The 54,517-nt window shown below is 70.1% G+C and carries 62 protein-coding genes and 1 riboswitch (2 of these 63 running past the window's edge); of the genes, 23 read left to right on the top strand and 39 right to left on the bottom strand.

Features of this window, described 5'->3' with window-relative positions:
* Nucleotides 1-5, bottom strand: partial view of an ROK family glucokinase gene (locus tag DDV73_RS24980; RefSeq protein ID WP_109509991.1) — the 5' end (the start) only. It extends 1,027 nt beyond the left edge of the window; the window shows 5 of its 1,032 coding nt (coding positions 1-5); it begins with the start codon at nt 3-5; the stop codon falls past the left edge of the window.
* A gap of 131 nt (nt 6-136) precedes the next feature.
* Between DDV73_RS24980 and DDV73_RS24975 the strand changes: the two genes are divergently transcribed.
* Nucleotides 137-703, top strand: coding sequence for a type IV toxin-antitoxin system AbiEi family antitoxin domain-containing protein (locus DDV73_RS24975; RefSeq protein WP_109509990.1), 567 nt, complete (start codon nt 137-139; stop codon nt 701-703).
* Between the two features lie 388 nt (nt 704-1,091).
* On the top strand, nt 1,092-1,457 hold the full coding sequence (locus DDV73_RS24970; RefSeq protein ID WP_240617472.1) for a nucleotidyl transferase AbiEii/AbiGii toxin family protein: 366 nt from the start codon (nt 1,092-1,094) through the stop codon (nt 1,455-1,457).
* Between the two features lie 109 nt (nt 1,458-1,566).
* Here the strand turns inward: DDV73_RS24970 and DDV73_RS24965 are convergent, their stop codons facing one another.
* From DDV73_RS24965 to DDV73_RS24950, 4 genes are read right to left on the bottom strand one after another with little or no spacing between them, the layout of a single operon-like run.
* Complete coding sequence (locus DDV73_RS24965; RefSeq protein WP_109509989.1) at nt 1,567-2,511, bottom strand: ROK family glucokinase; 945 nt, start codon at nt 2,509-2,511, stop codon at nt 1,567-1,569.
* A gap of 3 nt (nt 2,512-2,514) precedes the next feature.
* Nucleotides 2,515-2,916, bottom strand: coding sequence for a hypothetical protein (locus DDV73_RS24960; protein ID WP_109509988.1), 402 nt, complete (start codon nt 2,914-2,916; stop codon nt 2,515-2,517).
* Nucleotides 2,916-4,085 carry an ArsA family ATPase gene (locus tag DDV73_RS24955; RefSeq protein ID WP_109509987.1) on the bottom strand — a complete coding sequence of 390 codons (1,170 nt, stop codon included), beginning with the start codon at nt 4,083-4,085 and terminating at the stop codon, nt 2,916-2,918. The genes DDV73_RS24960 and DDV73_RS24955 overlap by 1 nt, the downstream gene beginning before the upstream one ends.
* Nucleotides 4,086-4,136: 51 nt before the next feature.
* Nucleotides 4,137-4,574, bottom strand: coding sequence for an SRPBCC family protein (locus tag DDV73_RS24950; RefSeq protein ID WP_109509986.1), 438 nt, complete (start codon nt 4,572-4,574; stop codon nt 4,137-4,139).
* A 157-nt stretch (nt 4,575-4,731) separates the two neighbouring features.
* Here DDV73_RS24950 and DDV73_RS24945 point away from each other — a divergent pair, with 157 nt between their 5' ends.
* Complete coding sequence (locus tag DDV73_RS24945; protein ID WP_109509985.1) at nt 4,732-6,516, top strand: AMP-dependent synthetase/ligase; 1,785 nt, start codon at nt 4,732-4,734, stop codon at nt 6,514-6,516.
* A 4-nt stretch (nt 6,517-6,520) separates the two neighbouring features.
* Here the strand turns inward: DDV73_RS24945 and DDV73_RS24940 are convergent, their stop codons facing one another.
* The 6 genes from DDV73_RS24940 to DDV73_RS24915 all read right to left on the bottom strand — a co-directional run bounded on the left by DDV73_RS24940 (nt 6,521) and on the right by DDV73_RS24915 (nt 12,385).
* The gene (locus DDV73_RS24940; protein WP_109509984.1) at nt 6,521-7,765 is read right to left on the bottom strand and encodes a M48 family metallopeptidase; all 1,245 of its coding nucleotides are present in this window, start codon (nt 7,763-7,765) and stop codon (nt 6,521-6,523) included.
* Nucleotides 7,762-8,985, bottom strand: coding sequence for a hypothetical protein (locus DDV73_RS24935; RefSeq protein ID WP_154402902.1), 1,224 nt, complete (start codon nt 8,983-8,985; stop codon nt 7,762-7,764). The genes DDV73_RS24940 and DDV73_RS24935 overlap by 4 nt, the downstream gene beginning before the upstream one ends.
* 40 nt (nt 8,986-9,025) lie before the next feature.
* Nucleotides 9,026-10,012, bottom strand: a complete 987-nt coding sequence (locus DDV73_RS24930; protein WP_109509982.1) for a C40 family peptidase — start codon at nt 10,010-10,012, stop codon at nt 9,026-9,028.
* 10 nt (nt 10,013-10,022) lie between these two features.
* Nucleotides 10,023-10,185: riboswitch (cyclic di-AMP (ydaO/yuaA leader) on the bottom strand.
* Between the two features lie 149 nt (nt 10,186-10,334).
* Nucleotides 10,335-10,541 (bottom strand): hypothetical protein, encoded by a 207-nt coding sequence (locus tag DDV73_RS24925; protein ID WP_109510010.1) that lies wholly within the window; start codon nt 10,539-10,541, stop codon nt 10,335-10,337.
* A 294-nt stretch (nt 10,542-10,835) separates the two neighbouring features.
* Entirely contained in the window at nt 10,836-12,128 is a 1,293-nt protein-coding gene (locus DDV73_RS24920; protein WP_109509981.1) for an NYN domain-containing protein, read from the bottom strand.
* Nucleotides 12,125-12,385, bottom strand: a complete 261-nt coding sequence (locus DDV73_RS24915; protein ID WP_109509980.1) for a hypothetical protein — start codon at nt 12,383-12,385, stop codon at nt 12,125-12,127. Before DDV73_RS24915 ends, DDV73_RS24920 begins: the two co-directional genes overlap by 4 nt.
* A 119-nt stretch (nt 12,386-12,504) precedes the next feature.
* On the opposite strand from DDV73_RS24915, the gene DDV73_RS24910 reads away from it, so the two are divergent.
* Genes DDV73_RS24910 through DDV73_RS24900 form a run of 3 tightly spaced genes read left to right on the top strand, consistent with a single transcriptional unit; the run spans nt 12,505 to nt 15,183 of the window.
* Nucleotides 12,505-14,265, top strand: a complete 1,761-nt coding sequence (locus DDV73_RS24910) for a DEDD exonuclease domain-containing protein (RefSeq protein ID WP_109509979.1) — start codon at nt 12,505-12,507, stop codon at nt 14,263-14,265.
* A 21-nt stretch (nt 14,266-14,286) separates the two neighbouring features.
* On the top strand, nt 14,287-14,565 hold the full coding sequence (locus tag DDV73_RS24905) for an Lrp/AsnC family transcriptional regulator (protein WP_109509978.1): 279 nt from the start codon (nt 14,287-14,289) through the stop codon (nt 14,563-14,565).
* A 12-nt stretch (nt 14,566-14,577) separates the two neighbouring features.
* The gene (locus DDV73_RS24900) at nt 14,578-15,183 is read left to right on the top strand and encodes a hypothetical protein (RefSeq protein ID WP_109509977.1); all 606 of its coding nucleotides are present in this window, start codon (nt 14,578-14,580) and stop codon (nt 15,181-15,183) included.
* On the opposite strand, the gene trpD is transcribed toward DDV73_RS24900, so the two are convergent.
* Genes trpD through DDV73_RS24885 form a run of 3 tightly spaced genes read right to left on the bottom strand, consistent with a single transcriptional unit; the run spans nt 15,180 to nt 17,585 of the window.
* On the bottom strand, nt 15,180-16,208 hold the full coding sequence (trpD, locus tag DDV73_RS24895) for an anthranilate phosphoribosyltransferase (protein ID WP_109509976.1): 1,029 nt from the start codon (nt 16,206-16,208) through the stop codon (nt 15,180-15,182). The two genes, DDV73_RS24900 and trpD, sit on opposite strands and share 4 nt — an antisense overlap.
* Nucleotides 16,205-16,630 (bottom strand): Rv3143 family two-component system response regulator, encoded by a 426-nt coding sequence (locus DDV73_RS24890; RefSeq protein ID WP_109509975.1) that lies wholly within the window; start codon nt 16,628-16,630, stop codon nt 16,205-16,207. The genes trpD and DDV73_RS24890 overlap by 4 nt, the downstream gene beginning before the upstream one ends.
* Nucleotides 16,631-16,664: 34 nt before the next feature.
* Nucleotides 16,665-17,585, bottom strand: coding sequence for a cytochrome c oxidase assembly protein (locus DDV73_RS24885; protein WP_240617467.1), 921 nt, complete (start codon nt 17,583-17,585; stop codon nt 16,665-16,667).
* Between the two features lie 12 nt (nt 17,586-17,597).
* On the opposite strand from DDV73_RS24885, the gene ctaE reads away from it, so the two are divergent.
* Genes ctaE through qcrB form a run of 4 tightly spaced genes read left to right on the top strand, consistent with a single transcriptional unit; the run spans nt 17,598 to nt 22,014 of the window.
* Entirely contained in the window at nt 17,598-18,302 is a 705-nt protein-coding gene (gene ctaE / locus DDV73_RS24880) for an aa3-type cytochrome oxidase subunit III (RefSeq protein WP_476703548.1), read from the top strand.
* Nucleotides 18,303-18,323: 21 nt separating this feature from the next.
* Nucleotides 18,324-19,211, top strand: coding sequence for a cytochrome bc1 complex diheme cytochrome c subunit (gene qcrC / locus DDV73_RS24875; RefSeq protein WP_109509973.1), 888 nt, complete (start codon nt 18,324-18,326; stop codon nt 19,209-19,211).
* Complete coding sequence (gene qcrA / locus DDV73_RS24870) at nt 19,208-20,263, top strand: cytochrome bc1 complex Rieske iron-sulfur subunit (protein WP_109509972.1); 1,056 nt, start codon at nt 19,208-19,210, stop codon at nt 20,261-20,263. Before qcrC ends, qcrA begins: the two co-directional genes overlap by 4 nt.
* A gap of 2 nt (nt 20,264-20,265) precedes the next feature.
* Nucleotides 20,266-22,014, top strand: coding sequence for a cytochrome bc1 complex cytochrome b subunit (gene qcrB / locus DDV73_RS24865; RefSeq protein WP_109509971.1), 1,749 nt, complete (start codon nt 20,266-20,268; stop codon nt 22,012-22,014).
* A 186-nt stretch (nt 22,015-22,200) separates the two neighbouring features.
* On the opposite strand, the gene DDV73_RS24860 is transcribed toward qcrB, so the two are convergent.
* The 5 genes from DDV73_RS24860 to ctaC form a co-directional block, all read right to left on the bottom strand.
* Nucleotides 22,201-22,896 (bottom strand): hypothetical protein, encoded by a 696-nt coding sequence (locus DDV73_RS24860; RefSeq protein WP_154402901.1) that lies wholly within the window; start codon nt 22,894-22,896, stop codon nt 22,201-22,203.
* Between the two features lie 482 nt (nt 22,897-23,378).
* Nucleotides 23,379-24,620, bottom strand: coding sequence for a L,D-transpeptidase (locus DDV73_RS24855; protein WP_109509969.1), 1,242 nt, complete (start codon nt 24,618-24,620; stop codon nt 23,379-23,381).
* A 108-nt stretch (nt 24,621-24,728) separates the two neighbouring features.
* Nucleotides 24,729-25,127: a cytochrome c oxidase subunit 4 gene (locus DDV73_RS24850; RefSeq protein ID WP_109509968.1), complete on the bottom strand. Its 399-nt coding sequence runs from the start codon at nt 25,125-25,127 to the stop codon at nt 24,729-24,731.
* Nucleotides 25,127-26,917 carry an aa3-type cytochrome oxidase subunit I gene (gene ctaD, locus DDV73_RS24845; RefSeq protein WP_109509967.1) on the bottom strand — a complete coding sequence of 597 codons (1,791 nt, stop codon included), beginning with the start codon at nt 26,915-26,917 and terminating at the stop codon, nt 25,127-25,129. Before ctaD ends, DDV73_RS24850 begins: the two co-directional genes overlap by 1 nt.
* Nucleotides 26,914-27,792 carry an aa3-type cytochrome oxidase subunit II gene (ctaC, locus tag DDV73_RS24840; protein WP_109509966.1) on the bottom strand — a complete coding sequence of 293 codons (879 nt, stop codon included), beginning with the start codon at nt 27,790-27,792 and terminating at the stop codon, nt 26,914-26,916. Before ctaC ends, ctaD begins: the two co-directional genes overlap by 4 nt.
* A 94-nt stretch (nt 27,793-27,886) precedes the next feature.
* Here ctaC and DDV73_RS24835 point away from each other — a divergent pair, with 94 nt between their 5' ends.
* Both DDV73_RS24835 and DDV73_RS24830 read left to right on the top strand, forming a co-directional pair.
* A complete protein-coding gene (locus tag DDV73_RS24835; RefSeq protein WP_109509965.1) occupies nt 27,887-29,023 on the top strand; it encodes a cysteine desulfurase family protein in 1,137 nt (378 codons plus the stop codon).
* Entirely contained in the window at nt 29,020-29,262 is a 243-nt protein-coding gene (locus DDV73_RS24830) for a sulfurtransferase TusA family protein (RefSeq protein WP_109509964.1), read from the top strand. The genes DDV73_RS24835 and DDV73_RS24830 overlap by 4 nt, the downstream gene beginning before the upstream one ends.
* A gap of 10 nt (nt 29,263-29,272) precedes the next feature.
* Here DDV73_RS24830 and DDV73_RS24825 read toward each other — a convergent pair whose 3' ends face one another.
* The gene (locus DDV73_RS24825) at nt 29,273-30,259 is read right to left on the bottom strand and encodes a carbohydrate kinase family protein (RefSeq protein WP_109509963.1); all 987 of its coding nucleotides are present in this window, start codon (nt 30,257-30,259) and stop codon (nt 29,273-29,275) included.
* Between the two features lie 87 nt (nt 30,260-30,346).
* Between DDV73_RS24825 and DDV73_RS28295 the strand changes: the two genes are divergently transcribed.
* On the top strand, nt 30,347-30,562 hold the full coding sequence (locus DDV73_RS28295) for a hypothetical protein (RefSeq protein WP_161962528.1): 216 nt from the start codon (nt 30,347-30,349) through the stop codon (nt 30,560-30,562).
* Nucleotides 30,563-30,687: 125 nt separating this feature from the next.
* Here the strand turns inward: DDV73_RS28295 and erpA are convergent, their stop codons facing one another.
* Nucleotides 30,688-31,113 carry an iron-sulfur cluster insertion protein ErpA gene (gene erpA, locus DDV73_RS24815; protein ID WP_240617465.1) on the bottom strand — a complete coding sequence of 142 codons (426 nt, stop codon included), beginning with the start codon at nt 31,111-31,113 and terminating at the stop codon, nt 30,688-30,690.
* A gap of 149 nt (nt 31,114-31,262) precedes the next feature.
* Nucleotides 31,263-32,360 carry a glycerate kinase family protein gene (locus DDV73_RS24810; protein WP_109509960.1) on the bottom strand — a complete coding sequence of 366 codons (1,098 nt, stop codon included), beginning with the start codon at nt 32,358-32,360 and terminating at the stop codon, nt 31,263-31,265.
* 30 nt (nt 32,361-32,390) lie between these two features.
* Between DDV73_RS24810 and DDV73_RS24805 the strand changes: the two genes are divergently transcribed.
* Nucleotides 32,391-33,278, top strand: a complete 888-nt coding sequence (locus DDV73_RS24805; RefSeq protein ID WP_240617464.1) for a GNAT family N-acetyltransferase — start codon at nt 32,391-32,393, stop codon at nt 33,276-33,278.
* Here DDV73_RS24805 and DDV73_RS24800 read toward each other — a convergent pair whose 3' ends face one another.
* Nucleotides 33,279-33,545, bottom strand: coding sequence for a hypothetical protein (locus DDV73_RS24800; protein WP_154402900.1), 267 nt, complete (start codon nt 33,543-33,545; stop codon nt 33,279-33,281).
* A 301-nt stretch (nt 33,546-33,846) separates the two neighbouring features.
* Here DDV73_RS24800 and nadA point away from each other — a divergent pair, with 301 nt between their 5' ends.
* Entirely contained in the window at nt 33,847-35,022 is a 1,176-nt protein-coding gene (nadA, locus tag DDV73_RS24795; protein ID WP_109509958.1) for a quinolinate synthase NadA, read from the top strand.
* Nucleotides 35,023-35,030: 8 nt separating this feature from the next.
* On the opposite strand, the gene DDV73_RS28135 is transcribed toward nadA, so the two are convergent.
* On the bottom strand, nt 35,031-35,795 hold the full coding sequence (locus DDV73_RS28135) for a hypothetical protein (RefSeq protein WP_154402899.1): 765 nt from the start codon (nt 35,793-35,795) through the stop codon (nt 35,031-35,033).
* On the bottom strand, nt 35,792-36,313 hold the full coding sequence (locus tag DDV73_RS24780) for a SigE family RNA polymerase sigma factor (RefSeq protein WP_109509956.1): 522 nt from the start codon (nt 36,311-36,313) through the stop codon (nt 35,792-35,794). The genes DDV73_RS28135 and DDV73_RS24780 overlap by 4 nt, the downstream gene beginning before the upstream one ends.
* A 134-nt stretch (nt 36,314-36,447) precedes the next feature.
* Between DDV73_RS24780 and DDV73_RS24775 the strand changes: the two genes are divergently transcribed.
* Complete coding sequence (locus DDV73_RS24775) at nt 36,448-37,728, top strand: cytochrome P450 (RefSeq protein WP_109509955.1); 1,281 nt, start codon at nt 36,448-36,450, stop codon at nt 37,726-37,728.
* Between the two features lie 11 nt (nt 37,729-37,739).
* Here DDV73_RS24775 and DDV73_RS24770 read toward each other — a convergent pair whose 3' ends face one another.
* The 6 genes from DDV73_RS24770 to DDV73_RS24745 form a co-directional block, all read right to left on the bottom strand.
* The gene (locus DDV73_RS24770; RefSeq protein ID WP_109509954.1) at nt 37,740-38,789 is read right to left on the bottom strand and encodes a MerR family transcriptional regulator; all 1,050 of its coding nucleotides are present in this window, start codon (nt 38,787-38,789) and stop codon (nt 37,740-37,742) included.
* 13 nt (nt 38,790-38,802) lie between these two features.
* Entirely contained in the window at nt 38,803-39,126 is a 324-nt protein-coding gene (locus tag DDV73_RS24765) for a hypothetical protein (protein WP_240617463.1), read from the bottom strand.
* A 179-nt stretch (nt 39,127-39,305) separates the two neighbouring features.
* On the bottom strand, nt 39,306-39,875 hold the full coding sequence (pspAB, locus tag DDV73_RS24760) for a PspA-associated protein PspAB (RefSeq protein ID WP_109509953.1): 570 nt from the start codon (nt 39,873-39,875) through the stop codon (nt 39,306-39,308).
* Nucleotides 39,876-39,880: 5 nt separating this feature from the next.
* Nucleotides 39,881-40,795: a zinc metalloprotease HtpX gene (htpX, locus tag DDV73_RS24755; protein ID WP_109509952.1), complete on the bottom strand. Its 915-nt coding sequence runs from the start codon at nt 40,793-40,795 to the stop codon at nt 39,881-39,883.
* Nucleotides 40,796-40,810: 15 nt separating this feature from the next.
* Complete coding sequence (pspAA, locus tag DDV73_RS24750) at nt 40,811-41,089, bottom strand: PspA-associated protein PspAA (RefSeq protein ID WP_109509951.1); 279 nt, start codon at nt 41,087-41,089, stop codon at nt 40,811-40,813.
* Nucleotides 41,086-41,868 (bottom strand): PspA/IM30 family protein, encoded by a 783-nt coding sequence (locus DDV73_RS24745; RefSeq protein ID WP_109509950.1) that lies wholly within the window; start codon nt 41,866-41,868, stop codon nt 41,086-41,088. Before DDV73_RS24745 ends, pspAA begins: the two co-directional genes overlap by 4 nt.
* A 160-nt stretch (nt 41,869-42,028) precedes the next feature.
* Here DDV73_RS24745 and DDV73_RS24740 point away from each other — a divergent pair, with 160 nt between their 5' ends.
* Genes DDV73_RS24740 through DDV73_RS24730 form a run of 3 tightly spaced genes read left to right on the top strand, consistent with a single transcriptional unit; the run spans nt 42,029 to nt 44,003 of the window.
* Nucleotides 42,029-42,619 carry a DUF3043 domain-containing protein gene (locus DDV73_RS24740; RefSeq protein WP_109509949.1) on the top strand — a complete coding sequence of 197 codons (591 nt, stop codon included), beginning with the start codon at nt 42,029-42,031 and terminating at the stop codon, nt 42,617-42,619.
* A 3-nt stretch (nt 42,620-42,622) separates the two neighbouring features.
* Nucleotides 42,623-43,297 (top strand): alpha/beta fold hydrolase, encoded by a 675-nt coding sequence (locus DDV73_RS24735; RefSeq protein WP_154402898.1) that lies wholly within the window; start codon nt 42,623-42,625, stop codon nt 43,295-43,297.
* 43 nt (nt 43,298-43,340) lie between these two features.
* Entirely contained in the window at nt 43,341-44,003 is a 663-nt protein-coding gene (locus tag DDV73_RS24730) for an alpha/beta fold hydrolase (RefSeq protein ID WP_109509947.1), read from the top strand.
* On the opposite strand, the gene DDV73_RS24725 is transcribed toward DDV73_RS24730, so the two are convergent.
* Nucleotides 44,000-45,427, bottom strand: a complete 1,428-nt coding sequence (locus DDV73_RS24725) for an aminotransferase-like domain-containing protein (protein WP_206051077.1) — start codon at nt 45,425-45,427, stop codon at nt 44,000-44,002. The genes DDV73_RS24730 and DDV73_RS24725 overlap by 4 nt on opposite strands.
* Nucleotides 45,428-45,481: 54 nt before the next feature.
* Here DDV73_RS24725 and DDV73_RS24720 point away from each other — a divergent pair, with 54 nt between their 5' ends.
* Together DDV73_RS24720 and DDV73_RS24715 are read left to right on the top strand one after the other, a co-directional pair.
* Nucleotides 45,482-46,993: a DUF885 family protein gene (locus DDV73_RS24720; protein WP_109509945.1), complete on the top strand. Its 1,512-nt coding sequence runs from the start codon at nt 45,482-45,484 to the stop codon at nt 46,991-46,993.
* Nucleotides 46,994-46,996: 3 nt separating this feature from the next.
* Nucleotides 46,997-47,620, top strand: coding sequence for a LysE family translocator (locus DDV73_RS24715; RefSeq protein ID WP_109509944.1), 624 nt, complete (start codon nt 46,997-46,999; stop codon nt 47,618-47,620).
* 6 nt (nt 47,621-47,626) lie between these two features.
* Here DDV73_RS24715 and paaE read toward each other — a convergent pair whose 3' ends face one another.
* The 5 genes from paaE to paaA are packed head-to-tail and all read right to left on the bottom strand — an operon-like array spanning nt 47,627 to nt 51,219.
* The gene (gene paaE / locus DDV73_RS24710) at nt 47,627-48,691 is read right to left on the bottom strand and encodes a 1,2-phenylacetyl-CoA epoxidase subunit PaaE (protein WP_109509943.1); all 1,065 of its coding nucleotides are present in this window, start codon (nt 48,689-48,691) and stop codon (nt 47,627-47,629) included.
* Entirely contained in the window at nt 48,691-49,149 is a 459-nt protein-coding gene (gene paaD, locus DDV73_RS24705) for a 1,2-phenylacetyl-CoA epoxidase subunit PaaD (RefSeq protein ID WP_276310143.1), read from the bottom strand. Before paaD ends, paaE begins: the two co-directional genes overlap by 1 nt.
* Before the next feature lie 26 nt (nt 49,150-49,175).
* Complete coding sequence (paaC, locus tag DDV73_RS24700; RefSeq protein ID WP_109509941.1) at nt 49,176-49,925, bottom strand: 1,2-phenylacetyl-CoA epoxidase subunit PaaC; 750 nt, start codon at nt 49,923-49,925, stop codon at nt 49,176-49,178.
* The gene (paaB, locus tag DDV73_RS24695; RefSeq protein WP_109509940.1) at nt 49,925-50,209 is read right to left on the bottom strand and encodes a 1,2-phenylacetyl-CoA epoxidase subunit PaaB; all 285 of its coding nucleotides are present in this window, start codon (nt 50,207-50,209) and stop codon (nt 49,925-49,927) included. Before paaB ends, paaC begins: the two co-directional genes overlap by 1 nt.
* The gene (paaA, locus tag DDV73_RS24690; protein ID WP_240617462.1) at nt 50,206-51,219 is read right to left on the bottom strand and encodes a 1,2-phenylacetyl-CoA epoxidase subunit PaaA; all 1,014 of its coding nucleotides are present in this window, start codon (nt 51,217-51,219) and stop codon (nt 50,206-50,208) included. The genes paaB and paaA overlap by 4 nt, the downstream gene beginning before the upstream one ends.
* Nucleotides 51,220-51,305: 86 nt before the next feature.
* Here paaA and DDV73_RS24685 point away from each other — a divergent pair, with 86 nt between their 5' ends.
* A complete protein-coding gene (locus DDV73_RS24685; RefSeq protein ID WP_109509939.1) occupies nt 51,306-51,854 on the top strand; it encodes a GNAT family N-acetyltransferase in 549 nt (182 codons plus the stop codon).
* Between the two features lie 310 nt (nt 51,855-52,164).
* Complete coding sequence (locus DDV73_RS24680; RefSeq protein ID WP_109509938.1) at nt 52,165-52,383, top strand: YtxH domain-containing protein; 219 nt, start codon at nt 52,165-52,167, stop codon at nt 52,381-52,383.
* An 81-nt stretch (nt 52,384-52,464) separates the two neighbouring features.
* On the opposite strand, the gene DDV73_RS24675 is transcribed toward DDV73_RS24680, so the two are convergent.
* Nucleotides 52,465-54,063, bottom strand: coding sequence for a M4 family metallopeptidase (locus DDV73_RS24675; RefSeq protein WP_109509937.1), 1,599 nt, complete (start codon nt 54,061-54,063; stop codon nt 52,465-52,467).
* 135 nt (nt 54,064-54,198) lie between these two features.
* On the bottom strand, nt 54,199-54,517 hold the 3' portion of the coding sequence (gene dapB / locus DDV73_RS24670; protein ID WP_109509936.1) for a 4-hydroxy-tetrahydrodipicolinate reductase. 425 nt of this gene lie beyond the right edge of the window; the window shows 319 of its 744 coding nt (coding positions 426-744); the start codon falls outside the window, past its right edge — the gene reads right to left on this strand; the stop codon is at nt 54,199-54,201.

Below are 54,517 nucleotides of genomic sequence, written 5' to 3'. Positions count from 1 at the left end.
TCCATAGCCCCAGTCTCCCGGGTCGGGTCCCTGAGCGGGCCAAGGGACACGGCGTACTGCAGCCTTGGCGGTACGATTCGTATACAGATATTCTTTTCTGTATACGAATCGTCCCACACGCAAAGGGTGAATCCGCATGAGTGCGAGTGACCCCATCCGGCCGAGCGCCGCCGAGCGGTACGGGCTCAGCCGGACTGGTCTGTATCGGCGTGCACGATCCGGGGAGCTCGAGCAGTTCAGCCGAGGCCGCTACCGGCGCGCGGACGCGGCCACCACCAATCTGGACTACCTCGAGATCGCGTCACGGCGGCCTGAGTCCACGCTCTGCCTGGCCAGCGCCCTCGCGTTTCACGACCTGACCGACATCATCCCCTCGAGTATCGAGATCGCCATCCCTCGCGGGACTCGGGCGCCGGTCGTCGGTGCACCGGTCACGTGGCACTCGTTCGATCGGGCCACGTTCCAGCTCGGCCGTACGACGCTGCCGATTGACGCCACCTCACTGAGAATCGGCATCTACTCGCCCGAGCGCTCGATCGTTGACGCCTTCCGACTGCGCGGCCAGGAAGGCTACGAGCTCGGGCGGGATGCGCTCCGCACCTGGTTGCGCGACGGCGGCAAGCCGGCCGACCTGATGTCAGTCGCGACCCAGCTACCGCGGGCGGCCGGACCGGTTCGGCAGGCGCTGGAGCTGATGGCATGAAGCCGGCGAGGAGACCTACCGCGAGATCCAACGGCTGACCCGAGGCCTGGCCGTCGACACAGGTCGCCGGCCGAACGTCGAGGAACAACTCACCCGACACGCCCTGGAGTCGTTCCTCGACCGGCTGGCCCGCACCAACCATGCCGACGCATTCGTGCTCAAAGGCGGCATCCTGCTGGCGGCGTACGGCATCCGTCGGCCCACCAAAGGACGTCGACGCCGAAGCCATCCACACATCGGTGACCGTCGAGCGTCTGGTCGCTGTCATCCGTGATGTCTCGGCCGTCGTCGTCGACGATGGAGTCGCGTTCGACCCCACCTCCGTTCGCGGCGAGCCGATCCGCGACACCGCCGAGTATCCCGGCCTCCGGATGCGGTCAACGCAGCCATCCACACCTGGCGCCGCACGATCGTCTGGGATGTCTCGACCGGTGACCCGATCGTCCCTGCGCCGCGGATCGTCCGGCTTCCGCGAGTCCTTGGCCCCGACCTCCGGGTGCTGGGGTACGCGCCGGAGACCGTGGTCGCGGAGAAGGCGGTCACGATTCTTGAGCGTGGAACCACCAGCACTCGATGGCGGGACTTCGTGGACATCGTGCTCGTCAGGAACCGCTGCCAGCTCGACCCTGCCGCGATGGTGGAGGCAGTCCGTGCCGTCGCCACCGCCCGTCGTGTGGCGCTCCGCCCCATCGGCGAGGTCGTCGACGGCTACGGCGCGATCGGCCAGGCACGGGTGGCGCGCCTGGATCCGTAAGGCTGGCCTTGACGGCATCGTCCACGACGACCTCGATCGGCAGATGCGAGCGGTCGCGGCCGCCGTCGACCCGTTCTTCGAGGCACCCGCTCGGGAGTGATGCCGGCTATCAGCGCCGCCGAGCCAGGTCGGCAACGCCGATCAGGCCGGCGGTGTTGCCGAGCCGGGCGGGACGGATCTCGAGCTGAGGTCGGTACGAACGGCCGGTCAGGTTGGCCTCGAACGCGGCCCTGATCGGGTCCAGCAGCAGGTCACCGGCCTCGGACACGCCGCCTCCGATCACCGCGACCGCCGGGTCGAGGACGGCCGCCAGGCTGGCGATGCCCTCCCCCAGCCAGCGGCCGAGCTCGGTCAGCTGCTCGATGGCGAACCGGTCGCCGGCGCGCGCCGCCTCGGTGATCAGCGGCCCGGTGATCTTCTCGGGGTCGCCGCCGGCGCGGTCGAGGAGGTCGCGGGCGATCAGCGAGCCCCCGGTCGCGGCCTCGCGGGCGGTACGGACCAGCGCGGTGCCACTGGCGTACTGCTCCCAACAGCCGCGGTTGCCGCAGCCGCACAGACGGCCGTTGCGCTCGACGCGGAGGTGGCCGATCTCGGCGGCCACCCCGAAAGCACCACGGTACGGCGCGCCGTCCAGCACGATCCCGCCGCCGACGCCGGTGCCAACCGTGACCAGCAGCAGGTCGTCGATGTCGTGGCCGGCGCCGTACTGGAACTCGCCCCAGGCGGCCGCGTTGGCGTCGTTCTCGACCACAACCGGCAGGTCGAGCCGGCGCTCCAGGTCGGACTTGAGCGGCTCGTCGCGCCACGCCAGGTTGGGCGCGAACAGCACGGTGGCCCGGTTACGGTCGACGAAGCCGGCCGCCCCTACTCCGACGCACTCGATCTCGTGCCGGCTCCGCAGGTCGTTGACCAGCTCCTCGATCGCCGACTCGATGGCATCGGTGTCGCGCGCCGGCGACTCCACCCGTGCCTCTTCGAGCACCTTGCCCTCGTCGTCGACGATGCCGCCGGCGATCTTCGTGCCCCCAACGTCGATGCCGCATGACAGCCCCATCCGCTAATCGTCCTCCCACTCCGAGTCCAGATCGATGTGCTCGACCCTGTCACGGCGTGTCGCTGGGTCGTCGTTGTCGGCCGGTGGCGTCGCCACCGCGGTCATGATCGCGGACGCGGCCTGCATCAGGGACGCGGCCGCAACGACCAGGTGCTGGCGGACCTCCGGGCTGCACTGGCGTACGGCGTGCACGGCGCGGCAGATCGGGCAGAAGGTGCACTCGGGAGCACCGTTGGCGAAGTTCTGGTCGACTGCGTCGGCCAGGCCATGGCCCGCGTCGCTGCCGTGCTCGCGCGCCCAGGTGGAGAACGCGCCGAAGAGCTTGGCCGCCTCCTCAGCCACACTGCCGACGTCGTCGCCGGTGCCCTGACCAGCCTTCCGGTCTCCCTCGACCCCGTCGGCCATCACGCGCGAACCTCCTCGAACTTCACCTGCAGCTCGCCTTCGTCGACCCGGGCGGCGGTGACCTTCTGCCGGGCCAGCCCGGACGGCAGCGTCAGCAGCCGCCGGTAGGAGCCGACGGTGACCACCAGCTCGTCGCCGTTGCGGGCCAGGTCGACCTCGGCCTTACGGACGAACGGCAGCGTCAGCCGCATCACCGACCCGGTCGCGCTGCGGGTGATCCGCAGCGGGCCGCCACCCGCCGGCGCGGCGAGCGGGTCGTGGCCGCCGTACACCTCACGGGCCATCTCGGTCAGCGCGGCCACGCCCACCGGCTCGGCGGGGCGGTACACCGAGCGCCAGACCGGCAGCCCCGCGAACGACTCGTCCACGTCCTTGAGCACGCCGCGCTGGGCGGCCACCCAGCCCGCCCGCCACTCGTCGTCGCCGGCCTCGGGGAAGACCCGGTTGGCGACCACGCCGTCGACGGTGTAGCCGAACAGCGAGAGCGTGGTGAACGAGCGCCGGGCCTCGGCGAGGACGACGTTCTCCGGGGTCAGCACCAGCCGGACGCTGGCGTTGGGGCCGCTCAGCAGCTCCTGCACCTCGTCGAGCTCCTGGTGCAGCCGCTCGACGGCGTCGAAGACGGTGTCCTCGGGCATCGGCACACCGGCCGCCCGGGTCAGCACCGGCTTGAGGGCCTTCACCACGCGCCGCTCGACCGGCAGCACCCGCTTCATGTACCAGCCGAGCGCCTCGGGCAGCGCCAGCAGGCGGAGCGTCTCCGCCGTAGGCGCGCAGTCGACCACGATCACGTCCCACTTCCCGGAGAGCGCGTGCAGCCGCAGCTCGAGCAGCGCCAGCACCTCCTCGGCGCCCGGGATCACCGTCAGCTCCTCGGCGGCCACCCGGTCCACGCCGGCGACGTCGAGCACCGACAGCATGTAGCCCTGGATGTCGGCCCAGGACTGCTCGAAGCGCAGTTGGGCGTCGACCTGCTGGACGAACAGGTTCTCGGCGACCTTGGTCGGCTCCGAGCCGACGGCGGCACCGAACGCGTCGGCCAGCGAGTGGGCCGCGTCGGTGGACAGCACCAGGGTGCGGAGCCCGGAGGCGGCCGCGAGCGCGGAGGTGCCGGCGGCAACGGTGGACTTGCCGACGCCACCCTTGCCGGTGAACAGGAGGATGCGCATGTGTTCGGGTTGGACCTGTCTGCTCTCGTTGGGCGGTCTTCTTGGGGCGGGTCAGACCAGCGACTCGACGCGTTTCTTCAACCCCGAGAGTGCCGTGTCGATGAGGATCTTCTCGCCCTTGCGCTTGAGCATCCCGATCAGCGGAATGGTCACGTCGAGCGACAGCCGGTAGGTCACCTCGGTGCCCTTGCCGGAGGGCCGCAGGATGTAGGCGCCGTCGAGCGACTTCAGGATCTTGCCCTGGACCAGGGTCCAGGTGACCTGGCGGTCGTCGTCCCAGATGTAGGACAGGGTGTACTCGTCCCTGATCGGCGGCACGTCGAGCTCGAAGAAGACCTCGCGGGCGCGGCCACCGGATGCTTCGGCGAGGACGTCGGCGGTCTTCACGCCCTTCGCCCATGCCGGGTACGCCGGGAAGTCGGCGATCACGGCCATTACCGCGGCCGGTGGTGCGTCGACGACGATCGAGGAGGCCGTCTGTTCGGCCATCGAGGAGCCCCCTGGGATCTCGTGTGGGCTGAGGTCGCCGAGCGTACCGGATACTGGAGGTACGGCGCCGTGGCGGGCGCCATACTCTCGTCGCGATAACCTGCGACGAGCAGCCCGTCACCCAGCAGGGTCACGCTCCAGTCCCGGGAGGCATATCTTGCGCGAGTTCTCCACGCCGATGACGATCGCCGTTCCCACCACCGGAAACCTCACCGACGACGTGGCCGGCAACGGCCGCGACCACCCCGACTCCGTGATGTTCAGCAGGCAGTCGGGCTCGGGTCTGGTCGACGTCACCGCCGCCGAGTTCCTCACCGAGGTGCAGGGCGTGGCCAAGGGGCTGGTGGCCGCCGGGATCGATGTCGGCGACCGAGTAGCGCTGCTCTCGAAGACCCGATACGAGTGGACGCTGCTCGACTATGCGATCTGGTTCGCCGGCGCTGTGACGGTGCCGATCTACGAGACCTCATCGGCCGAGCAGGTGCAGTGGATCCTGCAGGACTCCGGTGCCAAGGCGGTCGTGGCCGAGGGTGCCGACCACATCGCCCGGATCGTCGAGGTGCGGCCCAGCCTCGAGCAGCTCAACAACGTCTGGTCCTTCGACGACAACGCGGTGGAGGTGCTGACCGCGCTCGGCGCCGACATCACCGACGAGGAGCTCGAGAAGCGGCGTACCACCGCGATGCCGAGCGACCTGGCCACCCTGGTCTACACCTCGGGCACGACCGGCCGGCCCAAGGGCTGCCGGATCACCCACGGCAACTTCATGTTCGAGCTCGGCGTGGCCGTCGAGGAGCTTGCCGACCTCTTCGACGACGAGGAGGCCGCGACCCTGCTGTTCCTGCCGCTGGCCCACGTGTTCGCCCGGATCGTGCAGATCGGCTGCATGAAGAAACGGGTCCGGCTCGGCCACTCCTCCGACATCAAGAACCTGGTCGCCGACCTCGGCGAGTTCCGGCCGACGTTCATCCTCGGCGTCCCCCGGGTCTTCGAGAAGGTCTTCAACACCGCCTCCCAGCGCGCCGCTGCCGACGGCCGGGGCCGGATCTTCGACCGCGCCGCCGAGGTCGCCATCTCCTACTCGCGCGCCCTGGACCGGGGCCGGGTGCCGCTGCGGCTGCGCGCCCAGCACGCGGCGTTCGACAAGCTGGTCTACGGCAAGCTGCGCGACGCGCTCGGCGGCCGCTGCACGTACGCCGTCTCCGGCGGCGCGCCGCTCGGCGAGCGGCTCGGCCACTTCTACCGCGGGATCGGGCTCAACGTGCTGGAGGGCTACGGCCTCAGCGAGACCGCCGCCGCGATCACCGTCAACCTGCCGGACGCGCAGAAGGTCGGCAGCGTCGGCCGGCCGCTGCCCGGCGCCGCGGTCCGGGTCGCCGACGACGGCGAGCTGCTGTTCAAGGGCGGCCAGGTCTTCGACGGCTACTGGCACAACGACGAGGCCACCGCCGCCGCGCTCACCGACGGCTGGCTGCACAGCGGCGACGTCGGCGAGGTCGACGACGAGGGCTTCGTCCGGATCACCGGCCGCAAGAAGGAGATCCTGGTGACCGCCGGCGGCAAGAACGTCGCTCCCGCCGTACTCGAGGACCGGCTGCGCGCCCACTACCTGGTCAGCCAGTGCATGGTCGTCGGCGACGGTCAGCCCTTCATCGCCGCGCTGGTCACCATCGACACCGAGTCGTTCCCGGCCTGGGCCGAGCGGCACGGCAAGAAGGGTGCGATCGCCGACCTGGTCGACGACCCGGACCTGCGCGCCGAGGTCGAGGCCGCGGTCGAGGACGCCAACAAGGCGGTCTCCAAGGCCGAGGCGATCCGCAGGTTCACGATCCTCCCCGCCGACTGGACCGAGGAGGGCGGTCAGCTCACCCCGAGCCTGAAGCTGAAGCGCAACGTGGTGATGCGGGAGTTCAAGGACGACGTCGCCGACCTCTACCGGTAAGCCGCTACCGCTCGCCCATCCGGCGGGCGATCGCGACCCGCTCGAGGGTGGTCGGGTGGCTGCCGAACCACCAGTGCGACCAGCCGGGTGGTGTCGGGTCGGCGAGCGACCGGACCGCGAGCCGCTTCTGCATGGCGATGAACGCGCCCGGGTCGTTGGTGAACCGGAGCGCATCCACGTCGGCGCGGGTCTCGATCTGGCGGCTGATGCCGTTCTCGACCGGCGCCGCGGCGAAGGTGGCCAGCGCCGACAGCGCCAGCACGAGCGGTACGGCGGTGACCACGGCCAGGCCCTCGGTGCCGGTGCGGCGCCGTACCACTGAAGCGCCGGTGACCAGCCCGAGCAGGCCGACCGCGAGCAGGGTCCCGGAGGCGCCGAGCAGCGACCCGGCGAGCACGTCGTCGTGGCGGGCGTGTGCGAGCTCGTGGGCGACCACCGACAGCGCCTGGTCCTCGGGCAGGTCGTCGACCAGGTTGTCGTAGAGGACCACCCGCCGGGTCCCGCCGTAGCCGGAGACGTAGGCGTTCAAGGTGGTGGTCCGCCGCGACGCGTCCGCGACCAGCACGTCGTCGACCGGGACTCCCTCCTCCTCGGCCAGCTCCAGCACCTGAGTGCGCAGCGAGCCGTCCGGAAGCGCCTCGAAGTTGTTGAACAGCGGCTCGACCAGCACCGGGTAGGCGAATGAGCCGGCCATCACCAGGGCCGCCAGCACTCCCCCGGCCACCGCCGGCCACCGCCGCTCGAAGCGGCGGGCACAGGCGACCAGCGCCATCAGCGCGAGCGACACCACCACGACCGACAGGGCCAGGCTCTTGGCCTGGTCGACGGCGTACGCCGACAGCGCTTGGTGGGTCAGTCCGACGTCGAGCCGGCGCTCGCGCTGGACCAGGGAGAACGGCAGCGTGGCCACTCGCCCGATCAGCAGCACCGCGGCCGTGCCGAGCACTACCTGGACCCACCACCACCCGGGCAGCCGCTTCATCAGCCGGGATCCGAGTGGGGTGAGGCCGAGCAGTAACGACACCGCCAGCGAGACCGCCAGCGAGGCCAGGCCTATCTGCAGGGTGCCACCGGCGTAGTCCTCGGCGCTGGCGACCTGCTTCGGGCTCAGTACGTCGCCCACGGGCGCCGCGGTGACCGCGCCGCCGGGTATCGGCCCCCAGGGCACCAGCAGGGCGGCCAGTACGACGAAGGCGCCGCCGCCGAGCAGGGTCACGATCAGCGCGGTGGCGCGGTCCGGCGTACTCACGCGGCCAAGTCTTCCAGCCGCGCCTGCCAGGCGCGGGTCAGCTCCTGCTCGGTCATGCCGAACACCGCCGGCAGCGCCTCGGCCAGCGCCGTACCGGACGCGACCTGGCGGTAGAACCGGACCAGCTGACCCTCGCTGCCCTCCTCGGCCAGGGTCACGCACGCCAGCCAGGCCGCCTCGTAGGCGGCGCCGAGATGGGTGGTCCGGGTGTCGAACTCGGCCTGGTCCGGCAGGTGGTCGGGTGGGCCGTCCTCGCGGACCTGGCGGGCGATCTGGGCAGCGGTCACCGAGACCGGCAGCCGGACGTCGCGCAGCGCGACGTAGTCGGCGAAGCCCTCGAGCAGCCACAGCGGAACGTTGGTGGTGACCGCGTCGGTGGCGACGTGGGCGGCCTCGTGGCTCATCACCACCTGGGCGCCCTGGGCGCGCAACGAGCCGAACACGGCCGGGTTGACGAACACGTGGGCCGAGGTGCCGGGTGCCGTCGAGCCGTCCGGCGTGGTGGTGACGGCCGCGATCGCGGCGTACTGCTCGGGCGTGGCATTGAGGGCGGCATGCAGGCCGTCGACCGAGGCCGGCACCTCCACGACAAGGCCGCTGTCCCAGTCGGTCAGGACCCTACGGACCACGGGTACGGCGGCGCGCGCGTAGCGGGCGTAGTTGTCGGTCTCCTCCGCCGGCGCCGCGGCGAGGACCAGCGTGCTCGCCGTACGGCGAACCTCCAGGCGGTTGGTCAGCCACAGCGGCGACCGGCGCTGGTGGCCACCCGCGGACACGAAGGCCGCGCGGTCACCGTCGGACGTCAGCGTGAACGACACCTCGGTCGCCGTCGGGGTCGCGTCGAACCCGGCGAACTGCCAGGTCGTCTCCGCCGCGACTACCCAGGTCCCCTCGCTGCCGGCGGCCTCGTCCTCGTCGACGTATCGCAGCGTGAAGTCTCGTACCTCGAGCGCCCGGGCGTTGTCCACGATCGCCGTCAGCCGGTCCGCGGCCGCGGCGTCGCCGTCGGCGGCGAGCGCCGCGGCGGCCTGCTTGTCGCGGTCGGTCACCGCCTGCTGCAGGTCGCCGAGCAGCTCGGCCGACGAGTCCATCCGGTCGGCCTGGGTGGTCGGCCGGGGCCGACCCGGGTCCTGGTCCTTGCTGCCGCCGTCGTCGCGCAGGACCAGCCAGGAGGAGACGGCGGCGACGCCGAGCACGAGCAACAGCGAAAGGCCGGCCACCCACCAACGTGGGCGACCGGCCTTGTCGAGTGCTTCTGGCTCAGCCAGGGCGGACCGCACCGGAGTACGGCATCAGGTCGATCGGGTCGATCCGGACGCCCCTGCTCGGGTTCGACGCGTGCACGATCTGGCCGCCGCCGATGTACATCGCGACGTGGCTGACCGGGCTGTAGTAGAAGACCAGGTCGCCGGGCGCCAGGTCGCTCTGGCTGACCGGAGCGCCGTCACCCATCTGCGAGGACGACGAGCGGGTCAGCGCCACGCCGGCCTGCGCCCACGCCATCATGGTCAGGCCGGAGCAGTCGAACGCGTCCGGGCCCTCGGCGCCGTACACGTAGGAGTCGCCGACCTGGGCGAGCGCATAGGCGACCGCGGCCTTGGCCCGGCCGGACACGGGTACGTTGGGCAGCGGCTGGTCGCCACGGCTCGGCGGCGTCATCTCGTCGAGCTCTTCCGCCTCGAGCTCGCCGAGCAGCTCCTCGGCCTCGTCGAGCTTGTCGTCGACGATCTTCTTGTCCTTGCCGAGCTTGGCCTTGACCTTGGCGATCTCCTTGGCCTGCTCCTGGGCAGCCTCACGCCGGATCTCGAGCGCCTCGAGCTCGGTGGAGAACTTCTTGAAGCGCTGGGTCTGCAGGTCGTTGTACGCCGACATCGTCGACAGCTGCGAGAGGAACTTGGACGGGTCGTCGGACACGACGACCTCGCCGACCGCGGACAGGTTGGCGCCCTGGTACTGGCGGACGATGGAGTCCTCGACCTGGCCGCGGGCCTGGTCGAGCTTGGTCTGCTGCCGCTTCTGGTCGGCCTTCAAGCGGCGAAGCTGCTTGTCGAGGCTGGCCAGCTCCTGCTTGGCGTTGAGGTACCGCTCGTTGGCCTTCTCGGCCTGGTGGTAGAGACGGTCGACCTTGGCCTGGACATCGTCGATGTCCGGGTCTGCGTAGGTGGGGGTGGTGGGGACGATGCCAACTACTGCGGCGGTGGCGAGTCCGGTCAGGACAGTAACGAAGCGCTTCCGGCCGTGAATCACGAGCGGACGTTCTCCCTCTTTGTCGACGCCTACCAGGTGAGCTGACGGGTTCGGGCCGACAAGCCCTACACCAACTCCACCCGAGCGTCACCACTCGCGCCTTGTTGGCGATTCACCCCAGGGAAGATGTGGTTCCCCGGCTCCGGACCCACGGGCTTCCCCGCTCGCGGCTCCAGACTCGGCGCGGCGCCCGCGCAACCGGTCTAGCTGCTATGACGGGCACCTGAGCAAGGGAGACTAGCCGCAGGCAAGGCACGCAGCAAACCCCGGACGGCATGTCTTTAGGGTGATTTTTCCCGGTCCTACCCGGCGGTTTGCACGTTCAAGCCGACTCGATGTCGGGATTGGGCACGGATGTGACCATTCGTAACGGTGGAACCAGCCCGGACTCGGCGAGCACCCCGAGCGCCTTCTGCTCGTCGTCGTCGAACCCCAGTTCCGGTGGCGGCCCCAGCAGCGCGGTCACCACACAGTCGTGGCAGTGCAGGCCACGCACCAGGCAGCTGTCACAGTCGATTCGTATCGTCATGGTCAGGACCCTCCCAGCCACCACCGACATTTTCGTTCCGGCGTGTCGCACCCCCGCGTGTCGCGACCCGGCCCTTGTTCACGCCGCACGCCGCCGACCCGGTCCGTGTTCACCCCGTACGACGCCGACCCGGCCCTTGTTCACGTGGTACGCCGCCGACCCGGCCCGTGTTCACCCCGTACGACGCCGACCCGGCCCTTATTCACGCGTTCGGCCGTGAACACCGGCCGGGTCGGCGCAATCTCGCGTGAACACCGGCCGGGTCGGCGCATCCAGGCGTCGACACGGGCCGGGTCAGCGGTTGATAACGGCGATCAGGGCCTCGGCGTCGATGGAGCGGGCACCGGCCTTCACCACGTCGGTGGCGACCTCGCGGTCGCTGGTGACGACCACCACGACCCGTCCGCGCGGCTCGGCGTCGACCAGCTCGCGGATGATGTCGTCGGCGATCACGCCCTCGGGGCTGAACAGCACCTTCACACCGCGCGGCGGGTTGACCAGCGGCCGGCTTGAGGTCGCGGCGGCGTCGAACACCACGGTGGTCTCGGCACCGCTGCGGGCGACCAGCGGGGCGACCCCGTTCAGCAGCCGAGTCCGCTGCGCCTCCAGTGAGGACGACGGCCACGCCTCCTTGCTGACGTTGTAGCCGTCGACGATCAGCCGCGGCCGGGGCAGGGCGAGGTACTGCTCCAGCAGCGCCGGGCTGGACGGTCCGAGCGCGCCAGCAGCGGACGGCTGCCGCACGCCCTGTTCGGCGAGTGTGCTCTCGACCCGGTCGGCCGGCGCACCGGACACCGTCGGCAGCGCCAGCTCACGGCGCAGCCCGGTGGCCGCGTCGAGCAGGGTGTCCAGGAGCAGCCGGGCCCGCACGGTGGCGTCGTCGCGGTCGGCCCGGACGTCACGGCGTACGGCCGACGCCGCCTCCTGGAGCGCGGCGAGCTGGCCGCGCAGCCGCCGGATCTCGATGACGCTGGCCGACTGGCCGGCCTCCAGCTCGGCGCGTAGCCGGGTCAGCTCCTCGATGTCGGCGGCGGCCTTCTCGGCGCCGGCCTTCTCCTGCACCCGCAGCTCACCGAGCTTGCGGCGCAGCGTGACGTTCTCCGCCTTCAGCCCTTCGACCTGCTCCTTGTGCTGAGTGCGCTGCTGGCGCGCCGCGGTCTCGGCATCGGCGAGCCGCTCGCGCAGCCGCTCCAGCTCCGACGCGTCCTGCTCGCTCAGCGCGGCGTCCTGTCTGGCCTGGGTCTCGCGGCTCGCCGCGGCGACCAGCTCGGCCCAGCCGTCCGGCCGCAGCAGCCAGGCGAGAGCGGCGACGTCGACCGGATCGGCCGTGGCTGGCGCCGTACCTCCGGCCACCGCGGCCGACAGCTCGGGCACCGCCGCCGACACCTGTACGCCGACACTCTCGCGGAAGTTGTCGTCGCCCTCCAGCGCGACCGAGATCTGGGTACCGCCGAGCCGTGCGCGCCGCGCCGGAGCGAACGCCGCGACCTTGCGCAGCGACGGCGGCAGCTGCGGCACCGACGGCAGGGCGTCGGATGCGAGCGCGACGATCCGCAGCCGCACGGGTTCTGGCAACGGCTCGGTCATCGCGACGCCGGGTCCTCCAGGGCCGCGGCCTCGGCCCGGTCGACCAGCTCGACCGCGTCAGCGCGGCCACACCACCGGCAGCTCACCTGCTCCACCGTCTCGTCCTTCACCTCGACCTCCTCGACCTGGTGCTCGCCGGCCAGGTCGAAGTGCCAGAACTCGGTGGTACGGCGAGTCCTGGTCACGTCGAACCGGGTCAGGTTGCCGCAGCCGGCACACCGCCAGCGGTGCGTCGCGTCGGGGATGGTCGCGGTCACAGGCGTCTCCATCTTCTGGTTCGTCGTTCCAGCAAGCGTATGCGCGAACAGGCTGAGAGGCCCTGAGGCGGGGCGCGGCGTCGCCGTACTGTCGGTGGCCGCATCTAGCGTCTTGTGTCATGAGCATGAGGTGGGCGGAGCAGCGCAGCTTCGACGAGCTCGGGCGACCGTTGCGCGACCTCACGTTCTGCGTGGTCGACCTGGAGACGACCGGCGGGTCGGCCGGCGGCGGGTCGATGATCACCGAGATCGGCGCAGTGAAGGTGCGTGGCGGCGAGCAGCTCGGCGAGTTCCAGACGCTGGTCAACCCCCACACCCAGATCCCCGCGTTCATCGCCGTCCTCACCGGGATCACCAACACCATGGTCGCCGACGCGCCGCCGATCGAGTCCGCGCTGCCGGCGTTCCTCGAGTTCGCCCAGGGCAGCGTCCTGGTCGCCCACAACGCGCCGTTCGACGTTGGCTTCCTGCAGCACTTCGCCCGGCTTCAGGAGCGACCGTGGCCGGCGTTCGAGGTGCTCGACACGGCTAAGGTGGCCCGCCGAGTGATCACCCGCGACGACGCGCCCAACTGCAAGCTGTCCTCGCTGGCATGGCTGTTCAACTCCGGCACCACGCCCAACCACCGCGCGCTCGCCGACGCCCGCGCGACCGTCGACGTGCTCCACGGACTGATGGAGCGGCTCGGCGGCCTCGGCGTCCACACGCTGGAGGAGCTGCAGACGTTCAGCTCGCGGGTCTCCCCGGCGCAGCGCCGCAAGCGCTACCTCGCCGAGTCGCTGCCGCACGCGCCGGGCGTCTACCTGTTCCGCGACGCCCGCGAGCGGGTGCTGTACGTCGGTACCTCGCGCGACCTGCGCACCCGGGTCCGGTCCTACTTCACCGCGTCCGAGACCCGCTCCCGGATGGGCGAGATGGTGGCCGCCGCCGAGTCGGTGACCGCGGTCGAGTGCGCGACGACGCTGGAGGCGCAGGTGCGCGAGCTGCGGCTGATCGCCGAGCACAAGCCGCCGTACAACCGTCGCTCGCGGTACCCGGAGAAGGTGCACTTCGTGAAGCTGACCCGCGAAACCTGGCCGCGGCTGTCGCTGGTGCGCCGGGTGCTCGACGACGAGGCCGACTACCTGGGGCCCTTCGGGTCGCGCAAGACCGCGGAGAAGTGCCTGGCCGCGCTCCACGAGACGTTCCCGGTCCGCCAGTGCTCGGGCCGGATGGCCAAGGAGCCGTCGGGGTCACCGTGCGTGCTCGCCGAGATGGATCGCTGCCTGTCACCGTGCGACGGCAGCGTCGACGCGGTGGCGTACGCCGCGATGGTGCGCCAGCTCCGCGACAACCTGCTGCGCCGTCCCGACGACGTGGTCGAGGCGATCAACGACAAGATGACCGCGCTGGCCGCGCGTGAGCGCTACGAGGAGGCCAGCGTGCACCGCGACCGGCTGGCGGCGTTCGTCCGCGCGGCGGCGCGGACACAGCGGCTCAGCGCGCTGACCCGCTGCGAGGAGGTCGTCGCCGCGCGCCGGGAGGACGACGGCCGTTGGGCGGTCCACGTGGTCCGCCACGGCCGGCTGGCCGCGGCCGGCGTGATCCCCCCGGGCGAGGACGCGCATGCCTTCGTCGGCGTACTCCGCGCCTCGGCCGAGTCCGTGCTGCCCGCCCCCGGACCGCTCCCGGCCGCGAGTGCCGAGGAGACCGAGAAGGTGCTGAGCTGGCTGGAGTCCTCCGGCATCCGGCTGGTCGACATCGACGGCGAGTGGAGCTGCCCGGTCGGCGGCGCCTCCCGCCACCTCGCCCTCCACGACGCGGTCAACCAGTCCCGGCTGACGCTGGTGCCGTTCGACGAGCGGCGCGACCTGGCACCGGTCCATCAGCCTGCGAGGTAGCTCGCGAGATAACGTGACGCCATGATCACCGCCATCGTGTTCGTCAAGGCCGACGTGGCCCGGATCCCCGAGGTCGCGGAGGCACTCGCGGCGCTCGACGGAGTCAGCGAGGTCTACTCCGTGACCGGGCAGATCGACCTGATCGTGCTGGTGCGGGTGCGCAACCACGACGACATCGCGGCGGTCGTCGCCGACCGGCTCAACAAGGTCGAGGGTGTCATCGAGACCGAGACGCACATCGCGTTCCGCGCGTACTCCCGCCACGACCTCGAGTCGGCGTTCTCACTCGGCGCCGAGTAGCCCACCGTCACCATGGGCTGGCTCGACGTCCTGGGCTGGGGCGGCTCCGCGCTCCTGGTCTTCTCGCTGTTGCAGGCGCGGGTCCTGCGCTTCCGCGCGCTCAACCTGGTGGCCTGCCTGGTCCTGGTGACGTTCAACGCGTTCCTCGGCATCTGGCCGATGGTGGCGATGAACATCGTGCTGTCGGCGATCAACATCTGGTTCCTGGTGCGGCTGTTGCGCGACCGGCACGACGCGGCCGCGTTCTCGGTACTGCAGGTGCGGCCGAGCGACGCCTACCTACTGCACGTCCTGAAGGTCCACGGGGCCGACATCGCCAGGCACCAGCCGGGCTTCGCCGGCGTGCCGGTCGGCAGCACGCCGTACCTCATCCAGAAGGCGGACGAGACCGTCGGCGTGGTCGTGCTTCGGGTCCAGGACGGCGCCGCGCAGGTCGACCTCGACTACGTCACGCCACGGTTCCGCGACTTCTCCCCCGGCGAGTTCGTGTGGCGGCAGAGCGAGCTGCTGCGCCGGCTCGAGGTGGACCGCGTGGTCACGCCGCCCGGCATGGTCGACCCCTACTACGGCAAGCTCGGCTTCCACCGCGAGGATGACCACTACGTCCTCGACCTCTAGGACTGGCTAACCGCTACCCAACGGTCCAAGGCGGCCTTGGCAGCCCCGGAGTCGATCGCGTCGGCTGCGCGCTTGAGCCCCGCGCTCAGCTGAGCGTCCACCTCGCCGCCCTCGGCCGCGTGTACGGCGAGCGCCGCCCCCGCGTTCAGGAGTACGGCGTCGCGCACGGCGCCGCTGTCGCCGTCGAGCAACCGGCGGACCGCGTCGGCGTTGACCGACACGTCACCGCCCCGCAGGTCCTCGACCGTGGCCGTCGGGATCCCGAACGCGGCCGGGTCGACGGTGGTCTCGGCAACCGCGCCGTCGCGCACGACGTACACCTTCGACGTGGTGGTCGTGGTCAGCTCGTCGAGCCCGTCGTCGCCGGTGACCACCCAGGCGTCCAGCCCGCGGCGGGCGAACACGCCGGCCATCAGCGGCGCCATCCGTGGGTCGGCGCAGCCGACCAGCTGAGCGGCCGGCCGGGCCGGGTTCGTCAGTGGGCCGAGGAAGTTGAAGGTGGTGCCGATGCCGAGCTCGCGACGGGTCGGGCCGGCGTGCCGCATCGACGGGTGGAAGGCCATCGCGAAGCAGAAGGTGATCCCCGCCTCCTCGGCCACCGCTGCGACCCGGTCCGGAGTCAGGTCGAGCCGGACGCCGAGCGCTTCCAGGACGTCGGCGCTGCCGCACTGCGAGGACGCCGACCGGTTGCCGTGCTTGACCACCCGCGCGCCCGCGCCGGCCGCCACGATCGCCGACATCGTCGAGATGTTGACCGACATCGACCGGTCGCCGCCGGTCCCGACCACGTCGAGGAGCCGGCCAGGCACCGAGATCGACTGGGCGTGCGCGAGCATCCCGTCGGCGATCGCCGACAGCTCGTCGATCGTCTCGCCCTTGCTGCGCAGCGCGACCACGAAGCCGGCGATCTGCGACGGCGTCGCCTCGCCCTGCAGGATCTGGTCCATCGCCCAGCCCGCCTGGTCGGACGTCAGGTCGGTGCGGGAGACCAGCGTGCCGAGGACCTCGGGCCAGGTCTGGCTCATCGGGCCGCGGCGGGGACGCGTGAGCGGAGCAGCCGGATGACAGCCTCGGCCAACTGGATCGGGTCGAGCGGGTGCGGCACCGCCGCCTCCGCCCGCGACCAGGTCGCCAGCCAGGCGTCCTGGGGACGGCCGGTCAGCACCAGCACCGGCGGGCACTCGTAGATCTCGTCCTTGACCTGCTTGGCAATGCCCATGCCGCCCGCCGGCACTGCCTCGCCGTCCAGGATCAGCAGGTCGAGACCGCCGGCGTCGACCTGCTGGATCACGACCGGCTCGGTCGCGACCTCGACGTACTCGAGCTCGGGCAGGTCGGGGTGCGGGCGCCGGCCGAGCGCCAGGATCACCTGGCGACGGGTGTTCACGTCGTCGCTGTAGACGAGCACCCTGAGCGCCGCCGGCTTGTTCGAGGTCGTGTCGGTCACAGCGCCGATGCTACTAGTGGCGAGCGTCTGGGACTCAGCTACCCGGATCCGCGGACTGACGCTCGAGCAGGTCCAGCCGCCGGTCCTCCCGCTCGGCCTCCTTCATCGACGACCGCACCCACTGAGTGAACAGCACCGCGAAGAACAGCAGCCCGATCAGGTCGCCCGAGCCCCAGAGGATGCCGCCGGCGAGGTGCTGGTCGTCCATCGGGTCCGGCAGCCACGACGCCATCGGGCCGTCGCGCAGCGAGCGGTACCAGTCCCCCGCGATGAGCGTGCTCTGGCCCATGATCGTGACCCCGAGGAACGCATGGAACGGCAGCGTGAGGAACACCAGCAGCAGCCGGAACGGCCAGCCCACCCGACCCGGCACCGGGTCGATGCCCATCAGGGGCCAGAAGAACAGGGCGCCGACCAGCACCAGGTGGACGTGCATCATCTCGTGGACGTACGCCGACCTCAGCGATGCCTCGTACCAGCCGGAGAAGTAGAGCGCCCAGGGCGACACGACGTACAGACCGAGGGCCAGCGGCGGGAACGACAGCACCTTCGCCACCCACGAGTGGAGGCAGACGAGCAGCCAGGCGCGCGGCCGTTTCGGCAGCGTCCGCAGCGCCAGCGTGACCGGCGCGCCGAGCGCGAGGAAGAGCGGCACCAGCATCGACAGCACCATGTGCTGGACCATGTGCACGCTCAGCAGCGTGGTGTCGTACGCCGCCAGCCCGGACGAGGTCGCGAAGTAGAAGCACCCCATCCCGCCGCCGACGAAGGCCAGCGTCCGGCCGACCGGCCAGTGGTCGCCGCGCCGCCGCAGCGCGGCCACACCGACCAGGTAGAGACCGGCCACCCAGACGGTCAGCACGAACGGAACCGGGTCCATCCCCCACTGGCTGAAGACGCTGCCGAAGGTGAAGCGCGGCAGGTCGAGCTCTGGCGGAGAAGAGAGTGAAACCACGGTGTGAACAATATGACGGCGAATCTCCGACCCTGGGTGGTAGCCCTGGTCTGCGCTACCGACATAATGAGGTCCGTGGCGACAGCAACCGCAGCTATTCCTGCCTCCCGTCTGCACGGGCACCATGACCGGCCGAGCATGGTCAGCGTGGGCACGATCATCTGGCTCGCTAGCGAGCTGATGTTCTTTGCCGCGCTGTTCGCGTGCTACTTCACGATCCGGGCGGTCAGCTCACCCCTGTGGGCGCAGGAGACCGAGAAGCTCAACATCCCGTTCTCCTCGGTCAACACCACGATCCTGGTGCTCTCCTCGCTGACCTGCCAGCTGGGCGTGTTCGCCGCGGAGCGCGGCCAGGTCGGCCGCACCGGCTCGGTGTTCAACATCAAGGGCTGGGGCCTGCGCGAGTGGTTCGTGCTGACCTACATCATGGGCGCGGTCTTCATCGGCGGCCAGGCGCTGGAGTACGCCGAGCTGGTCCACGAGGGGGTCACGATCCAGTCGTCGGCGTACGGCTCGGTCTTCTACCTCACCACCGGCTTCCACGGCCTGCACGTCACCGGCGGCCTGATCGCCTTCCTGTTCGTGCTGGGCCGAACGTTCCTGGCCCGCAAGTTCACCCACGAGCAGGCCGTGAGCGCGATCGTCGTCTCCTACTACTGGCACTTCGTCGATGTGGTGTGGATCGCCCTGTTCGCCACCATCTACCTCATCAAGTAGCCCGGACCAAGGACTGAATCTGTGCGTCTCCTGAACCGCTCCGCCGGCCGGCTTTCGCGGCACCGCCGCGGCCCGCTCGCGGGCCTCGTCGTACTGCTGTTCGGCCTACTGCTCACCGGCGGCCTGTACGCCGCGTTCTCGCCCGCCAGTGCCGAGAAGACCGGCACCGACGCCGAGCAGATCGCCGAAGGCCGCAAGCTCTTCCTCACCAGCTGCTCGTTCTGCCACGGCCAGAACGGCGAGGGCATCACCACCAGGAACGGCAACCAGCTCGGCCCGTCGCTGATCGGCGTCGGCGGCGCAGCGGTCGACTTCCAGGTCGGCACCGGCCGGATGCCGCTGGTCCAGCCGGGCCACCAGACCACGCCGAAGGACGTCACCTTCAACGACGAGGAGACCGCCGCGCTGGCGGCGTACGTCCAGTCGCTGGGCGCCGGCCCCGACATCCCGTCCGAGGCCCTCTACTCCACCGAGGGGCTCTCGGAGGAGGAGCGCGAGGAGCTCGCGGTCCGTGGCGGGCAGATCTTCCTGACCAACTGCAGCGCCTGCCACAACTTCGAGGGCTCCGGCGGCGCGATGCCGCGCGGCAAGGTGGCGCCTTCCTTGCAGAAGACCTCCTCCAAGCACATCTACGAAGCGATGCTCACCGGCCCCGGCGAGATGGACAACTTCTCCAACGGCAACATCGCGCCGGAGGACAAGAAGGCGGTCATCGCCTACCTCGAGGCAATCGAGGAGAACCCGGACTACGGCGGCTTCGGCATGGGAGGCATCGGGCCGGTGTCGGAGGGCATGTACGCGTGGCTGGTCGGCATCGGCGGCTGCGTCGCGTTCGCGTTCTGGATCGCGTCCCACACCACTCGTACGGATAAGAAGCCGCAGGCGGCCGGCGGAGAGGCAGACCAGTGAGCTCCGAGATCGAACTCCGCGACGGCGAGACGAGTCTCGAGAAGGCTGCCGAAGAGCCGATCGCCAATCCCGGGCTGCCCGAGCACAAATGGCGCCCGACCGACGTAGACCCGAAGGCCGAGAAGCGCGCAGAGCGCCAGGTGGCGACGCTGTTCCTGATCTCGATGGCCGCCTCGGTCGCCTTCGTGGTCGCCTACCTCACTATCGACGTCGGCGACAACCCGGACACCTTCGGCGGCCTTGGCGCCTCCACCCTCGCCCTCGGTCTCGCGCTCGGGACTGCCCTGCTGGCGATCGGCATCGGCGTCATCCACTGGGCCCGCAAGCTGATGGGCGACCACGAGATCGTCGAGATGCGGCACCCCGCCCGCTCGTCCGATGAGGACCGCGAGTACGCCGTCAACGAGCTGCTGACCGGCATCGAGGAGTCCGGCATCGGCCGTCGCCCGCTGGTCCGCAACACGCTTCTCGGGGCCCTCGGCCTGGTCGGGCTGCCGTTCATCATCGGCCTCGGCGACCTCGGTCCACTGCCGGGCCGCAAGCTCTACCACACCGTGTGGAAGCCCGGCATGCGCGTGACCCGCGACGTGGTCGGCACCCCGATCAAGGTCTCCGACCTCGAGATCGGCGACCTGGTGAACGCCGAGCCGGAGATCGTCTTCGCGGTCAACGAGGAGGGCGAGCACGAGCTCCACGGCGTGGAGCTCCAGGTCGCCAAGTCGAAGGCCGCGGTGATCCTGGTCCGGATGGAGCCCCACGAGATCACCGCCGCGAAGGGCCGTGAGAACTGGAGCGTGGACGGAATCATCTGCTACTCCAAGATCTGCACGCACGTCGGCTGCCCGATCTCGCTGAACGAGCGCAAGAGCCACCACCTGCTCTGCCCGTGTCACCAGTCGACCTTCGACCTCGCCGACAACGGCCGGGTGATCTTCGGTCCTGCCGCGCGCGCACTTCCTCAGTTACCTTTGATGGTGGATGACGAGGGCTACCTGGTCGCACAGGACGACTTCGACCAGCCAGTCGGACCGAGTTTCTGGGAGCGTGGTTAGTCATGGGTGTGCTGCCGAACCCGCTGGGGCGCAGCCACGGCACCAAGGCCGCCAAGGCCAACAAGCCGAACCGAGGCGCCGCGGCGGCCGAATGGGCCGACGACCGCCTGGGCCTGGCGACTGCCGCGAAGAAGCAGATCCGCAAGGTCTTCCCCGACCACTGGTCGTTCATGCTGGGCGAGATCGCGCTCTGGAGCTTCGTCGTACTCCTGCTGACCGGCGTCTTCCTGACGTTCTGGTTCCAGCCGAGCATGGCCGAGGTCGAGTACCAAGGCTCGTACGACGAGCTCCGCGGCGTCGAGATGTCGCAGGCCTACGCCTCCACGCTGGACATCTCCTTCGACGTCCGCGGCGGCCTGCTGCTGCGCCAGATGCACCACTGGTCCGCGATGCTGTTCATCGCCGCGATGCTCGTGCACATGATGCGGGTGTTCCTCACCGGCGCGTTCCGCAAGCCGCGCGAGCTCAACTGGGTGATCGGCGGCCTGCTGATCCTGCTCGGCATCGTCGAGGGCTTCGCCGGCTACTCGCTCCCCGACGACCTGCTCTCCGGCACCGGCCTGCGAATCGCGGACGGACTGGTCAAGGCGACACCGGTGGTCGGCACCTACATGTCGTTCTACATGTTCGGCGGGGAGTTCCCGGGCGACGAGATCATCCCGCGCCTCTACATGGTTCACATCCTGCTGATCCCGGGCCTGATCCTGGCGCTGATCGCCGCCCACATGCTGCTGCTCGTATACCACAAGCACACGCAGTGGCCCGGCCCCGGCCGCACCGAGGAGAACGTCGTCGGCTACCCGATGATGCCGGTGTACGCCGCGAAGGCCGGCGGCTTCTTCTTCATCGTCTTCGGCATCACCGCCCTGATGGGTGGCCTGCTGTCGATCAACCCGGTGTGGAAGTACGGCCCCTACGACCCGTCGAAGGTGACCGCTGGCTCCCAGCCCGACTGGTACATGGGCATCGCCGAGGGCTTACTCCGGATCATGCCTGGGTGGGAGACCCATATCTTCGGCAAGACGATCTCCTGGAACGTCATGCTGCCTGGTCAGATCGCGCCGATGGTGCTGCTGACGATGGTGCTGGCGTGGCCCTTCCTGGAGGCGTGGGTGACCGGTGACAAGCGTGAGCACCACCTGCTCCAGCGGCCGCGCAACGCGCCGACCCGGACCGCGTTCTTCGTCGCGATGATGTCGGTCTACGGCCTGCTCTGGGCCGCCGGCGGCAACGACATCCTGGCCGTGCAGCTGGGCCTGAGCATGGAGGGCATCACCTACTTCATGCGGGTCGCGGTGTTCGCCGTACCCGTGATCGTGTTCATCTTCGTCAAGCGCTGGTGCATCTCGCTGCAGCGTCACGACAACGAGACGCTGCTGCATGGCTACGAGACCGGCGTGATCATGCGCTCCCCCGAGGGCGGCTACACCGAGCGGCACCTGCCGATCAGCGAGTCGCGTGCCTTCACCATGACCGCGCGCGACCGCGACGTCGTCCTCGACGGCTCGGAGCCCGTCGACGCCAACGGCGTCGAGGCGCCCGGCAGCCGCCTCGACGGCATCCGGCACCGGCTCTCCAAGGCCCTGTTCGCCGACAACGTGCAGAAGCCGACGCGTGAGGAGCTCGACGAGGGCCACCACCACGCCGAGGAGGAGCACGCCCACGAGATCGAAGCCGGCATGGACCAACCTGCCGACGGCCACCAGTTCGACGGCCGCCACACCGTTGAAGAAGAGTCCCTTCGCCACTAATCAGCAGTCCGTGACCCGGCCGGTGTCGACGCCTAAGCGCGTCGACCCGGCCGGTCTTCACGTCCAGACACGCTGCCGGCGGAGCTCCGGGTCGACATCAGCCCTCGCAAGCTCGGCCTGATGCTGACCCGGCCCGCCTTCACGTCCACGCACGCCGACCCGGCCCGTCTTCACGCCTGGAGACGCTCACCCGGCCCGTGTTGACCAGACCGCCGCCCCAGCTCGACGCCGTGCACGAGCGATGCCGGCCTGAAGGCGTCCCCACGCGTTCTGGTGTCGGCCGTGGATGTCGATCGCGGTGAAGACGTCGATATCGAAGCCGTGCTCCCGGCGAATCCAGTCGCGCCGATCGTCGTCGTGCTCCTGCTGGTCGGGACCGTGCCACACGACGCCGTCGTACTCCGCCGCGTAGCGAAGCTCCGCGATACCAAGATCGAGGAAGAGTGGTCCGTCCGGACCTGCGAGCTCGATCTGTAGCTCGGGACGCGGCAATGTCTCGCAGTCGAGCCATCGGAGCCGAAGGATGCTCTCCTCCGGTGACCCTGCCCGCGGATCCACCAACGGCGACAGGGTTCGTAGCTTGCGGACCCCGCGGAAGCCTTTGAAACGGGGCACCTCCGCAACGAGCTGGTCGACGGTGAAAGCACCGGTCCTCGCCATCGCGTCCATCGCGGCGAAGGCCTGATCACGGTGGAGGAGCCGGCCAAGGTCGCACGCGGTCCGCAGCGGCGTCGTGACCACCAGGCCATCGACCTCCATCAGGTCCGACTCCAAGAACGTTCGCTCACCGCTCTTGGCCCAGCCGTTCTTGAGCCGGTTGCCGGGCCTCAGGAACATCGACACCGACGGCGTCGAGAGGTGATCCCCGGGGGCCAGAATCATCGGTGCCCCATGAAGCCAACCGGCTGTCCTGTCGGTGATGACTGCATCCTCGGGCGCAACCAACCGGAGACACGAGATGCGGACGTCAAGAGTGTCGCCCAACTGCGTGGCGTAGTAGACACCTCGCAGCGGCGACATCAAGAGACCTGCTGCGAGCCAGACCGCGAGCTGCCGGTCAGGTACGCCGCGTGCGCGCGCCTCGATGCGGCTGAATGGACGATCCACTGGGACCGGGCTCGACTCGTCGAGCCACGGCTTCGCTTCGGAAGGTGTCATACACCTACGGTTGCCCGACTGCCCGCAGGGCCCCAGTGCAAATCCGCGATCTGTGGATGACCGGCGTTATCCACAGGCATCTGCGCCAAAGCGGGCCGGGTCAGCGCGCTCCCACGTCAACACGGGCCGGGTCAGCGCGCTCCCACGTCAAGACGGGCCGGGTCGGCGTGCTGGTACGTCGAGACGGGGCGGGTGGGCGGGGGGGGTTAGCGGAGGGCGGAGCCGGCTTGGTAGTCGGCCCAGGAGGCGTTCCAGTCGCCGTAGCCGTTGGTGAGATCCATGGGGCGGTCGGTGCCGGTGTACTCGACGACGTCGCCGCGCTTGCTGAGGTTGTAGATCCAGGCGGCGTTCTCGGTGCTCATGCCGGTGCAGCCGTGGCTGACGTTGGCGGAGCCCTGGGAGCCGACCGACCACGGGGCGGCGTGCAGGAACTCGCCGCTGGAGGTGACCCGCATGGCGTACTCGACGTCGTTGATGTCGTAGGCCTCCGGGTCGTCGCGCGAGATGCCGACGGTCTCGGAGTTCATCCGCTTGGTGCGGTACTTCTCCATGATCACCTTGACGCCGGAGCGGGTGGTGAAGCCGGGCTTGCCGGTGGTGATCGGCGTGGTCTTCATCAGCTTGCCGTTGACGAAGGTCTGCATCTGGTGGGTCTGTGCGTTGACCTTGCTGATCACGGCGTCGCCGATGTCGAAGGTGATGTGACGGTCCTCCTGGCCGAACACTCCCCCGCCGGCCGGGACGCTGTTGATGTCAGCGTCGACGGTGACCTTGGAGCCGGCCTTCCAGTAGACCTTCGGCCGCCAGTGCACCTCCTGGTCGCTCACCCAGTGCCAGGAGCCCTGCTGCGCGGGCGAGCTGGTGACCTTGAGGTGCTTCTCGATCGAGGCCTGGTCGGTGATCGGGATGTCGAAGCTGATGACCACCGGCATCCCGACACCGACGGTCTCGCCCTGGAGCGGCGCGACGGACGGGTAGGTCTGCTGGTCGAGGGTCAGATCGGCGGTGGTGAACCGCTGCGTCGCGCGCTGGCTCTTGCCGTCGGCGTCGGTGGCAACGGTGGTGATCGTGTACTGCTGACCGGGCTCGAACCGCTCGGTCGCGGTCCAGCTGGCGCCGTCCTCGGCCACCTTGCCGGGCAGCGCGCCCTCGGCCGAGGCCACCTTGACCTTGGTCAGCTCACCGTTGTCGGCGGTGACCTCGAGCAGCCGGTCGACCGGGACTCCCTGACGACTCTTGAGGTTCGTCGAGATGGTCACCGGCTCGGCCGCCGGACGCTCCTCGGAGCCGTCCTCGCCCGCCGCCGACGTCGACGAGTCGGAGCCGTCGCCCGACGAGTCGGAGCACCCGGCCAGCGCAATGCCTGCGAGTACGGCGACGGCCAGGGCCGCGGCGACAGGACGCTTACGAGCCGGCGCGCCGAACACGCGTGCGCGGCGTACAGTCATGACGATCCCCCGATAGAGAGTTTGGCTGGCGCCGCCAGCGTAACTGGTCGGACCCAGCGACTCACACCGTTACGGGCGTGCGACCCGTCACGTGAGGACGGCCACGCCTCAGTGGGCGTGCTCGCCGCGGTAGTACTCGAACACCCAGCCGCTGAGCGCGATCACGCCGAGCCCGGTGCCGACCACGAACATCCACCACTGGCCCAGCGCCACGCCCAGAACGCACACGGCGAGCGTCGAGGCGCACCACAGCGGCCACCAGGAGTACGGCGGGAAGAAGCCCAGCTCGCCGGCTCCTTCGGCGATCTCGCCGTCCTTGCGGTCCTCCGGGCGCGGGTCCATCCGAGCCGCGTGGAAGCCGAGGTAGATCGACACCATCAGCACCAGCAGCGTCGACATCACCAGCGCGGAGGTGCCGGTCCAGTCATGGGTGATGAACCAGTACGCCGGGGTCACCAGGGCGAAGAACGCCGTGGTGATCACGAAGATCCAGGTCTCGGCCTTCATCAGGCGTCATCCTCCGTCTGGTCAGTCTCGGTCTCGGACTGCTCGGTCTCGGTCTTGGTGATCCGCTTCTCGAGGAGGTCGCCTCGCCCCTCGACATTCGGAGTGTCGGCCAGCCGGCCCTCGCGCTCGGCGTCGTTCTGGGCAAGCTCCATCGCGGCGATCTCCGGGTGGTGCAGGTCGAACGCCGGCGACTCCGAGCGGATCCGCGGGATCGAGTGGAAGTTATGCCGCGGCGGCGGGCATGAGGTCGCCCACTCCAGCGAGCGGCCCCAGCCCCACGGGTCGTCGGTCTCGACCAGCGGCGCCTTGCGGGAGATCCACACGTTGTAGAAGAACGGCAGCGTGGAAATGCCGAGCAGGAAGGCGCCCACCGTCGAGATCTGGTTGAGCACGGTGAAGCCGTCCTCGGGCAGATAGTCGGCGTACCGGCGCGGCATTCCTTCGACGCCCAGCCAGTGCTGGACCAGGAAGGTGATGTGGAACCCGAAGAACAGCAGCCAGAAGTGGACCTTGCCGAGCCGCTCGTCGAGCATCCGGCCGGTCATCTTCGGCCACCAGAAGTAGAAGCCGGCGAACATCGCGAACACCACGGTGCCGAACACGACGTAGTGGAAGTGCGCCACCACGAAGTAGGAGTCGGACACGTGGAAGTCCAGCGGCGGGCTGGCCAGGATGATGCCGGTCAGGCCGCCGAACAGGAACGTCGTGAGGAAGCCGAGCGTCCACAGCATCGGGGTGTCGAAGGACACAGACCCGCCCCACATCGTGCCGATCCAGTTGAAGAACTTCACACCTGTGGGTACGGCGATCAGGAACGTCATGCCGGAGAAGAACGGCAGGTCGACCGCGCCGGTCACGAACATGTGGTGCGCCCACACCGCGACCGACAGGATCGCGATGCCGAGGGTCGCGCCGACCAGGCCGACGTACCCGAAGATCGGCTTGCGGCTGAACACCGGCAGGATCTCGGTCACGATGCCGAAGAACGGCAGCGCGATGATGTAGACCTCCGGATGGCCGAAGAACCAGAACAGGTGCTGCCACAGGATCGCGCCACCGTGGGAGGCGTCGAAGATATGGGCGCCGAGCAGCCGGTCGGCCTCCAGCGAGAGCAGCGCGCCGGCGAGGATCGGGAACGCGATCAGCACCAGCAGCGAGGTGACCATCGTGTTCCACACGAAGATCGGCATCCGGAACATGGTCATGCCGGGCGCGCGCATGCAGATGATCGTGGTGATGAAGTTGACCGCGCCGAGGATGGTGCCGAGACCGGCCATCCACAGACCCATGATCCACAGGTCACCGCCGACGCCAGGCGAGCCGATCTTGGTCGAGAGCGGCGTGTAGGCGAACCAGCCGAAGTCCGCGGCGCCGCCCGGGGTCAGGAAGCCGGCACCGACGATGAGGCCGCCGAACAGGAACAGCCAGTAGCTGAACATGTTGAGTCGCGGGAACGCGACGTCGGGCGAGCCGATCTGCAGCGGCATGATCACGTTGCCGAAGCCGAAGAACAGCGGCGTCGCGAACAGCAGCAGCATGATCGTGCCGTGCATCGTGAACAGCTGGTTGTAGAGCTCTTCGTTGACCACCTGTGAGCCGGGGAAGGCCAGCTCGGAGCGGATGATCAGGGCCATCAGGCCGCCTGCGAGGAACCAGGCGAACGAGGTGATCAGGTAGAGCTTGCCGATCAGCTTGTGGTCGGTCGTGGTGAGGATGCGGACGACGTTCTGACCGAGCGTCCTCTTGTGCTCAGGGAAGGCGGTCGTCGCGCTGGCTGCCGTGGCGGTCACTCGTGTTCTCCATTGCTCTCGGCCTCGATGCCGTCCTGGACCCGCGCGTTCTCGCCGCCGAGCACCGGCTCCTCCGAGGTGAAACCGCGCTCCTCGAGCTGCTGCAGGTGCTCATCGAAGTCGGCCCTGGACACGACCTCGACGTTGAACAGCATCCGCGAGTGGTAGGCGCCGCACAGCTCGGTGCACTTGCCCTTGAAGGTGCCGATCCGGTCCGGCGTGAGCTGGAACTTGTTGTCGCGGCCGGGGACGACGTCCATCTTCATCAGGAAGCCAGGCACCCAGAACGAGTGGATCATGTCGGGCGAGCTGAGCTCGAACTTGACGGTCTCGTTCACCGGCAGATACAGCGTGGGGATCTGCCCGGCGGTACCCGACGTGAAGACGTACGCCGACTCGACGGCGTCCGCGTTCTCGTAGTTGAAGGTCCACGACCACTGCTGCCCGACCACCTTGACCACGTGGTCGGGCGTATCGGAGTCGTCGAGCACCCGGTTCTGGACGGTGACCGTCCAGTAGAAGAAGACGATCACCATCATGATCGGGGCGATCGTGTAGAAGATCTCGAGCGGCAGGTTGTAGCGCGTCTGCACCGGGATCTCGTCGTCGCTGCGGCGCCGGTAGCGCCAGATGACCCAGAAGATCAGGCCCCAGGTGATGACACCGGTCACCAGCGCGGCCACCCAGCCCCACTGCCACAGGGCGAGGATGTCAGGGCCCTCCTTGGTGGCGGGCTCGGGCATTGCGCCGCGCTTCCACTCGCCCCGCTGGTCGGCCGAGCAGCCACCGAGGATCAGGAGGCCGAAGCCCAGCGTCGTGCCGACAGCGATTCTTCTGGCGACCCCCGACGCACGCTTGGGGAGTTGCAGACCCACGAACGAGCCTCTCTCTCAACGATCACGGATACAGCCGAACACTACTGGAAGTGACCCCCGGGAAAGGTGGAGGGTCGCCAGATAGATTCATGGTGTGACTGACGCCTCCAGCGGCGCCCCAACGTACCTCGACTCGGCATCGTCCGAGCCGCTGCATCCGGCCGCGCGCGCGGTGCTGCTCGCCGCGCTCGACCAGGGGTACGCCGACCCGCGGCGCCTGCACGGTCCGGCCCGGTCCGCGCGGCTGCTGCTCGACAACGCGCGCGAGGTCACCGCGCAGGCGCTCGGCGTCCGCGCCGACGAGGTCAGCTTCGTCGGGTCCGGGACCGACGCGGTCCATCGCGGGCTGCTCGGGCTGCTCGCGGGCCGTGCCCGCTCCGGCTCGCGGCTGCTGCACTCGGCGGTCGAGCACTCCTCAGTGCTGCACGCCGCCGCGTGGCGCACCGGCGAGGCTGCATCGCTGCCGGTCGACCGGCACGGCCGGCTGACGGCCGACACCGTCCGCGCCGCCCTCACTCCCGACGTCGCCGCCCTCGCAGTGCAGTCGGCGAACCACGAGGTGGGCACCGTCCAGCCGGTCGCCGAGATCGCCGCGGCCGCCGGTGACGTCCCGGTATTCATGGACGCGTGCGCCTCCGCCGGGCGGCTGCCGCTCCCCGACGGGTGGGCGGTGGCCGCCGCGTCCGCGCACAAGTGGGGCGGCCCGGCGGGAGTCGGCGTACTCCTGGTGCGCAAGGGCGCCCGGTGGCGCAATCCGTTCCCCGCCGACGACCGGGTCGACGAGCGGGCAGCGGGCTTCGAGAACGTCCCCTCCGCGCTCGCCGCCGCGGCCGCCCTGCAGGCGGTCGTCGCCGAGCAGGAGGAGCGCAGCGTCCGGGAGGCCGCGCTGATCGCGAAGGTCCGCAAGACCGTCGCCGCGAGCGTGCCCGACGTCGAGATCGTCGGCGACCCCGACGAGCGGCTCCCCCACCTGGTCACCTTCTCCTGCCTGTACGTCGACGGCGAGGCCCTGGTGCACGGGCTAGACCGGCGCGGCTTCGGCGTGGCCAGCGGGTCGGCCTGCACCGCGTCGACGCTGGCCCCGAGCCACGTGCTGGAGGCGATGGGCGTGCTCACCCACGGCAACGTGCGGGTCTCACTGACCCGTGACACCGCCGAGGCTCAGGTCGATGCCTTCCTCGCCGCGCTACCCGACGTCGTACGCGCGATCCGGGCGGAGGCCGGACTGTGACCGACCCGGAGCCGGCGTTCGAGCTGGACTGCCGTGGCAAGCGCTGCCCGCTGCCGATCATCGAGCTGGCCCGTCACATCGAGGGCGTCGCGGTCGGAGAGCTGCTCGCGGTGGTGTCCGACGATGTGGCGGCGCGGGCCGACGTCCCGGCGTGGTGCCGGATGCGCGGCCAGGAGTACGGCGGCGAGGACGCCGCCGGCGACGGCGTCCCCCGCTATCTGGTGCGGCGGCTGGTCTGAAGCGAACCGCCTACGGGCGGATCGTGGTCAGGCGCGGCTCGATGTCCTTGACGGCCTCGGGGCCGTAGGTGTCCTCCAGGCGCTTGAGGAAGCCACTGCGGGTGAGGGTGTACTCCTGGGTGCCGACCTGCTCCACGACGTACACCGCGAGCAGGCAGCCGAGCTGGGCGGCCCGCTCCAGGCCGAGGTCCCACGACAGTGCGGCCAGGAAGCCGGCCCGGAAGGCGTCGCCGACGCCGGTCGGCTCGACCGCCTCGATCTCAGGTACGGCGGCCACCACCAGCGGCTCCTCCCCCTTGCGCTCGATGCGCACGCCCTGGGCGCCGAGCGTGATCACCCAGGTGCCGACCCGGTCGAGGACGTCCTCGGGGGTCCAGCCGGTCTTCTGGGTGATTAGCGAGGCCTCGTACTCGTTGGAGAACAGGATGTCCGCGCCGTCGATCAGCGGCCGGATCAGGTCGCCGTCGCCGAAGGCGAGCTGCTGGGACGGGTCGGCGACGAATCGGTAGCCGCGGGTGCGGCACTCGTCGGTGTGCCGGAGCATGCCCTCGGGGTCGTTCGGGCCGATCAGGACGTACTCGGGCGCCCCGACGCGGTCGGCGATCGGCTTGAGCTCGATCTCGCGGGCCTCGCTCATCGCGCCGGCGTAGAACGAGGCGATCTGGGCGTGGGTGGAGTCGTTGGTGCACACGAAGCGCGCGGTGTGCCGGGTCTGGGAGACGTGCACCGAGTCGCAGTCAACGTTGTGCCGCTCCAGCCACGACCGGTAGTCGACGAAGTCCTCCCCGACCGCGCCTACCAGGATCGGGCGGATGCCGAGGTTGCCGAGCCCGAAGGCGATGTTCGCGGCGCAGCCGCCGCGGCGTACGTCGAGCTCGTCGACCAGGAACGAGACCGACAGCTTGGCCAGCTGGTCGACCACCAGCGAGTCGGAGAACTTGCCGGCGAAGGACATCAGATGGTCGGTCGCGATCGAACCGGTGATCAGCAGTGACATGGCGCGAACACTACTTGCGCTCCTGCCCGACAACCTACCGACGGGTTCCGATTTCCGTACTGGAGAGTAAGCCTTACCGTCGAAGACATGGCCGATTCGGCACCTCCCTCGCGACTCGCGTACGACGAGCTGGCGAGCCCGCACGAGCTGTACGGCGACTGCCAGGCAGCGGGCGCGAACCTCCCTCAGCACGCCCCGCTGCTCGGCACCCCGCCTTCGGCGGTACCGGCTCCTCGACACGAGATCGCAGTGACCGACTCGGCCGCCCGGCTGGCCGGCGCGCTCCACCTCCACCTCAACTAGAGCTCGTCCGGACAGCCGAAAACGCCGAGCGGCGCCAACTCCTGAGAGTTGGCGCCGCCACCGGAGGCCCGAGTGGCATGTAGATCGCTCCGCGATCTATGTGCCACTCGGCGTTTGATACGGGCCTAGTGGAACGAGTCGCCGCAGGCGCAGGAGCCGGTGGCGTTGGGGTTGTCGATGGTGAAGCCCTGCTTCTCGATGCTGTCGACGAAGTCGATCTGCGCACCGTTGAGGTAGGGCACGCTCATCCGGTCGACCACGACGGCGACGCCGTCGAAGTCGGTGACCACGTCACCGTCGAGGCTGCGCTCGTCGAAGAACAGCTGGTACCGCAGTCCGGAGCAGCCGCCCGGCTGGACCGAGATCCGCAGCGCGAGGTCGTCGCGACCTTCCTGGTCGAGGAGGCTCTTCACCTTGGCGGCGGCCACCGAGCTCAGGTTGATCTGGTCGGTACGGCGCTCTTCGGTGGTCACCGGCTCCGCAACCTTGGTCCCCGCCGGGGCACCGTGGCTGTGTCCGGCTGCACCGCCGCCGCAGCAACTGTCGCTCATCTGCTCACTCCAAAGGGGGTGTTGTGGTCGTCTACAACTCTCATCAATGGTCGCACACGCTGGGTTATTCCTGAACGTGAGGACGATCGCGGAGCGATCGTCGTCACGTGAGCAAGCCGGCGGCAGCCCGCACCGCTCAGAGATCGCGCTCAGCGTGACCAGGTCCGCGCCACTCGCTCCGCGAGATCGGCGAGGGCGCCGCGCGGGTCGGCGAAGGCGCGCTCCTTCCCGGCCGCATCCACCAGCGAGTACGCCGACTCCACGCCGAGCGCGCGCATCTCGCGGGACCCGACCAGCACCTGACCCGCGAGCGCGATGCACGGCCGCACCGCCTCGGTCGCGATCTCGGCGACGCCGTACGGGACCTTCCCGGAACGGGAGGAGAAGTCGAACGAGCCCTCCCCCGTGACCACCAGGTCCGCCTGCCGGGCCCGGTCGGCGAGGCCGACCGCGCGGGCAACCAGGCCGATGCCGGACTCCCGGCTGCCACCGAGCAGGAACAGCGCGAAGCCGAGTCCACCCGCCGCGCCGGCGCCCTTCTCCAGCGCCAGGCGTCGTTCGGTGAGGGCTGCGAAGTCGTCGAGAATGCCGTCCACGGCCGGCAGCCGCTCCTCCGGAATGCCCTTCTGCGGACCATAGGTCTTGGTCGCGCCGAACAGCCCAGTTAGCGGGTTGGCAACGTCCGAGGCGGCGACCAGCTCGACCTCGCCCCGCTCGCTACCCAGCCCGACGCCGTCCAGCTGCACCGAGTGCAGCTCGGCCATCGCCCGCGGCCCGCCGCGGAGAAGGTCGGCCGGCTCGGCACCGAGGGCGGCGAGCAGCCCCGCGCCCGCGTCGTTGGTGCCGCTGCCGCCGAGTCCGACCACGACCCGCCGGGCGCCGGCGTCGACGGCGGCGCGCAGCAGCTCGCCGACGCCGTACGTCGTGGCCCGCTCGGCGTCCCGGTCCGCGGGCTCGGTCAGGTGCAGCCCGCAGGCCTGCGCGCTCTCGACGTACGCCGTGCCGTCGGCAACCAGCAGGCTGGCCGGCGTCGGCTCGCCGTACGGACCGCTGACCGTGACCGCGAGCAGGTCGCCGCCCAGCGCGGCGTACAGGACGTCGACGAAGCCCGGGCCGCCGTCGGCCATCGGCGCCAGGTCCAGCTCATCGGCGGGTGCCCGCCGCCGCCAGCCCTCGGCGATCGCGTCGGCCGCCTCGACCGCGGACAGCGTGCCGGCGAACTTGTCGGGAGCAATGAGGACGCGCACGCCCCCATCCTGCCTCCCTAGGCTGAGCCAGTGACCGTCGCCATCCGCCCCATGCATGACCAGGACGTTGCCGCCGTCGAGCAGCTCACCGACGAGGGCTTCTACGAACTCGACCTGCGTACCGTCCAGCGCGACTGGCCGGACCCGGAGCGGCGCACGGCCGCGCACAGCAAGGTCTGGATGGCCCGCACTCGGCACTTCCTGGCCACCGACCCGGGCGGCTGCTGGGTGGCCGAGCAAGACGGCGAGCTGGTCGGCGCCGCGGCGTCGTTCAACCGCGAGCTGATGTGGATCCTGGCGACGTACGCCGTCCGCCCCGGGCTGCAGGGCCAGGGCATCGGCGCCCAGCTGCTCGCGGCGGCGCTGCAGCACGGCCAGGGCTGCCTGCGTGGGATGCTCTCGGCGTCGTCGGACCCGAAAGCGGTACGCCGCTACCGGCTGGCCGGCTTCAGCCTGCATCCGCAGATGTTCCTCCGCGGCGTCGTCGACCGGAGCACGCTGCCGGTGGTCGACCGGGTCCGCGACGGCAACGCGGCCGACGTGGACCTGATGAACTCGGTCGACCGGCAGACCCGCGGCGCCGCGCACGGGCCGGACCACGAGTTCCTGCTCGAGAACGCCGCCCGGCTCGTCGTCGCCGACCGGACGACCGGCTCCGGCTACGCCTACGTGGCCGAGAACGGCTCCCCGCTGCTGCTGGCCGCGACCAACCGGCGTACCGCCGCCGACCTGCTCTGGGAGTCTCTGGCCTCCTCACCGCCGGATGGCAAGGTCACCGTCCCGCACCTGACCGCGGTCAACGAGTGGGCGGTCGACGTCGGACTGGCCGCGCGCCTGGAGCTGCATCAGTCCGGCTACCTCGCCCTGCGCAACATGAAGCCGCCCGCGCCGTACATCCATCACGGCGCGCTGCTCTGATCATCGGCCGACCGCGGCCCGCGCAGCCAGCTGCAGTTTGCGCAGGTCACCCGCCCGCCAGACCGGCGAACGGACGGTCAGGGTGCCGTGCGCCAAGGTGACCGCGAACGACGGCAAGATGGTCCCGGTGACCGCGCCGACGGCCCGGATCTCCTCCACTGGGATCGTCCAGGGCGCCGGCTGCCGGTCCCGGCCCTTGGCCACCAGCGGCTTCACCAGGGTCACGACCATCCACAGGAGCAGCAGAACAATGCCAACCAAACCCATGAGCCCGAAGATGGCATTGTCGTACAGGAGTCCGAGAACCAAGAACAGTGGCGGTCCACCCAAAAAGGTACGCCGAAGCCCGCTCCAATCGCTGCCGGATGCCGGTCGCGGAGCGATGCGTAGACCGGTCGGATACACCCGGAGGCGTGCCACGCCGTCATCGGTGCGGAATGGCCCGTACTCAATCGACTCCCAGCTGCTCATCCCATCGCTCACGGGCGGGTATCTGCCCCATGGAACAAATCCGCAAACCGCTGAGTTAACTTTGTTGTCGCGATGACCACAAACTAGGATGGTGTGCATGACGACAGTCGACCTACCCCTGCTCCCCCTTGGTCTCGGCAAGGACCTCGGTTCCGAACGGGGCGTGGAGTGCCCGGGCGACCTGCCGCCCGCGTCCGACCCTGACCTGGTGGCCCGCGCGAAGGCGGCCAAGGAGGCGCTCGGCGAGAAGGTGTTCGTGCTCGGGCACCACTACCAGCGCGACGAGGTGATCCAGTTCGCCGACGTCACCGGAGACTCGTTCAAGCTCGCCCGGGACGCGGCCGGCCGCCCGGAGGCGGAGTACATCGTCTTCTGCGGCGTCCACTTCATGGCCGAGTCGGCCGACATCCTGACCGCGCCCGAGCAGAAGGTGGTCCTGCCCGACCTCGCGGCCGGCTGCTCGATGGCCGACATGGCCCGGCTCGCGCAGGTCGAGGACGCCTGGGACGCGATGGTCGACGCCGGCATCGCCGACGTCGTCGTACCCGTCACGTACATGAACTCCTCGGCCGACATCAAGGCGTTCTGCGGCAAGCACGACGGCGCGGTGTGTACGTCGAGCAACGCCGACGTCGCGCTGGAGTGGGCGTTCCAGCAGAAGGGCCCTGACAGCAAGGTGCTGTTCCTGCCCGACCAGCACCTCGGCCGCAACACCGCGGTGCTGAAGATGGGCTACACGCTCGACGACTGCGTGGTCTGGAACCCGCTCAAGCCCAACGGCGGCCTGACCGCCGAGGAGCTCAAGCGGGCCAAGATGATCCTCTGGAAGGGCCACTGCTCGGTGCACGGCCGGTTCAGCGAGGACGTGGTCGACGAGCTGCGCGAGAAGATCCCGGGCGTCAACATCCTGGTCCACCCCGAGTGCAAGCACGAAGTGGTGCTCAAGGCGGACCTGGTCGGCTCCACCGAGTTCATCATCAAGACCATCGAGGCGGCGCCGGCCGGCTCCAGCTGGGCGATCGGCACCGAGCTCAACCTGGTCAAGCGGCTGGCCGGCCAGCACCCCGACAAGAACATCTCCTTCCTCGACAAGACCGTCTGCTACTGCTCGACGATGAACCGGATCGACCTGCCCCACTTCGTGTGGGCGATGGAGTCGCTTGCCGCCGGCAAGCTGGTCAACGTGATCGAGGTCGACCCAGACACCGAGCACTGGGCCAAGGTCGCGCTGCAGCGGATGCTGGACCTGCCCGGCAAGTCACACAGGGACTGACGCGACACTCACGGCTCGACCCCGGGAGGCGGGGTCGGCGGCGGGGTCACCTCCGGATTCGGGAAGGTCAGCTCGGCGTCCGAGGCGATCTCAAGGAGTTGCGCGTCCGAGATCACCGGATTCCCGGTCGACGCAGTGGGGATGGTGATCCACACGTTGACCCGCCGCTTGTCGTCCCCGACGGTGACCATTCGGTAATGCTCCTCGCCGGACTCGAACCTGGTCCTGGTCCAGGTCCGGCCGTCGGGGAACGTGCCTTCGGTGCAGGTGGTGTCCCCGGCCTGGCAGCCTGTCCAAGGATCCTCGTAGGGCACCGGGAGCCCGAGGACCACGGCCAGCTCCTGGGCGTCCGGCAGGTCGTAGTAGGCCTGCCAGTCGGTGGCATTCTGGGCCTGGTCGTCGGGTAGCGGTGTCTTCCTGGTCCAGTCGCTCGGGTAGATGTCGCGCGGCTGGTAGTTGACGTACCGGGCCACCACCCCCTGGATCAGCTCGTCCACGCCGCTGGTGGGCACGAAGCCGCCGCCGTCCGCCGGCGGGTCACTGGCGACCGCGACCTCGCCCTCGCCGCCGCCCTCGCCGCCGCCCTGGCCGAGGACGGCGACTCCGGTGCCGGTCAGGCCGAGTACGGCGGCCGCAGCACCGCCGGCCCACGCCAGCCTGCGGGTACGCCGGCGGGCTCGGCCTGTCTGGATCGCGCTGGCGAGACTGGGCCCGCCCTCGACGTCGTCGGTCAGCTCCCGCAGCCGGCCGCTCAGCTCGGTGTCGAATGTCATGACTTCTCCTTCAGGTCAGCAGGTTGGCCCAGCTCGTGGCCCAGGTCGCGCCGGAGGCGGGCGACGGCTCGCGAGGTCTGGCTCTTCACGGTGCCCTCGGGCACGCGCAGGATCTCGGCGACGGCCGCCACGGGCAGGTCGTCGAGGTAGCGGAGGGTGATCAGCACCCGGTCGCGTGGCTTCAACGCCTGCATGGCGCGGCGCAGGTCGAGGCTGTCGGCAAGGTCGGTGACCTCGGTGACCGGCTGGTCCGGAACCTCGTCGGTCAGCGTCTCGTGGCGCCGCTTCCGCAGGTTGCTCAGGCAGCGGTTGACCAGGACCCGCCTGGCGTAGGCGTCGTGCCCGCCGTCGCGGATCCGGGGCCAGTAGACGTACAGCGTGCTGAAGGTCTGCTGGGTCTCGTCCTCCGCTTGCGCCCAGCTGCCGAGGATGGCGTACGCCGTACGCATGAACGGCCGCTCGCGCGAGACGAAGAACTCGCAGTAGGTCGCCTCCCAGGTTGGTGCCCTGCTCCCCATACATCCATCCTTCCGTCCGGCTGTGCCCTACTGGCTCTTACGGGCTCCTACTGGTCAAGAGTCGATATCCGGCCGGTCGGTTCCACCCGCGGGAGGATGCGGCGGCCGCGCCCCGCGCCGTACCGTCGGTAGGCATGAGGCAGGGACCGCAGACCGTCGGCGAGGCGCTGAGCTTCGGCGTCTCGATGGTGAGATCTCAGATCTTCATGACGCAGGGCCGGCTGCTGCGGCAGCCGATCACCCGCTTCGCCACCGCGGCGGGCCGCCGCGACCCCTATCCGATCCACGAGGAGTACCGGTCACTGGGCCGCGTGGCCGAGACCACCGCGGGATTCCTGGTCACCGCTGACTACGAGCTGTGTCGCGAGGTGCTGCGCAGCCGGAAGTACGGCGTCAAGGACCCCGAGACCGGGATCGTGCACGGCCAGCTCTACGACACCGGGACCATCGACCGGTCGATGCTCGGCGTCAACGCACCCGAGCACACCCGGCTCCGCAAGCTCGCCGCACCCGGGTTCACCCCCAAGCTGATGCGGTCCTACGAGAAGACCATCGAGGAGCGGGTCGGCTCGCTCCTCGACGACCTGGCCGGGCGCGAGACGTTCGACCTGGTGCACGAGTTCTCCGCGCCGATGCCGATCACGGTGATCGCCGACCTGCTGGGCGTGCCGCCGGAGGACGCTGCCTCCTTCGAGCGGTCCGGGCAGTGGCTCGCCTCCGCGCTGGACGGGATCCGGTCGCCGGTACACGCGGTCCGGCTGGCGCTGGCCGCGCGCCGGCTGGAGGTGATCTTCGACCGGCTGTACGAGCTGCGCACCCGCGAGCCGCGCGAGGACCTGGTCAGCACGCTGGTCGCCGCGCGCGACGGCGGGCGGCTGACTGCCAAGGAGCTGGTCGCGATGTGCGAGCTGCTGCTGGTCGCCGGCTTCGAGACGACCGTCAACTTGATCACCAACGCGGTCCTCGCCCTGCAGCGCACCCCCGGCGCCTGGGACCGGCTGGTCGACGACCCCGGGCTGGCGCCGCTGGCGGTCGAGGAGACGCTGCGCTTCGACCCGCCGGTCCAGCGATCGATCCGGGTGGCGCTGGAGGACGACGAGCTCGCCGGCCGCGCCGTACCCCGAGGAACGTGGGTGATCACGCTGATCGGCGGCGCCAACCGCGACCCCCAGGTGTACGACCGGCCCGGCGAGTTCGTCATCGACCGGTACGCCGACAAGACCGTCCCCGACCACCTCGCCTTCTCCGGCGGCATCCACTACTGCCTGGGTGCGGCGCTCGCCCGGCTGGAAGCCGCGACCGCGCTGCGCACCCTCGCCACCCGGATGCCGAACCTGAAGCTGGTCGGCGAGCCGACGATGCGCAGGTCGGTGTCGGTGCGCGGCGCGGCCTCGCTGACCGCGATCCCCGGCTGAGCCGGTCCCACTCAGCCGTCGAGGTCGACTACCACGACCGACCAGTTGTCGGGCGCGCCGGCCTCAGCGACCGCATCCGCCACGGCGTCGGCGACGTTGGCCGGCGTACCCGGTGCGACCAGGATGGCGGCCAGGTCGGCCGGGTCGACCTCGCGGTGCACACCGTCGGTGGTGAGCACGATCCGGTCGCCGGGCTGGGTCACCCGGACCGCGAGGTCCGCGTCCGGCGGGGCGTCGGCCGCCAGCGCCCGGTTGATCTGCACCCGTCGCTCGTCGAGCCTGGCCTCGTCCGGCGTCAGCCTGCCCTCGTCGATCAGGGTCTGGACGACCGAGTGGTCGCGGGTCAGCCGCTCCAGCCGTCCCTCGCGGACGAGGTAGGCGCGAGAGTCACCGATGTGGGCGAGGAACAGCTGGTCGCCGTCCAGCGCGACCGCGGTGAGCGTGCATCCGGACTCGGGCGCGGTGCTGCCGCCGGCGGTCGCCACGGCGACGGCGGCATCCGCGGCGCGGCGTACCGCCTCGTCGAGCTCGTCGATGGTGCGCGGAGCACCGAGTGCGGCCACCGCGGCGGCCGCAACCCCGGTGCGTTCGCCGAACCCGTCGGCGACCGCGAACACCTCCGGCCCGTCGAGTACGGCGTCCAGCTGAGCGTCTCGGCCGCCGATTCCGCTTCGTGCCGCATGGCTGGCGGTATCGCTGGCGGTGATGTGAACGGTGTGCATGTCGTGCTCCTTCGGTGAGATCTCACTCACGAGGGAGGCCATCGCGTCGCGCGCTGTGGCTGTGTCGGCCTCGACCTGACGCCAGTACGACCGGAGCTCGGCCGCCGCGGCTGCAGGCGGCAGCTCGGCGACCACCCGGATCCGCGCCAGCGGCATCCCGACCAGCCTGAGCCGGGCCACGAGCCGCGCCCGGTCGAGCTGATCGGCGGCGTACCACCGGTAGCCGGAGACCGGGTCCACCTCGGCGGGCGCCAGCAGACCCATCTCGTCGTACAACCTCAGGGCCTTGGGCGTCAGCCCGCTGGCCCGGGCGAAGTCGCCGATCAGGATCAGGTCCATGACACTCCCCTCGTCATCGGCACGCTGGTCGCGCCGACGACACCGACGCTGCGGCCTGCCCTTGGGTGAAGGTCAAGCCGGCGCACGAGGTACGCGCTGCCTCTGCGTACGGCTCGAGGTAGCGGAGACGGAACGGGGAAGGGCCGAGCACCGTATCGGCCTCGGTGCGCTCGCGCAGAGTCTCGTGGTCAGCGTGAAGGACGAAGTGCCGCTCCGGAATGCCGTGGTGGGCGAGGCCCGCGCTGATCTCGCGCCAGTACTGCTCCACCAGCACGGTCATCGGCATGACCAACGTGCCGCCGGTGTAGTCGAGCACGCGGCGGGCGGTCTCAACCACGAGCGGCCGCCACGGGGGGGCAGGTGCCGTTGAGCCATACGATCACGGGATCCGACGCTACCGGCAGCGGATGCGCTGGCGTCCCGGGGAGGGTTCGGCGGTTGGTGATACAGGCGTGTTCTCAAAGATCGGACTGGCCTGTCCGGTCTTTGGTAACACAGCTGGATCACCACCGGCCGTTAGAGACCCGGGGCTCCCCACACCGCGAGCCAGCGGGAGAGCTCCTTCTCCATCGGCAGCTCGGCGGCGAGGTGGTCCCGGACCTCGATCTCCAGCAGGTTGTCGCGCTTGTCCTCACCTGCGGGCGCGAACGGGTAGAAGGTGCCCTGCTTGTAGAGGTAAACCAGCCCGACCTTGCGGCCGGAGGCGTCCGCGAAGGCGACCAGGGTGCACAGCAGGCCGGAGCCGAAGCCCTGCTCCTCCAGCGCGGTGTTGACCGCGTGCAGGTCGGTGCAGAGGCCGGCGGTGTCGCTGGGGTCATGCCTGGCGACCAGCCAGGTGAAGCCGAAGCTGTCCTCCACCTTCTCGACCTTCGCGCCCTCGTCGCTGTCGAGCAGCTCGACGAAGCCGTCCTGGGTCTCGGTGAACGCCGCCCCGGCCGCCGCGCGGTAGCAAACCGAGCCGGTGCCGGTCGGCGTGAAGCCGGCCGCGGTCTGCAGCGTCAGCGCCGCACTCGGCACCAGGAACAGCGAGTCCAGGTTGGCCGGCTTCTGCTTGGTGCGGCCGGTGACCGCGTCCCAGAACCCCATCGCGGCTAGCCCGTCGGCCGGCCGAGCTCGGCCTGGATCCGGGCCAGCTGCTCCAGCCGCTGTTCGAGGGACGGGTGGGTGGAGGTCAGCGTCTTGAAGGTGGCGCCGCTGATCGCCGGCGCGATGAAGAAGGCGTTCATCGAGCTTGAGGCGCGCAGGTCCTTCTGCGGGATCGCGGCCATCTCGCCAGTGATCTTCTGCAGCGCGGAGCCGAGCGCGGCCGGCTTCATCGTCAGATAGGCGCCCGATCGGTCGGCGCACAGCTCGCGGTAGCGCGACAGCAGCCGCAGCAGCAGGAAGCTCACGGCGTACACGATCAGGCTGACCAGCAGCGCGACGAGATACGCCGGAGCACCACCGTTGTCGCGGTTGTTGCCGCGGCTGAGGTGGACGCCGCCGTACTGGGCGCTGCGGGTGAGCATCGAGGCGACGATGCCGGCGGACGAGGCGATCGTCATCACGAGTACGTCGCGGTGCGCGACATGGGACAGCTCGTGGGCGAGCACGCCCTCCAGCTCCTCGGCGTCCAGCTTCTGCAGGATCCCGGTGGTCACGCAGACCGCTGCCCGGTTGGGCGAGCGGCCGGTCGCGAACGCGTTGGGGATATCGAGATCGGCCACGCCGACCCGCGGCTTGGGCATGTCCGCCATCGCGCAGAGACGGTCGATCATGCCGTGCAGCTCGGGCGCCTCCTCCGGGGTCACCTCGCGCGCCCGCATCGCGCGCATCGCCACCTTGTCGGAGGTCCACCACTGGTAGAACGCGATGCCGATGCCGATCAGTCCGATGATCCACGCGTACTTCGGGAAGGCGAACATCAGCGTCGTCACCAGGCCGACGAAGAGCGCACCCAGGAGGAACATCACCAGGGTCATCCGAGCGGTCAGCCCGGTGTCCTTGATGAACCGAGATCTAGCCACCGATTCTGCCCGGCGTCAGCCGGGGATCAGCCCGTCGTCGTTGAGCATCTGCCGGACCTCGTCGATGCTCGCGTCGGCCGGCGGCAGGATCAGGTCGGACTCGTCGAGCGAGTCGTCGGCGTGGTGCACCCCGATCGTGCGGACGCCGTCGAGCAGCGCGGCGAGCGCGGCCTCGAAGGCCGCCTCGTCGTTGCCGTCGACGGCCGACTCGACCACGGCGTCCAGCTCGTTGAGCCGGCCCAGCGCCTCGTCGGAGACGTCGTACTGTCCCTCGCCCAGGATCCGGACGATCATGATTGGCCTCCTTCGGCCGCCTTCTGCCCGTCGGCCTTCAAGATGTCGCCCTGGGGCGCTGACTCGATCGCCTCGGGAGCCGGAGCGCCGCCCTTCAGGCGGGCCAGCTCGGCCTCGACGTCGGCCTGCGAGCTCATCGACTCCAGCTCGCGGGCGATGTCGTCGCCCGCACCGGTCTGGGTGACGTCGTCGAGCGCGCCGGAGGCGATCAGCTCGTCGATGGCGCCGGCACGGGCCTGCAGCTGCGCGGTCTTGTCCTCGGCCCGCTGGATGGCCATGCCGACGTCGCCCATCTCCTCGCCGATGCCGGACATCGCCTCGTTGATGCGGGTCTGCGCCTCGGCCGCGGTGTACGTCGCCTTGATCGTCTCCTTGCGGGTCCGGAAGGCCTCGACCTTCGCCTGCAGCCGCTGCTGCGCGAGGGTGAGCTTCTCCTCCTCGCCCTGGAGCTGGGCGTGCTGGGCCTTGAGGTCGGTGATCTGGTTGTTCAGGCCGGACTTGCGGGTGAGGGCCTCGCGCGCGAGGTCCTCGCGACCCATCGTGATCGCCTTCTGCGCCTGGTCCTGCAGCTTGGCACCCTGCGCCTCGAGCTGGTTGACCTGCAGCTCGACCCGCTTGCGGCTGGTGGCGACATCGGCCACGCCGCGGCGTACCTTCGACAGCAGCTCGAGCTGCCGCTGGTAGCTGTAGTCGAGGGTCTCGCGGGGGTCCTCCGCACGGTCGAGGGCCTTGTTGGCCTTGGACCGGAAGATCAGGCTGATGCGCTTCATGAGGCTCATGGGACGTGCGGCCCCTTCCCTGGTGTGGTCTCGTCGTTCTCACACTATGACCAAAACCAAGCCTTGGGCGAGTGGACCTTCGGATACGGCGCAGGTCGCGGCCACGGGTAGGCTGGCTGGGCCCGCCCGGGCCCGATCCACCGACGAAGAAGGCAGCCCGTTGTTCCGTCGTACCAAGCCGGAGACCCCGGCCGAGACCGAGTCCACCTCGCTCATCAAGGAGGGCGGCAAGGGCCGGCCCACCCCCACCCGCCGCGAGGCCGAGGCAGCCGCCCGCGAGCGGGCCCGAGTGCCGCGTGACCGCAAGGAGCTGGCACGCCGACAGCGGGCCACCCGCACCGAGTCCAGCCAGAAGATCCGGCAGGCGATGAAGACCGGCGACGAGCGCTACCTGCCGGCCCGCGACAAGGGCCCGGTCCGGCGCTTCGTGCGCGACTTCGTGGACGTGCGGATGTCGTTCGTGGAGCTGATGCTGCCGCTGCTGATCGTGATCATGATCCTCGGCTACTCCGGCAACGCCAGCGCGGTGCGCTGGAGCAACGTGCTGCTGCCCACGATCCTGCTGCTGGTGGTCGTCGACCTGGTGATCATGCGGTTCCGGCTGCGCCGCGAGCTGGGCCGGCGGTTCCCCGACGAGTCGATGCGGGGCACCACCTTCTACGCGATCTCGCGGGCGCTGCAGATGAAGTTCATGCGGCTTCCGAAGGCACAGGTCAAGTTCGGCCAGGAGCTCCCCGAGAACTACAGCTGACCGATGACGACACCGCCTCTTCTGCTGCTTAGCGGCGCCGGTCTTCCCTCCTGGATCTGGGACGAAGTGCGCGCCACCCTGCTCACCCCGACCCGGGTCGTGGCCTATCCGCGCGGCTCGGCCAGCCTCGAGGAGTACGCCGAGGCAGCCGCCGAGACCGCCGACGGGTGGGAGTCGTACGGCGTGATCGCCCACTCGCTCGGCGGAGTTATCGGCAGCGAGCTGGTGGCGCGCGAGCCCGACCGGGTCACGGGCTTCCTCGGCGTCGCCGCGATCATCCCCGAGGCGGGCGAGTCGTTCCTGGACGGACTGCCGTTCCTGCAGCGGAAGAACGTCAGCAACGTGCTGGACATCCTGGGCACCCGGCCGCCGGCGAAGATCATCCGCCGCGATCTCTGCGCCGGGATCCGGCGTGACGAGACCGACCGGATCGTCAGCGAGTTCGCAACGGAGTCCGTCAACGTCTACCGCGACCAGGTGTCGGAGAAACGAGAGTTCCCCGCGACCAGCGGCTACGTCGTGACCACCAAGGTGCGCGCCTACCCGGTGCGGCTCCAGAAGAAGTACGCCGCAAAGGTCGGCGGTGGGATCCACCGGGTCCGGGCCGGACATCTGCCGATGCTTCAGCAGGCGAGCCAGCTGGCCGGCATCATCGCGGACACGTTTGAGGCGGACTGAGGGCGCGGCCGGACTGTCGGTGGTGGCCACTAGTGTCCGCCACATGACGACTCCCCTTCTGCTGCTCAGTGGTGCCGGACTGCCCGCCTGGATCTGGGACGATGTGCGCGCCCAGCTGCCCGTCGAGACCCGGGTCGTGGAGTACCCGCGGGGATCGGCCAGCCTCGCCGAGTACGCCGCGGCAGCCGCCGCCACCGCCGACGGCTGGGAGTCGTACGGCGTGGTCGCCCACTCGCTCGGCGGCGTCGTGGGCAGCGAGCTGCTCGCCCAGCAGCCCGAGCGAGTCACCGGCTTCTTCGGCGTGTCGGCGATCATCCCGGCGGCCGGCAGCTCCTTCCTCGGCGCGCTGCCGTCGCCACAGCGCCATGTCGTCAGCCTCGCGATGCGGCTGATGGGCACCCGGCCTCCGGCCAAGAGCATCCGCAGCGGGTTGGCGGCCGGTCTCACAGCCGAGCAGGCCGACCGGATCGTGGCCGACTTCGACCCCGAGTCGCAGCGGGTCTACCGCGACCCGGTCTCGCCGCGCGTGTTCCCCGAGGTACGCCGCTATCTGCTCACCACGGGCGACAAGGAGTTCCCCGAGTCCCTCCAGCAGAAGTACGCGGCGGAGATCGGTGGGCCGGTCGACCGGCTGGACACCGCCCATCTGCCGATGCTGGAGCAGCCGAAGCTGGTCGCCGAGCTGGTCGAGTCGGCGTACGCCTAACGTCCGAGCGCGGCCCAGGCCTTCGTCAGCCTGGCGACGACCTCGGTGAGCGTGGCCTCCGGGAAGGTGAACGGCAGCCGGACGAAGCTGTCGTGGATGCCGGCGGTGTCCGTCGAGGCGCCGGGCACCACCTCGACGCCGTACCGCAGCGCCACCTGGGCGAACACGCGTGCGTCGACGCCGGGTAGCTCGATCCACAGCGCCGAGCCACCCGCGGGCGGCTGCCAGCGCCAGTCGGGCAGGTGGGCCTTCAGCAGGCCGCCGAGATGCTCCCGGCGGGCGCGTAGGACGGCGGCGTGGGCAGCCGTGATCTCGCCCAGCCGAGGTATCAGCCGCAGCGCGACGGCCTGGTCGATGAGTGGGGTGCCCATGTCGGCGATCACCTTGTGCCGCGCCACGCGCTCGGCCACCTCCTCGGGCGCTCGAAGCCAGCCGATCCGCAGGCCCGGCCACAGCGTCTTCGCCAGCGAGCCGATGCTCACCACCTCGCCGCCGCCGTACGCCGCGATCGGGCGCGGCAGCGTCGAGGAGTCGGCGTCGGTGTTGTAGGAGTTGTCCTCGACGAGCGGGATGCCCTCGGCACGAGCGAGCTCACTGATCCGGCGGCGACGCGACGCGGACATCAGCGTGCCCGTCGGGTTGTGGTGCGTCGGCATCAGGAACACCAGCGACGGCTTGCTCGGGAGCGCCGCGGCGAAGGCGTCGACCCGGACCCCTTCCTCGTCCATCGCGACCCCGAGCGTGGTCGCGCCGGCCGCCCGGAAGACGTCGAGACAGCCCGGCCAGCCTGGCGACTCCACCAGCACGACCGACCCCTTGCGCAGGTAGGTCTGGGCGACCAGCGCGATCGCCTGGGTGGCGCCGGTGGTGACCACGACCTGATCCGCTGTCGTGGGCACGCCCTGCGCCGTGAAGTCCTCGGCGAGCGCGGTCCGCAGCGCCACCATGCCACGCGGGTGATAGCCAGCCTCCGCGGTGAGTGCGGCCATGTCGTGCCGGGCGACCTCCGCGAGGGCATGGGCCAGTTCAGGGCCGGCGGACGCCTCGGCCGTGGTCAGCGAAATGACGTCCGACGGGCTGTCGACCAGTCGTTGCATGATCGCGTTGCCCTGCCCGCCCGGCACCACGCCGTCGGCTCCCGGCCGCCGCAGCTGGGGCAGTACGGCGACCGTCGTACCGCTCCCCCGGCGGCTCTCGACGAGACCGTCGGCCCGCAGCTCGTCGTACGCCGCGACCACGGTCGACCGGCTGAGCGCGACCGCCCGGGCGAGATCGCGCTCGGACGGCAGGCGGATGCCCGAGGCCAGCTGGTCGGCATGCACGGCCTTGCGGAGAGCACCGGCCAGCCGCTGGTACAGCGGTCCGGAGGCCGTGCTCCAGCCGGCGAGCAGCTCGGCGAGCTGGTGAGCCTCGATTCGGTCCACTTCTCCCGCCATTGGACCGGGTCCTCCTGTCTACGCGACACCACAGTGGTTCGCATGAACGAAGAGCTAGACACCCGCCTGCAGGCCATCTGCGAACTGTCCCTACCGTACGTCCGCGACTCCGCGGGCCGGCACGAGTACGACGGGCGCGTCCAGGACCTCTCCCCCGCCGGCGTCCGCAGCGCGCTCGCCGGGCTGACCGCCGACCTCGGGTACGTCGACCGTCACGACGAGGCACACGCCGCGGCGACCGAGAACGCGCTCCGGGTTCGCTTCGGCGAGCTGGAGCTGCACCGCGTCAACCCACTGTGGCACCTCGACAACCTCGAGCTGATGGTCTACGAGCGGCCGTACGCTCCCGCCGAGGAGCGCGCGGAGGCCAGGCGCCGGCATCTCGCGGCCTGGCCGGACGCCGTCGACGCGGCCGTCGAGGCGCTCGACCGGGTGCCCCGCGAGCTGGCGTCCGCGAGCGTGCCGCTCGCCCGTGGGCTCGCGACCTACGCCGGGCGCGACGCCGCCGCCGGCGCTGCCCTGAAGCGACTGGTCGACCATCTTGACTGGGCGAGCATTCAGGGGGATTCGTCGGCCGCGCTCGGCCGCTCGGCACTGGAGCGGCTGCTCTCGGCATCGGAGGCGATCGACGTCGATCTCGCCGACCTGCTCGCCCGCGCAGAGAAGGAGCAGGCCCGGCTGCGGCAGCTGCTGGACGACGCCTGCCGCCGGATCGATCCCGACGCAACCACCGGCGAGACCCTCCGGGTCCTCCGAACGGACCACCCGGCTACCGGGGCCGAGCTGCTCGACGAGACCCGGCTGCTGGTCGACGAGGTGCTCGAGTGGACCGCGCGCAGCGGCCTGGTCCCGGTCGACGACGGCGTCTGCGAGGTCGGGCCGATGCCGGACTCGCAGCGCCGGGGTCTGGCCGGGCTCTTCGCGGCCGCGCCATACGAGCCCGACGGTCCGAGCGCGTTCTACGTGACCCTTCCCGACCCGAGCTGGGCGGAGTCGGAGCAGCGGGCCTGGCTGGCGTCGGGGTTCAACCGGTCCCAGCTGCCCGGCGTCGCGGTGCACGAGGTCGCGCCCGGCCACTTCTCCCACTTCCGGGCACTGCGGCAGCTGCCGAGCCCGGTGCGGCGGCTGCTGACGTCCGATGCGTTCATCGAGGGCTGGGCGCACTACGTCGAGGAGCTGTGCGTCGAGGAGGGCTACCGGGCGGACGACCCTCGGTTCACCGCAGGGGTCGCCCGCGACGGACTGCTCCGGGTGACCCGGCTGATCTGCTCGATCGGCCTGCACACCGGCGACCTGACCGTGGCCGAGGCGGCGCGCCGGTTCACCGAGGACGCGTTCGTCGTCGGTCCCGGCGCCGTCAGCGAGGCGCAGCGCGGCCTCTTCGACCCGACGTACGGCCGCTACACCTGGGGCAAGCTCGAGATCCTCGGGCTGCGAGACCGGGCGCGTGCGGCCTGGGGAGTGGGCTTCTCGCTGCCGCGGTTCCACGCCGCCCTGTTCGCCTTGGGCGCCCCGCCGATGGGGCTCATCGACACCGCGCTGACGGAGGGCTGAGCCATGCCGGAGACGACCCTGCTGGCGTTTCTGCTGGCCACGGTCACGCTGGTGGCGATACCGGGTCCCAACCTGGTCTACATCGTGACTCGCAGCGTTGCCGGCGGTACCCGCGCGGGCGTCGTCTCCGCGCTCGGCGTGGAAGCCGGGACCCTGGTCCACGTCGTGCTGACCAGCATCGGGCTGTCCGCCGTGCTCGGCGCGTCGCCCGTGGCCCTTCAGGTGATCAAGTACGCCGGTGCGGCGTACCTGCTCTACCTGGCGGTGCGAGCCCTCCGCAGGGTCCCGGCCGCCTCCGGCCCAAGTGCCCCAGCCGAGGTCGCTGGGCTGGTCCGCACCTTCACCGACGGCGTGCTGGTGAACCTGCTGAACCCGAAGGTGATCCTGTTCTTCCTGGCCTTCCTGCCGCAGTTCACGACCGGGACCGGCAGTCGGACCGGCGAGCTGCTCGTGCTCGGCATGCTGTTCATGGCCGTGGCACTGCTGATGGACCTCGGGTACGCCGTACTCGGCGGCCTGCTGGCCCGCCGCCAGCCCGGCACCGAGCAGCCGCGACGCTGGCCGGCGTACCTCACCACCACGGTGTACGCCGGTCTCGCGGGCTACGCCGTCCTGAGCCCGGTCTGAGCCGGGTCAGGCGTCGTAGTCGAGGACGACCTTCGGCGAGGTCGGGTGCGACTGGCAGGTCAGCACGTAGCCGCGCTCGACCTCGTCGGCCTCCAGCGCCCAGTTGGTGTCCATCACCACCGTGCCCTCGATCAGACGGGCCCGGCAGGTGCCGCAGACCCCGCCCTTGCAGGCGAACGGGGCGTCGGAGCGGACCCGCAATGCAGCGTCCAGCACCGGCACGTCGTCGGGCCGCAGCGGGAACGTCGAGCTGCGCCCGTCGAGGGTCACCGTTACCTCGGCCGCTCCTTCCACAGCGTCCGCGACGATCGGCGCCCGCGGTACCGGGTCTGCGTGGAACAGCTCGAGGTGGATGTGCGCCGGGTCGACGCCGGACTCCAGCAGCGTGCCCCGCAGCTCGTGCACCATCTGCTGCGGACCGCACAGGAACCACTCGTCGACCCGGTCGGGCGGCACCAGCGAGCCGAGCAGCCGCTTCATCCGGTCGGCATCCAGCCGGCCGGACAGCAGCTCGACGTCCTGCTCCTCGCGCGACAGCACGTGCAGGATCTGCAGCCGGTCCGGGAACCGGTCCTTCAGCTCGTGGACCTCGTCGAGGAACATCACGGTCCGGTGCGTCCGGTTGGCGTAGACGAGCACCGCGTCCGAGTCCGGCTCGGTCTCCAGCGCGGCGGCGAGGATCGACAGCACCGGGGTGATGCCCGAGCCGGCCGCGACCGCGGCATACCGCTTCCGGGCGGTCGGGTCGAGCGGGGTCGAGAAGTGGCCCGCGGGCGTCATCACGTCGAGCTCGTCGCCGACCTTCAGCCGGCCGACCACCTCACCGGAGAAGGCGCCGCCGGGCAGCCGCTTGACGCCGATCCGCAGGATGGCGCTGGACGGCGCCGTACAGATCGAGTAGCTGCGCCGGATCTCGTCCTCGCCGGCGCGGATGGACAGGTGCTGGCCGGCCTCGAACGCGTAGACGTCACGCAGCTCGTCGGGGACCTCGAAGGTCAGGGCGACCGAGTCCTCGGTCAGCTCGTCGATCGCGCTCACCTTCAGCGCGTGGAAGGAACTGTGTCGCGCCATCAGTGCGACTTGAAGTGGTCGAACGGCTCCCGGCACTCACGACACACCCACAGCGACTTGCACGCCGTGGAGCCGAACCGGCTGGACTCCTGGGTGTCGAGGCTGCCGCACTGCGGGCAGCGCACCGAGATCTGGAGCAGCACCGGCTCCCCGGCCCGGGGTCGCGGCACCGGCGGCGCCACGCCGTACGTCGAGAGCTTGGTGCGCGCCTCGGCAGTCATCCAGTCGGTGGTCCAGGCAGGCGCCAGCACGAACTCGACGTCGACGTGCCAGTAGCCGGCCCGAGTCAGCGCCTCCACCAGCTCCTCGCGGATGGTCTCCATCGCCGGGCAGCCGGAGTACGTCGGCGTGATCTGCACATGGACCCGCCCGCGGTCGTCCTCGACCACATCCCGAAGAATGCCGAGCTCGCCGATGGTCAACACCGGCAGCTCCGGGTCGAGGACGGCCGCTGCCACCCCCCAAGCACGTCCTGTTGTCGTGGTCACCATGTCGCCCCCGGATGCGAGCGGGCGAGGTGCTGCATCTCGGCCAACAGGAAGCCGAGCTGCTCGGTGTGCCGGCCGTCGCGACCGGCCGAGTAGTGCGTAGCGACGTCCGGGCGGGTCAGTGTCGCCTCGTCGATCACCGCGGACACCCCGGCGTCGACGGCATCGCGAAGGCTCGACGGGAGCGCCGCGACGCCACTGTCGACCAGACCGGTATCGAGGAAGGCGTCGTCGAAGAGCTCGGCCGCCCAGGGCCATTCGGCGTCCAGGCCCGCCTGCATCCGCTGGTGGGACACATCGGTGCCGTCGCCGAGCCGGACCACCCAGCGGCTGGCGTGGTCGAGGTGGTAGGCGACCTCCTTGACCGCCTTGCCGGCGACGCCGGCCAGGGTGGCGTCGGCGCTGCGGGAGAGCGCGGCGTACAGCTCGCACTGCCAGGCGCTGAAGATCAGCAGCCGGGCCATGGTCACGCCGAAGTCGGTCTGCTCGCGCTCGACCAGGCAGACGTTGCGGAACTCCCGCTCGTCGCGCAGGTAGGCCAGGTCGTCCTCTCCGCGGCCGGCTGCCTCGACCTCACCGGCGTACGCCAGCAGCAGCCGGGCCTGTCCGAGCTGGTCCAAGCCGATGTTGGCCAGCGCGACGTCCTCCTCGAGCTGCGGAGCGCGGGAGATCCACCAGCTCATCCGCTGCGCGGAGATCAGCGCGTCGTCGGCGAGCGCCAGCGTGTAACCGAACAGTCCGGCCATCAGAGGTGGTCCACCCCCTCGGGTACGTCGTAGAACGTGGGGTGCCGGTAGACCTTGTCGGCGGCCGGGTCGAAGAAGGAGTCCTTCTCGTCCGGGCTGGACGCTGCGATCGCCGAGGCCGGCACTACCCACAGCGAGACGCCCTCCTGGCGGCGGGTGTAGAGGTCGCGCGCGTTGCGCAGCGCCATCTCCGCGTCGGGTGCGTGCAGCGAGCCGACGTGGACGTGCGACAGCCCGCGGCGGGAGCGCACGAACACCTCCCAGAGCGGCCAGTCCCGGCTCATGCCGCACCCTCCTCAGCCTTCGGTGGTCGAGCTTGTCGAGACCGCTTGTCGGCGTACGCCGTGGCGGCCTCGCGGACCCAGGCGCCGTCCTCGTGGGCGCGGACCCGGTGCGCCATCCGCTCGGCGTTGCAGGGGCCATTGCCGCGGATCACCTCGAACAGCTCGGTGAAGTCGACCTCGCCGAAGTCGTAGTGTCCGCGGTCGGAGTTCCAAGCGATCTCCGGGTCGGGCAGGCTCAGCCCGAGTGCCTCGGACTGCGGCACGGTCATGTCGACGAAGCGCTGGCGCAGGTCGTCGTTGGAGTGCCGCTTGATCCCCCACGCCATCGACTGCGCGGAGTTCGGGGAGTCGTCGTCGGGCGGGCCGAACATCATCAGCGAGGGCCACCAGTAGCGGTCGACCGCATCCTGGGCCATCGCCCGCTGGGCGTCGGTGCCCTTGGCCAGCGTGTGCAGGATCTCGAAGCCCTGCCGCTGGTGGAACGACTCCTCCTTGCAGACCCGCACCATCGCCCGGCCGTACGGCCCGTAGGAGCAGCGGCACAGCGGCACCTGGTTGACGATCGCGGCGCCGTCCACCAGCCAGCCGATGGCGCCGACGTCGGCCCAGGTCAGCGTCGGGTAGTTGAAGATCGAGGAGTACTTCTGGCGGCCGGAGTGCAGTTGGTCGAGCAGGTCGGCCCGGTCCACGCCCAGGGTCTCCGCCGCGGCGTACAGGTAGAGGCCGTGGCCGGCCTCGTCCTGCACCTTCGCCATCAGGATCGCCTTGCGCCGCAGGCTCGGCGCGCGCGAGATCCAGTTGCCCTCGGGCTGCATGCCGATGATCTCGGAGTGCGCGTGCTGGGCGATCTGGCGGATCAGGGTGCGCCGGTAGCCCTCGGGCATCTCGTCGCGCGGCTCGATCCGGCCGTCGGCGGCCAGTACGTCGCGGAACGAGGCCGGCTCGTCGGACGCTGCGGGCCGCGTCGGCTGCGCCGGCTGATCGGGGGCGGTGAAGTCGTTGCCGTACACATCTTCGACGGTAACAGAATCTGTTACAGAACACTGCATCATGAGTCGATATCTGTAATAGATTCGTGGGCTGCGAGGATTGCCGCATGACCAGCCCGACCGCCGATGTCTCCGTCCGGGTGGCCTGGGCCGACGATGCCCGTGGCATCGCCGAGGTGCAGGTCCGCGCCTGGCAGACGGCGTACGCCGACCTGCTGCCCGCCGAGACCCTCGCGGCCATGCAGCCCGACGACGTCGCGGCCACCTGGCACCAGTCGCTTTCCCGTCCCGGCGACGCCCGGAACCGAGTGCTGGTCGCGCTCGAGCGCAACCGGATCGTCGGCTTCGCGATCACCTCGCCGGCCGCCGACCCCGACTGCGACCCAGTGGCCGACGGCGAGATCGCCGAGTTCACCGTGCTGCCAGGCGAGCAGCGCCGCGGCCACGGCTCGCGGCTGCTGCAGGCGTGTGCCGACACCCTCGAGGCGGACCGCTTCACCCGCGCGGTGACCTGGGTGAACGCGACCAACGACGAACTGCGCGGCTTCCTCATCAGCGCCGGCTGGGGCGCCGACTCCGCGCACCGCGAGCTGGACCTCGATGGCACCGGCACCGTGACCGTCCGCCAGGTCCGCCTCCACACCGCCCTGGCCTAGTCACCGCCCCCACCCCCGCCGACCCGGCCCGTCTTCACGCGTAAGCACGCCGACCCGGCCCTTGTTGACGCGTAAGCACGCCGACCCGGCCCGTGTTGACACAGCCCTTGTGTAGACGGGCCGGGTCAGCGGTCCTGCGCGTGAAGACGGGCCGGGTCAGCGCGCCTGGACGTGAAGACGGGCCGGGTCGGCGTGCTGGTGCATCTCTAAGAGGTTGGTGAAATTCGGCGGGATCGGTGAACGCCGGAGGCCTCTGGAGCGTCTAATCACAAGGAGCACCTTCGCTCCCCCGTCCTGAGGAGGCTGGGCTGTGTTCGGTCCGCTACCGAGGCTTCACCGGGTCGCCCTGATCGCGGCGGCCATCTTGTTCTTCGTGGTGGCGGGCATGTGGCTCGCCGAGGTCACGCCGGTTCCCGTCGTCGCTAGAGGCATCCTGATCGGCGCCGCCGCCGGCGTCGTGGTGGCGTACCTGCTGGTTCACGACTTCCACCACGCGCCGCGCCCGGCCCGGATCCATCGACGGCGCTGAGCAGCTGACCGACAGCCCGCAGGGAGCAGGCGAGGCCCGCACCGATTCCGGCGCGGGCCTCGTTTTCTGCTCCCTGTTGAATCAGTTGACGCTGACAGCACTCCAGGCGGCAGCGACGGTGTTGTATTCGACGCTCCCCGCGCCGTACAGGTCGGTGGCGGCCTTCAGCATGCCGGCGCGAGCCTGGGCGTAGTTGGTGCTGCTGGTCCAGTACGTCACCAGCGCGCGATACCAGATCTTGGCCGCCTTGTCCTTGCCGATGCCGATGACCGTCGAGCCGTTGCAGGTCGGCGAGTTGTGCGGCTTGCCGCCGATCGTCTTGGCGCCCGAGCCCTCGGCGAGCAGGTAGAAGGCGTGGTTGCCGACACCTGAGGAGTAGTGCACGTCGAGGTTGCCGACGCTACTGCTCCAGCAGTCCACCGAGTTTCCGTCGCTGGACGGCTTGTCCATCCGGCGGAACCCGTCGCCCTGGGCGATGTCGAACTCCTCGCCGATGTAGTAGTCACCGGGGTCGTTGCCGTTGGCGGCGTGCGCCTCCACCAGCGAGCCGAAGACGTCCGAGGTGGCCTCGTTCAGGCCGCCCGACTCACCGGAGTAGGTGAGGTTGGCGGAGTTCTGGGTGACGCCGTGCGCCATCTCGTGACCGGCGACGTCCAGCGACACCAGCGGACCGAAGTTGGTGCCGTCACCGTCGCCGTAGGTCATCTTCGAGCCGTCCCAGAACGCGTTCACGTAGGCATTGCCGTAGTGGACGCGGCTCCAGGCGGCCCGGCCGTCGTTCCAGATGCCGTTGCGGCCGTGGACGTTCTTGAAATAGTCCCAGGTGACGTTGCTCCCGTACTGCGCGTCGGCAGCCGCAGTGGCGCGGTTGCTGTTGGAGCCGTTGCCGAAGGTGCTCGACGTGCTGGTGACCGTGGTGCCGACCTGGCAGCCGAGGCCGAACAGCTGGCAGAAGAGGAAGAGATCCTCCCTGTTGTTGACGTCGTTGGTGTAGCCGCCGCCGCGGGTCGCGTCCTTCAGCGAGTACGTCGAGCCCGACTGCGTCACCTGCAGCGGGACGGTGCCGCTGTAGAGGGTGTTGCCGGAGCCGTCGGCGGTCTGGATCTGCTGTTCGGTGCGGATGAGCGCCCCGGACTTGGCGTCGACGTAGGTCGCGAGCCGGCTCGGCGTACCGTCCTTCTGTACGCCGCCGGACAGGACCTCCCACGCCAGGCGGGGCGTGGCACCGGTCGCGTCCACGACGAGCTCAGGGGCGCCCTTGCGCTTGAGGCCGGTGATCGAGCGGTTGGTCTTGTTGGGCGCCATCGCCTTCGACGCGGCCGTGCCGGCGGCGAGGTCGGCGTCGGTCGACAGAGTGAGCGGCTTCTTCAGGGTCTGACTGACGCCCTTCAGGCCGGCGCTCGGGCCCTGGTGCACGACCAGGTCGCCGCCGATGACGCGCAGACCGTGGTAGGTGCGGTCCATCCGCACGTGAGTGGTGCCGTTCTTGTCCACGATCGTGCTCTTGACCTGGAACGCCTGCCCGTCGGCCGCGCGGGCGGCGGTGGGGTGCGACTTGAGGTTCGACAGAGCTGTGACGGCGGGGTCCTTGGGCGCTGCGTTGACGGTGCTGGTCCCGGCCATCCCGGTTGTGGCCGCGGCAACTACCGCTAGTGCTGCGATTCCTGCTGCTCTACGCATGGGGCGGTCCTCTCCCTCAGGAGCCTCAGCCTGGTGGTCTGAGGCGACCTGACGGTGTCACACGGAGTTACAACTTGGTAGAACACCCGAGTGTCAAAATCCGGCAAGTCAGGATTGTGACGCTTGCGCCGCGCGCTACCCCAGGTCGAGCAGGGGTTCCAGGCCGACCGTCAGGCCCGGGTGGGACCCGATCGCACGCAGTCCGACGAGGACGCCCGGGGTGAACGACGCCCGGTCCAGCGAGTCGTGCCGGATCGTCAGCGTCTCCCCCAGTCCGCCGAGGACCACCTCCTGGTGGGCGACCAGACCGCGGATCCGGAGACCGTGCACCCGCACCCCCTCGACGTCGGCTCCGCGGGCCCCGTCGAGCCCGGTCGACGTCGCATCGGGCATCGGAGCGCTGCCGGCCTCGCGGCGGGCCGCGGCGATCAGCTCGGCGGTACGGCGCGCGGTG

Source organism: Nocardioides speluncae, from assembly GCF_003121585.1.
Classification (GTDB): Bacteria; Actinomycetota; Actinomycetes; order Propionibacteriales; family Nocardioidaceae; genus Nocardioides; species Nocardioides speluncae.
Note: the sequence above shows the minus strand (reverse complement) of the source record. Positions and strands in the feature narration are given on the sequence as shown.

Bases quoted from the DNA above. Each gene is read 5' to 3' on its own strand.
- DDV73_RS24780 (WP_109509956.1), bottom strand. From the start codon at position 36,313: ATGGGGAGCAGGGCACCAACCTGGGAGGCGACCTACTGCGAGTTCTTC.
- DDV73_RS24855 (WP_109509969.1), bottom strand. From the start codon at position 24,620: ATGACTGTACGCCGCGCACGCGTGTTCGGCGCGCCGGCTCGTAAGCGT.
- DDV73_RS24850 (WP_109509968.1), bottom strand. From the start codon at position 25,127: ATGAAGGCCGAGACCTGGATCTTCGTGATCACCACGGCGTTCTTCGCC.
- DDV73_RS24975 (WP_109509990.1), top strand. From the start codon at position 137: ATGAGTGCGAGTGACCCCATCCGGCCGAGCGCCGCCGAGCGGTACGGG.
- DDV73_RS24730 (WP_109509947.1), top strand. From the start codon at position 43,341: ATGACGACTCCCCTTCTGCTGCTCAGTGGTGCCGGACTGCCCGCCTGG.
- pspAB (WP_109509953.1), bottom strand. From the start codon at position 39,875: ATGGGGTTCTGGGACGCGGTCACCGGCCGCACCAAGCAGAAGCCGGCC.
- pspAA (WP_109509951.1), bottom strand. From the start codon at position 41,089: ATGATCGTCCGGATCCTGGGCGAGGGACAGTACGACGTCTCCGACGAG.
- DDV73_RS28295 (WP_161962528.1), top strand. From the start codon at position 30,347: ATGGCCGATTCGGCACCTCCCTCGCGACTCGCGTACGACGAGCTGGCG.
- DDV73_RS24720 (WP_109509945.1), top strand. From the start codon at position 45,482: ATGAACGAAGAGCTAGACACCCGCCTGCAGGCCATCTGCGAACTGTCC.
- DDV73_RS24920 (WP_109509981.1), bottom strand. From the start codon at position 12,128: ATGACCGAGCCGTTGCCAGAACCCGTGCGGCTGCGGATCGTCGCGCTC.
- DDV73_RS24960 (WP_109509988.1), bottom strand. From the start codon at position 2,916: ATGGCCGACGGGGTCGAGGGAGACCGGAAGGCTGGTCAGGGCACCGGC.
- DDV73_RS24735 (WP_154402898.1), top strand. From the start codon at position 42,623: ATGACGACACCGCCTCTTCTGCTGCTTAGCGGCGCCGGTCTTCCCTCC.
- DDV73_RS24860 (WP_154402901.1), bottom strand. From the start codon at position 22,896: ATGATTCTGGCCCCCGGGGATCACCTCTCGACGCCGTCGGTGTCGATG.
- ctaE (WP_476703548.1), top strand. From the start codon at position 17,598: ATGACGGCGAATCTCCGACCCTGGGTGGTAGCCCTGGTCTGCGCTACC.
- DDV73_RS24955 (WP_109509987.1), bottom strand. From the start codon at position 4,085: ATGCGCATCCTCCTGTTCACCGGCAAGGGTGGCGTCGGCAAGTCCACC.
- nadA (WP_109509958.1), top strand. From the start codon at position 33,847: ATGACGACAGTCGACCTACCCCTGCTCCCCCTTGGTCTCGGCAAGGAC.
- DDV73_RS24905 (WP_109509978.1), top strand. From the start codon at position 14,287: ATGATCACCGCCATCGTGTTCGTCAAGGCCGACGTGGCCCGGATCCCC.
- DDV73_RS24910 (WP_109509979.1), top strand. From the start codon at position 12,505: ATGAGCATGAGGTGGGCGGAGCAGCGCAGCTTCGACGAGCTCGGGCGA.
- DDV73_RS24900 (WP_109509977.1), top strand. From the start codon at position 14,578: ATGGGCTGGCTCGACGTCCTGGGCTGGGGCGGCTCCGCGCTCCTGGTC.
- DDV73_RS24675 (WP_109509937.1), bottom strand. From the start codon at position 54,063: ATGCGTAGAGCAGCAGGAATCGCAGCACTAGCGGTAGTTGCCGCGGCC.
- DDV73_RS24745 (WP_109509950.1), bottom strand. From the start codon at position 41,868: ATGAGCCTCATGAAGCGCATCAGCCTGATCTTCCGGTCCAAGGCCAAC.
- DDV73_RS24925 (WP_109510010.1), bottom strand. From the start codon at position 10,541: ATGACGATACGAATCGACTGTGACAGCTGCCTGGTGCGTGGCCTGCAC.
- DDV73_RS24965 (WP_109509989.1), bottom strand. From the start codon at position 2,511: ATGGGGCTGTCATGCGGCATCGACGTTGGGGGCACGAAGATCGCCGGC.
- DDV73_RS24770 (WP_109509954.1), bottom strand. From the start codon at position 38,789: ATGGACCTGATCCTGATCGGCGACTTCGCCCGGGCCAGCGGGCTGACG.
- DDV73_RS24715 (WP_109509944.1), top strand. From the start codon at position 46,997: ATGCCGGAGACGACCCTGCTGGCGTTTCTGCTGGCCACGGTCACGCTG.
- DDV73_RS24950 (WP_109509986.1), bottom strand. From the start codon at position 4,574: ATGGCCGAACAGACGGCCTCCTCGATCGTCGTCGACGCACCACCGGCC.
- erpA (WP_240617465.1), bottom strand. From the start codon at position 31,113: ATGAGCGACAGTTGCTGCGGCGGCGGTGCAGCCGGACACAGCCACGGT.
- DDV73_RS24800 (WP_154402900.1), bottom strand. From the start codon at position 33,545: ATGGGTTTGGTTGGCATTGTTCTGCTGCTCCTGTGGATGGTCGTGACC.
- DDV73_RS24775 (WP_109509955.1), top strand. From the start codon at position 36,448: ATGAGGCAGGGACCGCAGACCGTCGGCGAGGCGCTGAGCTTCGGCGTC.
- paaB (WP_109509940.1), bottom strand. From the start codon at position 50,209: ATGAGCCGGGACTGGCCGCTCTGGGAGGTGTTCGTGCGCTCCCGCCGC.
- paaC (WP_109509941.1), bottom strand. From the start codon at position 49,925: ATGGCCGGACTGTTCGGTTACACGCTGGCGCTCGCCGACGACGCGCTG.
- DDV73_RS24825 (WP_109509963.1), bottom strand. From the start codon at position 30,259: ATGTCACTGCTGATCACCGGTTCGATCGCGACCGACCATCTGATGTCC.
- qcrB (WP_109509971.1), top strand. From the start codon at position 20,266: ATGGGTGTGCTGCCGAACCCGCTGGGGCGCAGCCACGGCACCAAGGCC.
- paaE (WP_109509943.1), bottom strand. From the start codon at position 48,691: ATGGCGCGACACAGTTCCTTCCACGCGCTGAAGGTGAGCGCGATCGAC.
- trpD (WP_109509976.1), bottom strand. From the start codon at position 16,208: ATGAGCCAGACCTGGCCCGAGGTCCTCGGCACGCTGGTCTCCCGCACC.
- DDV73_RS24685 (WP_109509939.1), top strand. From the start codon at position 51,306: ATGACCAGCCCGACCGCCGATGTCTCCGTCCGGGTGGCCTGGGCCGAC.
- DDV73_RS28135 (WP_154402899.1), bottom strand. From the start codon at position 35,795: ATGACATTCGACACCGAGCTGAGCGGCCGGCTGCGGGAGCTGACCGAC.